This window comes from Hyunsoonleella rubra (assembly GCF_042684665.1).
GTDB lineage: Bacteria > Bacteroidota > Bacteroidia > Flavobacteriales > Flavobacteriaceae > Jejuia > Jejuia rubra.
The window spans coordinates 1-55,229 of the sequence record NZ_JBHULY010000002.1; the positions used below are offsets into that span (position 1 = coordinate 1).

The following is a 55,229-nucleotide window of genomic DNA, read 5'->3' on the forward strand; positions in this document are numbered from 1 at the left end:
GGTTTAAGTAAAAAAATAAAATATTAATTATCTTTAGAGAACTGGACTAGGGCTTTTCATAGGACACGTTGTTGCCCACAGTTATTTTTTAAAATTCTTTAATATATATTGATAATCATTGTCAGTTTCACTTGTCACAATAATTCCGAATGTTTTTAACTTATAAGTTACCAAATATTGAGTCAGATATAATTCCTCCTCGTTAAAGGTCTGATGATACTTAACTTTGACTATACTCGAAATTCCGTATTTTAGAAATTTACTTTCAAGTCTTTTTCTTTTGATTCCATAAGATTCAGATTCGACAAAAAGATGGTTTTCGAGTAAATCAACATAAACTTCAACCGCTTCTTTTGTTAATTCCACGTAATTTCCTGGTTGAAACGATATATTGTTTTTGTAGTTGTCATTTTTGATAAAGATTTCTACAGTTTCTCCCATTTTTTTGAAGCTATTAAGTTTATTTAGTTCAAATTCCGAAAGCTCATTTTGGTCTGGTGAATTCTTTATGATTTCAACTACAGTTTCTATGGTTGATTTTTCAAATTCATTTGGTAAATAAATTTTCTTTTCAAGAAATTCAATTAGATGTAATTTACTATTTTTAAATTCAGCTGGTAATTCTTTTTTGTCAGATTTACAATTTAAAAAAATCAGAAGTGTTAATGTGAGCAGGACTTTTTTCATAATTGTGGGCAACACTTGTATAACAGCAACTTTCCGTAAAAGCTGCTGTTATATCGTATATATTTATAACTGCAATGTAGTATTTTTCAGTAAGCTATCCAAGGGGCTGGTAACGGTTTTATTGTTAATTGCTATTGTCTTGGTATAAATCTCCGTCGTTTTGGGGGAGTTGTGGCCCAGCATAGTCTGAAGGTGTCGCATGTTTACGTTGTTTTCAATGCAATGGGTAGCAAACGAATGTCTCAGGGTATGTACCGTGGCCCAAGGGTTGGTATTAGTATCCTTTACTGCTTTTCTAAAAATGGCGCGTATGCTGGTTGGGCTGTATTGCCCTCCGTTCTGGCCTTCAAACAACCAGTAGGCAGGCTTGTTTTGTTTATAGTAGTCGCGTAGCAATAGTATCAAATGTTCCGATAATATGGTCTTTCTGTCTTTTTTGCCCTTGCTGTCCTTAATAAATAGATAGCCCTCGTTTGAGTGTACGTCAACAATACGCAAATTTATAAGTTCGGAAACCCGCAGACCCGAGCCGTAAATAGTTTGCAAAATTGCCCTGTGCTTTATGTTTTTTGGTGCTTGAACAATTTTCAGCACTTCTTCCTTGCTTAATACATTGGGTATGCTTAATCGCTTTTTTGGGCGTTGTACGTCGTAATACTCCCTAGGCATGCACAGGGCATGTTCATAGTAGGCCTTTATGGCGTTGATAATTTGATTCTGGTAGCTTTCACTAATCTTATTTTTCTGGATGAGCTCGTAAATAAAGCCCTCAATTTCTTCTTTGTTAACAGTTTTGAGGTCGCGCTGCATAAACTTGCCCAAAAATACTCCGAACATTTTTTTATATATCCTGATACTAGAGGCACTGTACTGTTTTAAAACTAGGGCCTTTTCCAAATCATGTAGGGCGCTTAAGGCCCTATCGTTAAGAGCTACCGACGGAACGGGCTTAAAAGCGATGCGCTTTTCAATTTTGCAGTGTTCGCCTAACAGACTTTTTAGTGATTTAAGGTTCTGTTCCGTATTTACTACAGACCATAATTTTTGATTGGGATGCCAGTAGCTGGTGTTCATTTTTTTGACGGCCTCGCGTAGCCCTTGCCGGTTGTAGGGTATAAAAATCTTAATTCGTTTAGCACCTTTAAGTGGCTGATAAATAATGGGTTGCATTTTATAGGGGTTTACTGTATTAAACATAGAAAAAAATCCTATAAAACCAAGTCTCGAAATCAAATTAATAGTATATTAACCGTTAAAAACGACTACAGCGTATTTTGCTTTTAATCAGTATGTTGTGTTGTAAATGGATGTGATTTTTTATTAAAAGCGATAAACAACCGAGAGGGCCGTACAATGAATACCTGTAAAATTTGCAACAAACGTTTGGTGGGCCGAAAGGACAAAATATTTTGCTCTGTTAAGTGCAAAAATTACTATCACGTTAACCTTAGAAAGGCCACTGCACTGGTTGTAAAAGAGTTGGATAATATCCTACACAGAAATAGAAGTATTCTTTTGGAAATTATGGGAAAAAATAAGACCCAATGCACAATAGAACGGGTAGTGCTGGAAAAGAAAAAATTTAGGTTTAAGTACCATACACATCACCACATTAACAGCAAGGGGAAGACGTATTATTATGTATATGATTTTGCGTGGATGGCATTTTCGGATGACAGGGTACTTGTGGTAAGGAAGCCCTTGGCCCAGGTAACCTGACCGCCCGGAAGATGGTTAGTTTCGAGAAACTGGTTATTTCAGGGCTGCTTTATAAACAGCCAAACATCGCTCCCTGGCAAATTTATGCTCCACAATAGGTTGCGGATAGGTCAGTTCCTGAAAATCGGGTACCCAGGTGTTGATGTACTCCAAATTTTTGTCAAACTTTTGTATTTGGGTAGTGGGATTAAAAATCCTAAAATAGGGTGCAGCATCTACCCCACAACCGGCCACCCATTGCCAATTACCAATGTTGCTGGCCATTTCGTAGTCATGTAGCTTTTCTGCAAAATAGGCTTCGCCCCAACGCCAATCAATGAGCAAATGCTTGCATAGAAAACTACCCGTCAGCATACGCACGCGGTTGTGCATAAAGCCCGTTACGTTCAATTGCCGCATTCCTGCATCCACCAAAGGGTAACCCGTTTTGCCCTCACACCAAGCCTTGAATTCAGTTTCGTTATTGCGCCATTGGATGCGGTCGTATTTTGGCTTAAAGCTTTTATGCACTGTGTGAGGAAAATGCCATAGGATTTGCATAAAAAATTCACGCCAAATCAATTCCTGCCAAAAAATTTCGTTTTGTTCAGCAATGGCTTTTTTTACCATTTTTCTAACGCTTACCGTACCGAAACGTAAATGTGGCCCCAACCGGGAGGTGGCATCTTTAGCAGGGAAATTCCTAGTGGCTTCGTAGTTTTGAATCAATGTTGGGGTAACGGTGTATGGTGCAATCTTTTGACTAGAGATTTTAAATCCAATGGTTTCCAAACTCACATTTGGTAAATCCTTAAGCTTTATCAGGTTGTTAAAATGCGTTGTGGTATCGTAAGCCTTTAAATCAATCGATTTGAATTTGGCTTTCCAGGATTTCATATAGGGCGTGTACACCACATAGGGGGTGCCATCACTTTTGACTACCTCGTTCTTTTCAAAAATAACGTGATCTTTAAAGGTTCTAAATGAGCTATTATGTGTTTTTAAGAAGTTGTCAATGTGTTCGTCCCGTGATGTGGCATAAGGCTCATAGTCGTGGTTGGTGTAAACCCCTTTGATGTCATAGTGTTCGTTTAAATTTTGGAACACGTCCAAAGGTGTTCCTTTATAAATGGCAATACTGCTGCCGCACTTGTCCTGCAGGGTTCGGCGCATAGCCTGCAATGTGCTGTAAATAAACGTTACGCGCGCATCATCTTCTGGTAACTTATTCAAAATTCCAGAATCAAAAATAAAAATGGGGAGTACGGGGTAGTCGCTTTTTAAAGCTTCGTATAAGCCTCGATTATCATCCAATCTTAAATCACGGCGGAACCAGAAGATGTTTATGGGTTGTTTCATTTAGTTTGGTCATGTTTGTCATGCTGAATTCAGTTCAGCATCTCACTAGTTTGTTTTTTGGTAGATTCTGAAACAATCCCGATAACCATCGGGACAGAATGACAATGTGTTCTTAATTAGTATTTCCCAAAAAGTTCCTCTAACTTTTTAGTTCTGTAATTAAAGATTTCTTCTAATTTCGGTTTCACTAAAATAGGGTGCACCAACTGCCCAAGCCACCCAAAGGGCACTTTATAATCGATAATATCCTCCATTTCCACACCGCCGTCAATGGCCTTGATAAAGTGCTTGTGGTGCCAAAGGGCATAAGGACCAAAGCGCTGTTCGTCCACAAAATATTGCCTGTCGATAACATGGGTAATTTCAGTAACCCATTTGGTTTTAATGCCCAGAACTGGAGTGACAATATACTGAATAATCTGTCCGGCAAACATGGGCCGGTCTGTTCCCGACAAAATATTGAACCCCATATAATCGGGCGTAATGGTTTTAAGGTTTTTTGGATCGGACAGAAAATCCCAAGCATCTTCAACGGAGATGGGTAAGTTTTGTTTTTTATGTAGGGTGTATATTTTCATGATTTAGTTGTTGAATAAGATATAGCCGTTCAATGAGGTTGCTATGCACAACCAAATGAAATAGGGGAGGATAAGGGCAGTTTTCCACTTCATTTTTTTTATAAATGAAAACGTAAAAATACTTACCACAGCCGTTAGCATAAGAATTACGGTAAACCCGAGGTCAACAAAATGCTGATTAAAGAATATGTAATTCCAAATTACATTTAGCACAAATTGGATACTGAACAACACAAGAATTGATGTATTTGAGATCAATTTATACAAGTATGCCATATAAACGGAGAAACAAATCATTATCGTAGTCCATGCGGCACCAAATACCCAGCCTGGAGGTGTCCAAGGGGCTTTGTTTAAATTGTGGTACCAATCGGTTTGAGGGCCATTGTCCATTAGCCAGCTACCAATGGCCAAGGCCCCGAAGTTAATCAGTAAAAATAGTATGATGTATTTAAGCAACTTCATGTTTTAAAGCGCTCAACTGTTTTGCAATCAATTGGGCTTCTGCGTACTTACTATCACTGGCTGCCCTGTTAATACTTGACAGCTCGTGCCATTCCTGCATTAATTTTTTAAACTTGGCTTCTAATCTTTCTTTTTTTGATTTTCTTTTGAAGAAACTAATCATAGCGATTTATTTTAGGTGTTTAACAATTTTTGAACTAAGCGGATTGGTGGTGGAGAGGAAGTAATCTATAAATTCCCCCTCTAAGCCAATCAGATATTTTTGAAAATTCCATTTTACGGATGAATCCGTTACGCCATTATTTACTTTTTGGGTAAGCCAGGTGTAAAGCGGGTGCTGGTGCCTGCCTTTAACATCCACTTTTTCAGTCATAAGGAAACTTACACCGTAATTGAACTCACAGAACATTTCAATGTCTTCATGGCTTCCCGGTTCCTGCCCTCCAAATTGATTGCAGGGTACGCCGATAACTTGTACTCTATCTTTATGGGTGTCGTAAAGTTTTTGCAAATCTTTGTACTGTGGTGTAAAACCACATTTTGAGGCCGCATTGACAAAAAGTAGGTGTTTGCCTTTATATTCCGAAAGGTCAATTGGGGTTCCGTTCAGCGCATTTATCTGAATGTCATAAATAGAAGCCACATCCAGTTTTTGAGTGTCGGCTTTCGCGCCTAAAGTAGCTACAAATGTCTTTATCAAATCCATGCCTTAAATTTTAAAACTTACAATGCCGCAATCCATTTCAAAAATTTGGCCTGAGACAGACGAAGCGTTATCCGATAATAAGAATTCGGCCATATCGGCAACTTCTTCTGGGGATAAAAACTTTTTGAGGGGATGGCGTTCAGTGATATTTTCAATCATTTTATCATTGCGCAGCAACTTTGAGGCCAAATCGGTGTCAGTTACCGTTGGGGCAATGGCATTGATGCGCATGCTTGGTGCCAGTTCTGCTCCCAAGGATTTTACCAGACCTTCAACGCCTGATTTTGCCGTGGCTATACTGGCATGATAGGGCATGCCCAGTTTTGCTGCCACTGTACTGAACAGTACAATGGAGGGATATGTGCTGCTTTTTAGAAGGGGCAAATACTTTTGTATGACTTTTACAGCACCTAGCACGTTGATTTCAAAGTCATTTTTAAAATCTTCAATGCTCAGCCTAGATATGGGTTTAAGATTGATGCTTCCAGGGCAGTACACCAGCGCGTCTGCGGTTTCTAAATCTGGTAAGTCATCTTGAAGTACATCGCATTTGTGGTGGGTTAAATTGTCATGCGATAGTTCTGGAACACTTCTACTTAGGTTAATAACCTTGCAGTAGTCTAATAGCTTTGTTACTAAAGCTTTTCCAATGCCCTTACTTCCACCAACTACTATTATTGTTTTCATGGGTTTCAGGGCATTTTTTGTTTATGGCCTGCCCTTCAGCCGTTTTTCTATTTTTTGTTTGATGGCCGTTAAACGCTTCATCAAATCCATAAGCTCAGGATCTTTTTCCTTCTTATAGATGTCGTTTATACTTAAAATTAAACTTTTTACTTCCCTTGAAGATTCGATGCGCTCACTTGTAGTTTTGAACGTGTGTTTACGCTGTTCGAATTCCAAAGCCTTGTCAATAATCTCCATAATTTATACCTAACTTTTAATAATGTGAAGTGCCTAATTTTTAGGCGATTCGCAATATAAGAAATTATGACAGATTACCTATTTTTATGGTGATTTATTAGGTAAAATTTAATATTTCAGGGTTTTAAATCCCGATTGTTGACAATTAAATGGTCAATGGTGCACCTTTTAATCGCTTTTCAACCTTTCTTTTTATGGCCGTTAAACGTTTCATGATGTCCATTATTTTTTGGTCTTTTTTGACCTTGTAGATTTGGTTTAAATCCAAGATTAGGGATTTTGCCTCTCTTGAAATTTTTACCCTATCGCTTGTAGACAGCGATCTCATTTTCCTTTGCTCAAACTCTAAAGCTCTGTTAATTAATTCCAATTCCATAATATTAACTGTTTAAATAATTCTGTAATTCCGTGATTTTCTCTGGAGTATTAAATTGTCCGCCGTAATACGCGGTAACCGTCGATGAGGTATCATCTTTTATACCTCTTGAAGACACACAAAGGTGTTTTGCGTCAATAATGACGGCAACATCTTCCGTGTCCAGAATTGATTTTAATTCGTTAGCTATTTGGTTTGTTAAACGTTCTTGAACCTGTGGGCGCTTTGCATAATATTGAACAATTCGGTTCAATTTTGACAGCCCGATGACTTTTCCGGAAGAGATGTATGCCACATGGGCTTTTCCGATGATGGGCACAAAATGATGTTCGCAGTTGGAGTAAAAGGTAATGTTCTTCTCCACCAACATCTGATTGTACTGATATTTGTTATCAAACAATGCTACTTTTGGCTTATTGTCCGGATTTAACCCCGAAAAAATTTCATCGATGTACATTTTGGCCACACGCTTTGGCGTACCCTTTAGGGAGTCATCGGTTAAGTCCAGCCCCATCACTTCCATAATTTCTTCAAATAGGATGGCAATTCGGGCTTTCTTTTCCGTATCACTTAATTTAAAAGCATCTTTTCGCATTGGGGTTTCTAACCCAGTATAAAGGTGGTCGTCCCCAATATCCTCAAGGCTAAATCCGTTTAGTTTGTGTCCGTTTGTTTTCGATTTTAATTTTTCTAATTGCATGTCTTCTTTTTTATGTGCTGTGCTATAATCGCCAAAGCACGTTAGCGTTTTGAAATTTTATTATTTGATATTTGCGTCTGTCTGCTACATTTAAAGCGTCCTTTTTCAAAAATTCTAAGTTTTTCATGTTTTGTTGACCGCCCTTGAACCCGTTTTCGCCACATTTTGAAACTGCTGGGTTTCATTTCTCGTCGCATTAATTCTATAACTTCCTGTTCTTTCAATCCAAATTGGAACTGAATGGCTTCAAAAGTGGTGCGATCTTCCCATGCCATTTCAATTATTCTATCTACATCTTCCAAATCTAATTTCACACACCTTGAAAGTTATATTGTTGGTCGTATTTGATTTTTTCATCTAACATCTTATCAAAGAAAGGCTTGTTTTCTCTAAATGTCTTGGTGTTTTTAAAGTGTATAAACTTACCTTGCGCATGGATACTGGCACCGTTGGTTTTATATATAACCAATTGGTAATAGGGTATAGCCCAAGTAAAGTTTTGAAGCCCTTTATTGATGAAAACAAGGATACCATTTCTGCGTAATTCAATGTTTGCATAATTGATATCGGAAACTGTATTCATGAACTGTTGCAGGTTGGGGCTAACTTCGCCAATAATCATGCGTTTTGAACCGATGCCCTTCAATCTTAGGGACTCAAAAAGTGTAAACGAACTACCCACCAAATCACTTAAAATTTGCTTGTGATCCTTGTTAAAGTATGTTGTGTTTAAAACCATTTTCCAAATCTTATATACCAAAGATACAAAATGTTTAATATTTAAGTAAATAAGTTAAACAAAAAATTACATATGACTATTGATAAAACTTATTAAGGGGTTATGTGTATGATAATAAGGGTGTTAGGATTTTTGAAAGCGATTGCGAAGTGTATGCTTTCTAAGAATTCTTTGGCTTTCGGCCAAAACGGTCTTGTCTTTACGTAATTTCCAAAGGGCATCGCCTGCCTTTTTTCGTGAAATCTCTAAATCCACAATAGGTTTTGGGTAGTCTTTCCCGAGTTTGAAATTATAGAATTGTTGCTCCATTTCAGTCATCAAATATGGCTGGTGTGCAAAAGGCGTATCTAAATGACGTAGCTCCAGCACCCATTTTTTTATGAAAGATGCCTCTGGGTCATGCTCTAAACTATTTTTAATGGGATTATAAATACGCAACATGTTCACTCCCGTTTCGCCAGCTTGCATCTGGAGTTGTGGAAAGTGAATGCCTGGCTCAAAATCCAAAAACATTTGAGACAAATGGGTTGTGGCTTCTTGCCAAGGTTGCCAAAGATTGTGTGTGAAGAATGATACGAGCATGGCGCGCATCCTAAAGTTGAGATACCCAGTTTCAGTTAGGCATCGCATGCAGGCATCTACCAATGGATATCCTGTCTGTCCGGTTTTCCACGCTATTTGGTATTGTTTTGAAACACTTTTTTTGAGCTTATGAAAGCCTCGGTTTACACTAGCTTCTTCCATAGTATGCTCCATTTCAAACTTTTGGATAAAATGGGTTTGCCAGCGCAAGCGGGACATAAATGCTTCTAATGCTTTTTTGTGTTTGGAAGATTTCTTCAAGTGATACGCTTGATGGTACACTTCCCGTACTGATAGATTCCCCCAAGCCAGATATGGTGAAATTCTGCTACAGCTCGTTCTCGCCAATTCCGGTTTTGAAATATGGAGCATATAATTGGGGTAGCGTTCTTCCAAAAATGATTCTAAGTAGCGCAACCCAGTGCTACGCCCTCCTTTTTGAAAAGTGGAAGTTTTGGGCGTTTCCAAATCGGGCAAATTGAAGTTTTTTTCCAATGCCTCGATGTCATCAATCGAGACAAACTGATCCGGTTTGGGTGAAAAGGGCAGTGGCTCTATGGCATAAAAGGCATCAACGATCTCATTCCATCCATCCCTGTTTTTTAAACCACGCTGTACGCCGTTATTAATATTTTCTTCCCATATGATGAAATTATTTTTGCAGAAGCGTTTAAAATTTTTATCTCGCTCATAAGTGACTAAAATCCCAGTTTCTTGATGGGAAAACACCTTTGTAATTTGAAAGCGCGTCAACAATTGATTAAACAAGGGAATGATATCCGATTGTACTGCCAGCACCTTAGTGTTGTGGGCCTTCAATTCATTATTTAAATCTACAATGGACTCCTGAATAAAATTCCAGTGGCGTTCACTATAATGAGGGTCCTGCAAAAGTAGGGGTTCAAAACTGTAGAGGAGGAGAATGCGCATGCCACTTTTTAGAGCGTTATAAATGGCTTCATTATCGTGAAGGCGTAAATCGCGCTTTAGCCAAACTACATGTATTTGGGGTTTAGTATTCATTTGGGTGTGCTATAATATGTTGCGCTTTATGCTTTAATTGTTCCAAATCCGAAGCTTTCATTTTATCCAAAAGGCTATACATCATTTTCATTCTAAAATTATTACCCAATTGTTCACGCTTTTCATCCAGAAAATTCCAGTACAAGCTGTTGAACGGGCAGGCATCATCTTCGGTTTTTTTATTTTTATTGTAATGGCAATGGTCACAATAATTGCTCATTTTATGAATGTATGAGCCCGATGACACATAGGGTTTAGTGGCAATCTTTCCGCCATCGGCATATTGGCTCATGCCTCTGGTATTGGTCAATTGCACCCATTCTATGGCATCCACATATATACCCAAATACCAAGCATCTACTTCATCGGGGTTGGTTTGGGTTAGCAATGCATAATTTCCCGTAATCATCAAACGTTGAATGTGATGTGCATACCCGTTTTCCAAAGAATTGGTGATGGCATGTTTCAGGCAGTTCATGTCTGTATTGCCTGTCCAAAAAAAGTCGGGAAGTGTATTGTGGTTTTCAAGTTCGTTTAGCGTTTTATACTTTGGCATAAAAGCCCAATACATCCCGCGCATATATTCGCGCCATCCGATAATTTGGCGGATAAACCCTTCTACCTGGGATATGTGAATGTGCGAACCATGGTTTCTATAGTAATTTAATACGGTTTGAACAACGTCCTTTGGTGAAATAAGTTTCAAATTCATTGCAAAAGAAAGCCTTGAATGAAACAAGTAAACTTCCTCTGTATGCATCGCATCCTGGTAATCCCCAAAGTGTACCAGCAAATGCTCGCAGAAATATTTGAGTTGATCTAAAGCTTGAAGGCGTGTAATCGGGTAGCTAAAGGTTTGGGTTTCAAATTTGCCGATTGTTTTGATGCCGGCCTTTTCTATATCGGATACAACTTCATCTACATTGTTTTTAAACCATTTATAAGCGGGGATTTCAACATCGCCTTTCCATTTATTGCGGTTACTTTTGTCGTAGTTCCATTTACCGCCTTCGGGTTGACCGGCCACCATCAAAATATCATGCATTTTCCGCATATCGCGATAGAAGTTTTCCATCAGATATTGCTTTTTACCCTTGAAGAATAGGCCTAAATCTTTACGCCCTGTGTAAAAGTGTTCGGCAGAAATAGCTTTTGAGGTAATTGATAAATTTTGGCAAAATGCACTCAATTGCTCGTCTAGTCGATATTCATCTGGAAAGAGGTATTCAAAGTGTTCAATGCCATTCCTTTCAATTAGTTTTGAAAGGTTGTCTGCGAGAATTTGGGTATTATCAGTATCATTTATTTTGAAATAAATCACCTGATGGTTTTTCGATTTCAAATCTTCGCAAAACTGTCGCATGGAAGCGAAAAACCCAATTACTTTCTGAATGTGGTGCATAACATAATCCGTTTCCTGTCGCATTTCGAACATGCAGTACAGTACGTCGTCATCAATGGTTTTAAACCAAGAATGCTTGATGTTAAGTTGATCACCTAATATGAGTCGAAGGGTTTTCATCTAAAAAAGTGTCGGTTGCAACCATATATTCCTGAAAGTGCCTTTGGGATCGTAACGTTCTGCTTGCAATTCTACATTAAATTTTCTGTCCCGCGGGTCGTTCCCCACACCCGCAACGTACATCCAATTGCCATAATTGCTATGAACGTCATAATCAATTAAAAGCGATTCAAAATAAGATGCCCCAATTCTCCAATCCAAAAGCAGGTCTTTCGCAAAAAAGGATGCTACAATCTGTCGCCCCCTGTTGCTCATCCAGCCTGTTTTTTGGAGTTCGATCATGTTAGCGTTGACAAATGCCGAACAGGTTTTCCCGTTTATCCATTTTTGAACCATGGTTGCGTCAGATTTCCATTCGTAATCTTTATTTAGAATACCCCCAATTTTAAAAATAGTATTGCCATGTTTCAACGAAATATACTTGAAGTAATCCCTCCAAATCAATTCGAAAACCAGCCAATAGGTAGACAGGTTCTTAAAATGCTCCTTTTCAAAAGCTTTTACATTCCAGTATATAGTCCTTGCTGAAATGCTGCCGTTAGCGAGCCATGGCGAAAATTTTGAGCTAAAATCAGTACCTACCAATCCATTTCGGGTCCTTTTATAAACACTGAGTTTTTTGGTTTCGAAGAAATAATACTTCAACCGCTCCAAAGCAGAGGTTTCCCCTCCTTTAAAAGGAAACGCCGAATTCGGGTTCGGTTCAAATTCTTCAAAACCTAAATCCTCCAGCGAAGGGATTGTTGTGGTGTTGCTAATTCTTGGATGAGCAGAGGCCGATTCGCTTTCAAAAAATGCCTTCACTTTGGATAGTTTTTCAACCTGTTTTCTAAAGTTGGTAAATATTGATGGAATACTTGAAATTGCAAAAGGAATATCATCTGGATGATATAAAAATTGGTCGTAGTATTCGCAAAAATTTACCTCCTGTTTAACAGATGCTTTCACGTTTTTGAAAACGGTATGTTCTTCGCTGGTCCATTCCTTTTGAAGGAAGATTGTGGATATATTGTAGGTTTTCACAAGTGTAGGGATCACATCTTCAGGTTTGTTTTGAAATACAAACAATTCGATATTCAGGGCTTTTAAGTTTTTCCTTAAATCGATAATACTTTCTATTAAAAATTTTGCCCTGAATTTTTCTGTTTTTTTGAATCCGAATACTGAAGTTTCGTAATGTTTCGGATCAAAACAATACAAAGCAATAACTTTACTATGGTATTGAAGTGCTTGATTTAAAATGAAATTGTCCTGAACCCTCAGGTCATTCCTAAACCAAACTAAGCCAATGCTGTTTTGTTGCTTCTGCATTTTTTACTGCAATAAACGACGCCGTCCCAATTCTTTTCCCATTTTTTTCTCCACGCAAATGGGCGTTTACACGTTGGACACGTTTTCTGGGGTAAGTACTGCTTTTTGTGACTCAACTTCAACTAGTTTATTAATCATTCCCGAAAAGATAAAACCGTGGAATGGTAATACGGCATACCAATACAATCTGCCCCAAAGTCCTTTTGGCCTAAATGTAGCCGTCTGTTTCAGTTTATGATCTTCTATTTTGAACTCTAGCCACGCCTCACCTGGTAAGCGCATTTCGGCATAAAGCAATAATTTTTTCTTGCTTTTGTCTGCATAAATTACGCGCCAAAAATCCAATGCATCACCGGCATCTAACTCGGTGGGGCTTGTACGTCCGCGTCTTAAACCGATACCCCCAAAAAGTTTGTCGATATATCCTCGCACACGCCAAAGAATGGTACCATAGTACCACCCGTTGGTGCCGCCGATACTCCAGATTTTTTCCACGGTTTGATCTGCGTCAATGACCCAGCGTTCTTTATAGTCGCGGAAGCATCCAAATTTTGGAACATTCACGTATTTATGGAGGCGATTACCCAATCTACCACTACTCACCATGGAATCCTTCCAACTGGAAACAATACTATTCTGTTCAATTTTTTCAAAAGCCAATGCTACCGCTTCCTTGTAAGTAATTGGATTAACGCCTAATATGGAATTGATGTCGCTTGGTTTTCCAATAATCTGAACCCCCATACTGTCCACCAAAGTTGTAGCCAGTTTATAGGAGGTTGAAGTCACAAAATACAGCCAATAGGAAGATAGCTTTGGAGTCATTACTGGCACCGTAAGAATGTACCTTTTTAATTGGCGTACTTCTGCAAACTGCAATAACATGTCTTTGTAAGTGATGACCTCGGGGCCAAAAACATCGTAGGTGTTGTTGTAAACTTTCTCGTTTCCTGCGGATTTGTATAAAAAGGCCAAAACATCCCTAACTGCCAAAGGTTGCGTTTTGGTGTGCAACCATTTTGGCGCAACCATTATGGGGAGTTTTTCTACTAAATCCCTTATGATTTCAAACGAAGAACTCCCCGAACCAACAATAATGCCGGCCCTAAAAACGGTTAGCGCATATCGGTCAGAAGCCAAACAAGTTTCTACATTTTTCCGCGAACTGAGATGCTTTGACAGTTCATCTTCATTTGTGATGCCACTTAAATAAATGACTTGCTTTGCATCGGTAGTTTCAATATAATTTTTAAAATTTCTGGCGCAACGTTCTTCCAAAGTTTCAAAATCCTTTGAGGAGTTGGACATGGAGTGAATCAAATAATAGGCAACATCAATTTTTTTCGGAATATTGTCCAGGGTTTCCGGATTTAAAAAATCGGCTTCGATAACATATACGTTGTCGTCTTCAAAATAACTTTTGTCCGCTCGGAGCCTGTCGCGAACCACACAAACTACCTTGTGCCCCTCATTTACTAAAAATGGGACGAGACGTTTGCCAATATAGCCTGTGGCACCTGTTACTAAAATGGTCATAATTCCTGTGTTGTTAGTTTAGGTCGTTGATATCCAAAACGCGTTTTGGTAGTTGGAACGGCATAACCGTCCAGTCCATTTATTGTTGCAATTTGAGCTTTTGAAAGGTTAATAAAACCGTCCGATTCAATAAGGTTATCGTTGAGGTATAGGCCGTTAATTTTCCCGATGACTAAAATGGTTTGGTTTGCTTTAATAAAATATTCCTCCACATATTCCATCTCCAATTGAATAGGGGCATTTTTTACGAAAGGTGCCGGAAAATTTGATTTATACTCTGCTTCCAGATTGGTCATGTCAAACTCCGAAATGGCAACATCATATTTGGCCGAAGTGTGATGCGCGTCTGAAATAATATCTTGATAAATAGGGTTAATGGTGTAAAGACCCGTAGCCTTAATGTTTTCGTAAGTATTGCGTAAAACAGTTGTCGGTCTTAGAAAGAATCCTAACATTGCTGGGTTAGAGCCAATATGCGTTACAGAACTAAATACCGCTACATTTTCTAAGCCATTTTCAGAAATTGAACCAATAAGGTTGGCCGATTTGTACCCAGAGCAACTATTTATCAGATTGATTTTATAGATGTGATTGAGTTGCTGTATGTCCGTTGCACTGAAAAATTTCACGACAATTATAGACTTAAATAATTATTGATTTTGATGTTTTTTGCCTTTAAATCGAACATCAAATTATATAGACCGAAAAAAGTTCGGTTGATATAAATAAAATGTTTGGAACCGCGATTTCCGTTCATTTTTCTTAAGTCTGTATTTTTTGAATACTTTTCGCCGAGTTCAGCAATTTTCCCAAAAAATATGCCATCCGAAAAGTCGAAAGTATCCTTTTGAAACGGTTGGGTAAAAAGACTTAGCATTTCATGAAACATCTCAGTGAAAAAGGCAAGCTCCTCTTTTGAATCATCTTCTTTAAGGATTTCAAGTTCAAAAAGACGCTTCGTGAAAAATTCCTGATTATGAAGATTTTCTTTTTTAGCAAGCTCAAAATAGGGTGTATAAAATTCTTGAGGGATAGATTTCATACACCCAAAGTCTAGTGCAACTAATTCTCCTTTTTCAGAAATTAGGAAATTCCCAGGGTGGGGGTCTGCGTGTACCTTTTTCAACTGGTGAATTTGGTACATGTAGAAATCCCAAAGGGCTTGGCCTAATCTATTTGCTTTTACCTGATCTGTATTGTGCGAAGCGAATTCCGAAAGATGTTCACCTTCCATGTAATCCATCGTGATGATGCGTTCGGAGGATAGGGCTTTGTAATATTTTGGAAATCTCAAATTAGAAATGTGCCCGCAAGCCTTTGCAATTTCTTGGCTTTGCTCCACTTCCAAAATATAATTAGTTTCCTCAATAAGCTTCTGTTCAACTTCTTTAAAATATTTATCTGAATCTTTCCCTTTTATATTGAACATGCTCATGGCCACAGGTTTTACCATGGCTAAATCTGAAGCGATACTCTCCGCAACTCCCGGATATTGGATTTTCACAGCAAGTTTTTTCCCATTCTTAGTTGCCAAATGCACCTGACCGATGCTGGCGGCGTTTACAGAAGTTGCGTTAAAAGTATCAAACAGTTCATTCGGGTGTTTCCCAAAATATTTTTTAAAGGTCTTGATGACCAACGGAGGGGACAATGGCGGTACAGAGAACTGGGCCAATGAAAATTGTTCCACATAAGCCTGTGGTAGAATACTCTTTTCCATACTCAGCATTTGAGCCACTTTTAAAGCACTTCCCTTTAGTTGCTTTAAGCCATCATAAATGTCAGAAGCGTTGTTTTTATTCAATCGCTCCTTGGCTTCCTCGTCTGAATTGACGAGTTTATTCCCGTAGTATTTTAAATAATTGACACCAACTTTTGCACCAGTGGAAACCAGTTTTGTCGCCCTTTGAATTTTTGAAGTTGGTATGCTGTCTATTGTTTTCATCGCGTTTTAATTCAGTTGAAATTTTTCCTTGAACAGAAATTTGCCCAAGTCCAAGACGCTTTTTATTGGAGCGATGTCCAGCACATCGAAAGTGGTATTGACCGATTTTTCGATGAAAATATCTGTCTTTTCAAAGGAGGCTGAGGTGTCATCCAACCAAAATTTCATGGTCATTAATAATTGTAACCAGGCTGATTCTTTAAGAGCATTGTCCTGAAATTTCTCAATCTGAGCTTGTTTGATATCCAACATTTGAATACCCAATCCACTAACATATTTGGTAAAATGGGTTTTTAGGCCAGATAGGACTTTTAGGCCCTTAAGGTCGTTTTTGTACTTATCCAAAACATGCTTTACGTAGCTTCTGTTTGCTGTAATATTTTCAAAGAATGTGTAGTAAAAGCTCAATAATTTATTCCTTGCATCAAAAATTTTGTAATCATCATTTTTGTTCAAGGCATTGATTGAATTGGTAAAGAAGGCCTCAAAAATTCCTTTTTCAACAGCCTCAAAGGAGGCAAAATATTGATAGAATGTACCTTCCTCAAAATTGTGCAGTTTAGCAAAAGCAAATACCGTTTTTGGGTTTTCATCGTGCTCCAGTACATAAGTCATGTACCAGCCGATGATATCTGTTTTTGAAATTGATTTTTTCTTCGCCATAATTCATTTTATTATGGTAAAGATACAAAATGTTTAACAAGTATTAAAAAAAGTTAAACAAAATTAATTTTTGTTTAAGAGAGTTGTGGTTTATTTACCCCTGTGCTTTCCTTATTTTGGGATAATTCAAAATGAAAGAACCTCTAATTTAAATGATACAAAAACACGGCAATCCGGATTAAATAATTTAGGAAAAGTTTTGAGGGGTTGGAGTGGTGTCCCCTTGAGGGGACTTTAGGGGTGTCCAATTATAGCTGTTTATTTAGCTGGTCACAAGTCTCTTCAATAACCAGCAAAACACTAAACATTTTCTTCTTTACTTCTTCATTGGAAAACCTCAAAAATGTTACGCCATAAGCTTCAATCTCTTTTTGTCGTTCTAAACCTTTGGTATCATTAAAATCATGACTATGTCCATCAATTTCTATGGCTAATTTTATTTCGTGACAATAAAAGTCCACTATGTAATTTAACATTGGAACTTGTCTATGAAATTGAACCCCAAAAGCTCTTTGTTTTATCTTCTGCCATAATAGAATTTCAGGAAGTGTGCTATTCTTTCTTAGTTGTCTGGCTAGCTCTTTTAGTTTTGGATTGTATGGTATGATTCTATTTTTCATTATTGAAAGATAAAATATTCCGTTTGACAGGGAAATGTATTGTTTTTAAATCTTTGAATTTTACACCCCTAAGGTCCCCTCAAGGGGACATTTGCTTACTCAGACGGTTAAGTTTGCTTTGAGTTTATAGAATAATATGCGATTTGTTAAGTTGATTTTCAATGCTTTATATGTATCATAATGGAGTTGTTATAGAGTTATTTCTGCCTTTTTGAGAATTATTGGTTTAGCGCAGGAGTGGTGTCCCCTTGAGGGGACTTTAGGGGTGTTTTTATCGGAGAAGCCCATTAAAGCCTAACAACACTGCTCGTCCTTAACCAGTTTACAGCTGGAAACGGCCACAATTGCTCCGAGAATGGGAGCTAAAATATATAGCCATAAGTCTTGAAAATTTCCCGTAAATAGGGCAGGGGCGATAGAACGTACAGGGTTCATAGAAGCTTTGATCATCGGTCCTGCAAACATAGCTTCCAACAAAATTACACCGCCAACAGCAATGGCGGCCATTGTGCCTATTTCTTTGCTGCCCGTGGACACGTTTATAATGACTACCATCAAAAAGAAAGTGAGTAGAAATTCTAAAATAGCGGCTTTATAAGCTGGAAAGCCCTCGGCAGGAACGGTTTCGCCCAAGGTCTGGCTTTCAGGAAACAAAAACCAAAGGAGAAAAATAGCTAAAACCCCTCCAATAGGCTGAGCCAAAATATATTTTGGAACTTTTGGCCAAGGGAATTTTTTTGCAAAGGCAAACCCAATGGTTACCGCCGGATTAAAATGCGCCCCGGAAGTTTCTCCAAAGGCATAAATCATGGCCATAACGATCAGCCCCCAAGTGACGGCCACACCAACATGGGAAATGCTACCGCCTTTAATTTCGTTGATGGTCATGGCACCGCAACCACAGAATATCATGGCGAAGGTTCCGATGCTTTCTGATATGTATTGTTTCATCATGTTTAAGTTCCAAATTTCAAATTCAAAATTCCAAGTTTCGGGCTCAACTACTGTAGGGAAGCATAGATTTCCTCTTTTGCAACTGGTTGGCAGGACATCCCCGCGTTAGGGATTGAACGGCCTGTTTGAAATCCCCGACGCAGGAGGGATTGAGTAGTGAAAGCCCGACCCTCCCGATAGCTATCGGGAGGGTAACGCCCAAATTAACATGGGGCAAATATACAACGTCCTATTTTAAGCTTTTGTTAACAATAAGCGGTTTTAGATTGGTTAATTTTAGGGGATTAAAAACCTAATTATTAAAGCTTACAACGATGAAAAAATTACTAGTATTATTTATGGCGTGTGCCACAACGTTTGCGGTGCAGGCGCAATTGCAAACTCCTCAGCCAAGTCCATTAGGGAAGTTGGTGCAGAAGGTGGGCCTAACGGATGTTACTATTGAATATTCCAGACCGGGCGTTAAGGGACGAAAGATTTTTGGTGGATTGGTGCCTTATGGTGAGATGTGGAGAACGGGAGCCAATAAAAATACCATGGTTACTTTTAGCACGGATGCGACTGTTGATGGGCAGACCTTAAAAGCAGGGTCTTATGCCATTTTTACCAAGCCTGGTGAGGAATCTTGGGACGTGTATTTTTACTCTGACACCAATAACTGGGGCGTGCCGCAAAAGTGGGACGAGAGTAAAGTGGCAGCCAAAACGACGGTCAAGGCTTACCCTGTTCCATTCAGTGTAGAAACCTTTGCTATGGATATTGGTCAGATTTCAAATAACGGGGGGCAATTGGAATTGATTTGGGACAAGACCTATGTTGGTGTTCCTTTTACCGTACCTACGGATAATGCCGTCTTGAAGAGTATCAACAACGTGATGAGTGGTCCTAGCGTAAACGATTATTATTCTGCCGCGGTTTACTATTTGCAGGAAAACAAGGATATGAAAACTGCGATGGAATGGATTGACAAAGCCGTAGAAATGACCAAGGACAAGCCCCGTTTTTGGATTTTAAGACAGCAATCTTTAATTCATGCGAAGGCTGGTGATAAAAAGGGAGCCATTGCCGCTGCTAAAGCTTCTTTGGAGCATGCTGAAAAAGCGGGAGCCAAAGGCTATGTTAAAATGAATACCGATTCCCTAAAAGAGTGGGGGGCGATTTAATTTAGATTTCCAGACTTTTAGAAGATTAGATGTTTAGAAAGCGTAACCAATTTGGTTACGCTTTTTTTATAGTTTCGTGATGGTAACTCATAATTTTAAGGGTCAGTTATAATTTTTATTTCTATTGAAATGGTGAAGGTTAATTCTGTATATTAGTAGGGTCATACAAGACGTTAAGCTAAAATTAATTCCTAAAATGTCTGACCAAAACTCTGTTGAAGAAGCATTTTTAAAAAAGGTGGAAGACGTCATCGAAGCCAACTTGGAGAATGAGCAGTTTGGCGTCAATGAACTGTCTGATGCACTTGGTGTGAGCCGTTCTAAATTACATAGAAAATTGAACGCTTTTACTGGAAAATCAACCAGTCAGTTTATTCGGGAATATCGTTTGGAAAAGGCTATGGTCCTTTTGCAGGACAACGAGGCTACGGCATCCGAGATAGCTTTTCGTGTTGGTTTTAGTAGCCCCACGTATTTCAACACCCGTTTTAGCGAATATTTTGGTTATCCGCCGGGGGAGGTTAAATATCGTAGTTCATCTTCGTCGGCGCAAGGTGAGTTAAAAGGCACAAAATACCAAAAGTCTAATACATCTAAATCTTCGAATCGAAAAAATATTATTATTGCTGTTTTAAGCGTGATTCTAATGATTGCGTTGGCCTATTTTATATTTAACTGGCAAAAAGAAAACGGTAGTGACACTTTGGAAATTGCTGAAAAAATGGATAAGTCCATCGCGGTACTGCCATTTAAAAATCTGAGTGATGATAAGGATAACCAATATTTTGCCGACGGTGTGCGTGAGGATATTATCAATCAGTTATCAAAAATTGAAAAAGTATCGGTAAAATCCAAGCAGTCTTCCGATAGGTTTTACAATGATAATTTATCAGGAGAAGAAATAGGTGATGCCCTCAAGGTAGATTACCTAATAAACGGTAGTGTTCAAAAACATCAGGATCGCATTCGGGTTATTGTGCATTTAGTGAATGCCAAGGACGATACCCATTTATGGTCTAAAGATTTTGATCGCGAATTCAATGATATTTTTAGTTTGGAGAAAGAGATTTCAACAGATATCGCCAAGGAATTGGATATCGTGCTGTCGCCGTCCGAATTAGAAAAGATCGGCAAGATACCTACACGGAACCTTGAAGCCTATAATTTGTATTTAAAGGGCAGGCATTTTTTGTACCGTTTTAATGATGATGATTTGAATCGTTCCGAAAAGTATTTTAAGGAAAGTATGGCCCTAGATCCAGAATTTGCATTGCCCTATTCAGGGATGGCAGAGGTAACCATGTTCAGATATTGGCCTAGGGCAACGCAATCTGATTACCTAAAGGCAAAGGAATACGCCTTAAAGGCTATTGCCCTTGATGATGATTTATCATACCCGCATAGGGTTTTGGCCAATATTAGTTTGGAATATGAATGGAATTGGGATAACGCAGCAAAGGAGTTTCGGATAGCCCTAGAAAAAGAGCCGGATAATGCCGTTAATTATTGGTTGATTGCCCGTTACTTTATCTTCGTCAATGGAGATTTTGAAAAAGGCTTGGACTATCTCGAAAAGTCCATACAGTTAAATCCGCTATTTCGTTTCTCATCCATATTAAAGGCCGATTGCTATTTGTACCTTGAGGAATATGATTTGTCTTTAGCTGAAGCTAGAAATGCCCTTGAGATAAACGAAAAGGATTTATGGGCATCATGGGTTACCTTTTTAACTTATGCGAAACAGGGCAAGGATGAATTGGCGGTTCGAGAATTAGCAAGAGGTTGGCGCACCGACGAGGCGGGAATGGTCAACGTGGAACCCATGTTGAAGGCGTATAAAGCTGAAGGCCTTAAAGGTGTTTTTAAATGGCTAAACGATTTGGATATCAACCATGAAGGAGAAGACCATGTGTACCATAGTGCCTATTGGATTGCTCAAAAATTCGCTTTTCTTGGTGAGCACGACAAAGCCTTGGAATGGTTGGAAATCGCCTTTGAAAGAAGGAATGCCGAACTGTACAGGATAAAGTACGATCACTTTTTTAAAGGAATGCAGGAACATCCTAAATTTCTAAGCATCCTGAACAGAATGAATTTGGGCGACTACACCCACGAACGTCCGTTCAAGGATTAACGACACAAAAATCCCTCATTTGCAACATAATTTAAACACTTTAAATTATGTGCATCAGCCTTTAAATAAAACTTTGAATTTTTTGATACATAGCTATTATCCCTTGCTATTGCTAATGTTTCATCTTTGTGTAAATCATTTTTCATTCACTTAAACTCACAAAATCATGAAAACATTAACATTAATTCTAGCCGTGTCCCTTTTGACCTTTTCAGTTTCTTCTCAAGATAACAATGCACAATTAATGGCCTATAACTCTGAAAAAATTTCTGATCTTGAAACCGTAAAACCAACCCCTAAAGTATTAAATCAAAAGTACCTGGATGCGGTTTATGATTCCGAAATGGCCATCCATGTACGCTCCATAGTCAAGAATATTTCTAAATATAATGTATCCGAAGCCAAGGGCTATAGCGGGAAAGCAAAGCCTTTTAAAACAGCTTTTAAAACTGATAAGGCCTATATTGAGGTTTCCTATGATAAGCATGGAAAAATTATCAGCACCAAAGAACGCTATGAGGACGTAAAATTGCCCGAGGCCCTTCGAGAAAAAATCTTCTCAGAGCATAACGATTGGGCATTGCTGAAGGTGGATTATGATGTCGATTATAACGCTGATCGCACTCAGAAAACCTATCACGTAAAAATTAAAAGTGGGAAAACCAAAAAGAAAATCAAGATTGATGCTGATGGGAATTTCATCAATTAAATTTAACGACATTTATGCTAGACCTCACAGGTTTTTCTCGTGCTGAGCGCAGTCGAAGTGAAAACCTGTGAGGTCTTTTCGTTTTATGAATAATCAAGATTAATAATCTTTCGGACGGTATCCAAAGTTGAAATCAATTCCTCACTAAACGCAAAAGTCATCACGTCACTTTCGGTTTTACCTTGGCGTAATAAATTATTGAAGTGTTCAATTTCGAAACTATATCCGATAGTTTTGTACCCAAAATCTATAGTTTTCTCAGTTCCCTCATTAGGAATTAAGGTTACAGTCGAAGGAGAAAACCAACCACCATTAATTTTGATAACACCACTCTCGCAATAAAAGATGGCCTCCGTTGGTGTGTCTTCCAAAAGAGTGCTTTTTAGATTGGCCTTTGCCCCATTTTCATATTCAAATTGCATGGTGCATGAGGAATCCGCGCCGTTTTCAAAAAAAGTGGCACTGGCTTCCATGGATTTAGGTGTTCCTAAAGTAGAGAGCGCCGCAAAAATAGGGTAGATGCCGATATCCAATAAACTCCCACCGCCTAAGGCTTTATTGAATAATCTTGAAGCATCGTCAAATGCCCTGTAAAAGCCAAAATCGGCTTCCAGCTTTAGTACTTTACCATATTTTTTTTCATTTAAAGCGTTTAGCACATATTGATAGTGCGGTAAAAAATAGGTCCACAGCGCTTCCATCAAAAGCGTGTTTTTTGCTTTGGATTTCGCAATCATTTCGGCTACTTCTTCCGAATTCATCGCAAAGGGCTTTTCGCATAATACGGCGATACCTTTGTCGAGACAAAGCAATGTGTTTTCTTTATGAAGGGCATGTGGTGTTGCGATATAAACTGCATCAATGTTTTTATCCTTGGCTAAAGCTTCGTAGCTGTCATAAGTTTTTTCAGCATTATATTTTGAAGCAAATTCGTTCGCCTTTTGTTGTGTTCTTGAAGCGACGGCATATAGGTTTGCACCCTCAACAGTTAATAAATCTGTTGCAAATTTATGGGCGATATTTCCAAGCCCGATGATGCCCCAGTTGATGGTTTTAAGTGGTTGCTTTTTGGTCATTTTTAGTTAATCCTTGAAGTAAACAGGCTATAAAAATAACAATAATACAGCCAACAAAGTTGAGCCATAAAAACGGAAGGTTGATGAATTCGTATTCATTTAGAAAATAAAGCGCAATAACGATAACTTGGGTGATTAAGGCTCCAATAAATACGGCATTGCCCTTAACAAATTTGAAAAAGAACGCCAACAAGAAAATCCCCAACACATTGCCATAAAAAATGGAGCCAATGATGTTAACCAGTTGAATTAAATTCTCAGCAAGATTGGCCACGCAGGCCACACCAATAGCAATAATGCCCCATAAAAATGTAAACCATCTGGAAGCACTAACCATTTCCGATTCTGTTTTTGGGCTGGTATTTCTTTTGTATAAATCCATTGCGGTGGTGGAGCCGAGGGCATTCAACTCACTCGCCGTACTGGACATGGCAGCACTCAAAATCACAGCCAACAATAGCCCAATCAGTCCACGAGGTAGATTATTCAAAATAAAATGGATAAACACATAATCTTTATCGTTGCTTTCTACTTTGATATCCAGCGCTTCTCCGGCCTTGTCGATTAAATCCCGTGCTTCTTGCCGGACATCTTCGTTTGAAGCATTCGCGGCAGCAATGTATTGCCCTGCATTTCGATGCGTACCATTTACATAGGCATCAATGATGATCTGTTTGTCCCTAAATATTTGATGTTGTTCTTCTTGTAGCTCCTTAAAATCTTCAGCGTATTCAGAGTTTAAAACCACCTCCGTTGCCGTTGGATTGAAATTTATAGGGGCTTCATTAAATTGATAGAACACAAATACCATCACACCCACCAATAGAATAAAGAATTGCATAGGCACTTTTAAAAGTCCGTTGAAAATCAGACCCAACTGCATTTCCTTTACTGATTTTCCCGATAGGTAACGCTGTACCTGACTTTGGTCCGTACCAAAATAAGATAACATCAAAAACGTACCTCCAATAATCCCGCTCCAAAAGGTGTAACGGTTGTTCAAATTGAAGGAGAAGTCCAGCACTTCCATTTTGCCACTGGCGCCTGCTATTTCCAAGGCTTTTGTAAAGGTGATATCCTTTGGTAATTGATCCACTATCAAAAAGAAAGCCACTAGCATACCTATAAAAATGACGATCATTTGATGTTTTTGGGTCACATTCACTGCCCTGGTGCCTCCAGAAACGGTATAGATGATGACCAATAGGCCAATAGCGATATTGAGGGTGAGCAAATTCCATCCCAGTACCACTGATAAAATAATAGCAGGTGCGAAAATGGTAATTCCCGCCGCCAATCCACGCTGGATTAAAAACAAGATGGCGGCAAGAGTTCGGGTTTTTAAATCAAAACGGTTTTCTAAGAATTCGTAAGCCGTATAAACCTTTAGGCGATGGTACAAAGGAATAAAGACCATACAAATCACAATCATCGCAATAGGCAGTCCAAAGTAAAATTGTACGAAGCCCATGCCGTCATTAAAGGCCTGCCCGGGTGTAGACAAAAAGGTTATGGCACTTGCCTGAGTGGCCATAACAGATAGCCCTATCGTCCACCACTTGGAGGTATTGCCACCTCGGAGATAATCCTTTACATTTTTGCTCCCGCGTGTTTGCCAGGTACCGTAGGCCACAATAGCAATAAGCGTAATTGCGAGTACCAACCAGTCAACCCAATTCAGCATTTGCATGTTCTAAAAGGCTTTAGTGATGATATAAAAGATGATAAAATAGAGGATGTTTGCCACCAAAACGATGGTGTACAGTTTATTCCATTGCTGTTTTGGAGCCTCTTCTTTCATGATTAATCGGTAAGTTTTAAGGATTCGCGAATGTCATCTTTTCCAAGTGATAGCATATTGGCGAACAGGCGATAAGCGCCTGAAACACCGGCAGGAAATTCCCTAAAAAAGCTTAAACCGGTGTATATATAGTAGCCTTTGCCGTGCTTGGCTACCAGCAAGCTTCCTTCCTTGGCAGACTCACCTTTATCGTTCATGGATAGTATAGGCGTGAACTCCTTGCCCCAACTGTTGGCAAAATATAACCCGCGTTCCTGTGTCCAGCCTTCAAAATCTTTTTGCGTGATTTTATTGGGAAAATTCAATAGGTCATGGCCTGGCTCTAAGAACCGGACTTCGGCATTCTCATCAGTCACACGGTCGTGGGATAGGGTAATATCATAAGGTGCAATCTTGTCAGTTTTTAGGCGGTATGATGTGCTGTACTGCACAATCATATTACCACCATTGGCCACAAAATCGAATAATTGCTGTTGTTTGAATTCAATATTGTCCAAGGTATTGAAAGCTCTAATGCCCACCACAACGGCATCAAAATTGCTCAATGTCTCAGGATTGATTTCGTCCAGTGTCAGAACACGAACATTATATCCTATTTGCTCTAAACTTTCTGGAACTACATCACCAGCACCTTGGATATAAGCGATATTTTCACCCCGTTTTTGAATACCCAAACGGACCACTTTGCTTTCACTTGGCAATAGTACCGTTTGAAACGGAATATGCTCATAGTTGATTTCTATCAATTCCTTGGTGTAATTCTTGTCTCCAATATGTACTATAGGGCCAATTAGGCCTTCGCTTTGATTGTTGGGAGGAATGACAGTAAATACCAAAGTTTGTTCTTCGCCCTTATGGGCAATTTCCACCTTTTGTTTTTTCGGATAAATTTGCCAATCGTTAGGGTGGCATACCTCTACGTTGCCTTCCAAATTGTCACGCCCGGCTTTTACAACCACAGTAATATCCTGCTGTTGCGAATCGTTAAATATGATGACCTTTTCTTTAATTTTAGCAGAAGCTTCCGGAATGATTTCAAACGGACGATAGAGTTCACCTTTATCAGGTTTGGAATACCGCTGGATAACGGGTTTGGTAATTTTTATGGGGGTGTTGTCAATTAACAAATTAAAATCTATGGTATAAGTACGTGGGGTTTCCGGCTTGCCGATAAGCATTTTGTCATCCACCTGATACATGCCCAATGTGCCTTTGTTTTCCAGCCAATATGGGGTGGTGGATTGAGCATCAGCTTTTACATTAAGCGCTTCTTTAAAGGTGAATCTAATATTGTTTTTTAATTCGATTTGCTTGGAAATATGCAAACCACTTGCATTCTCATAACTTACCAAAGTGATAGGCGCATCACTTCGATTCAATACCTCTATATTCAAGTTTACCGACTCTCCGGGTGTTGCCCAATTGGTCTCTGCGGATGCTACTATATAAAGGCCTGCGCACATTTCTATAATCGTTTTGAGTTCCTTTGTTTTTTGGGTTTTCCAATGTTGGTTTTCAACATTTTGAAGCAATTTATAGGCTTTTATCAAGTCCGGAATATGTACTGACGGATTTTTAAAGTTGAAATTTTCCTCAATCCCATTGAGAATATCCCCAATGGTTTTACCACCTTCAATACGGTTCCAGGAGGTATCGATGCCAGCAAAAACATCAGTCGCACCATTTAGAGGGCTACCCTTTAAAAATTCGATAAACTCGTCTTGAGACCCGTGTGAGAGCAGACGTCCAAACCCTTGGCATAAATGTTGGCTACTGGCCAAGGAAGCAATTTCGTTGTTGGACATCCCTTTTAAGGGATAATAGGTGCCAATATCTACGGAAATCATGTTGCTTTTATCAATTTTGTCAAAAGCTTCCTTACTGCCGTAGCGCCACCAACTGGTGTTGTAAAACAAACGTGAAGGTTGCCAAGTACTGGTTTGTTGTAACTGTTCGGGAAAGCTATTTTTGTCATTTGCTAAATCAAAGGCTTCCATACTCAACATTGCGGAGGCGGTGTGATGGCCGTGTGTTTGTCCTGCACGACGATGGTCAAATCTATTGATGATAATGTCCGGTTTAAACTGTCGGATGGCTAACACCACATCGCTCAACACTTGGTCTTTGTCCCAAATTTCCAGAGTTTCATTGGGGTGTTTGGAATAGCCAAAATCGTTGGCACGGGTGAACAACTGTTCGCCACCATCCACACGGCGGGCCGCCAATAATTCCTGGGTTCGGATGACCCCTAAAAGTTCACGAAGTTCTGGGCCAATAAGGTTTTGTCCACCATCTCCACGGGTTAAGGACAGATATGCTGTTCGCGCTTTAATGTGGTTGCTCATGTATGAAATCAATCGCGTGTTTTCATCATCGGGGTGAGCGGCCACATACAATACCGAACCCAAAAAGTTTAACTTTTGAATGGATTCATATATTTCTGCCGATGAAGGGGTTGTGGGTTTTTGCGCTTGAACAAAGGAAAGCCAAAAGAAAGCCATCCATAGGTAAAGTAGTTGTTTTTGCATAACTCGCGGTTAGTGATGCGCCAAATATAACCAAAGAAACCAGCGGGTGTGCTGGTTTTAAATTTTATTTAACGGTATGCGTTCTCTATGTCATTCCGACCAAAGGAGGAATCTTATCATCAAAAGTATGCAATGAGATTTCTCGGCGCTCGTCCCTCGCTCTGTCGAAATGACAAAAGGCTAAATCTGCCTCATATTTTTCAATTTATCTTTCTTGTCCTCAGGCTCCGGCGGGATAATCATGCGCTGGCGGTCATCAAAAAAGAGTTGCTGGATGGAGTCCATGCGCTTCATCATCTGCTTGATTTGTTTGTTGTGGTCCATAAACCCGCGTTGGAAAAAATTATCTGGGTAGAACCCACCGCCCGAGGTAGAATCCTTTCCAAAAAAATCATCAAAAAAGGCATCCCCGAAAAAAGAATGGCTGTTAAAATGTTTTTCGAATTGGAGTTTTAGGCTGTCGCTTAATTTCCCATTGGAGGAATAGCTGTAGGAATAAATGGAATCGTAGCGTTTTAGGTTGCCAAACTCGTCGTATTCCTTATTTAAACTAATGTTTTCATCAGGTTTGATGGTGTTGTCTTCGGCCCTTTGTGTTTTGTCTTGTCCTGAACAATTAAAAAATAACAGACAAAACAAGGCCATGAGTTGCACTGTTTTCATCGTGGTTTATTTTTGAATCATACTTTAAAACAGTACTGGATTTTCAAAAAATGTGCCAATTGGAGTTGTAGTTTTGAGGGCGGTTTTATGGTGTCAGATTGACAGGATGTGTTTTGTTTGGGGCTATATTTTGGGACACCACTCGTTACAAACGAGCGGTAGCGGGGGACTTAACCATCTAAAAGAGCCTTTGATTGAGCTGATATTTCTTCTTTACTGTCATTGGTAAATTCGCTTTTTTCAGCCGTTTCAAATTTAGTACGTAACCAATCAATTTGAACTTGTTGCTTTCTGGCTTGCTTAATGAAACCATGATTATATGTTCTTTTATTTGATGAATCGTTCATTATATACTTGGGATTTAAGTAATTAATTGTTAGGCACTGTTTTTATATTTTTTTAATACTGCTAGATTTGTAATCTGGTTAAAGATATTGTTTACCATTCCTACAATTTCTGCGTGCAAATTTTTGTAATCATTTTTTGTAAAACTTAAATAATTTCCATGAGCTATGGTGTTACGATTTTTAACAAGCTTTTCATCTATTAGATTTGACTTTAGTTCAAAATCATGAAATGAAATTCCAACGACAGAAAGAATATTTTGTAATACTTCTGAATTAAGATTGGATTTTGTATCAACTGCTTTTTCCAAATTCCAAAATGCTCTTTGGTTTAAATTATTTTGAAAAAAATCTACAAATTTTAGATTTTCTTCATGGTTGTAGTTGTTGTTAAATTCCAATAATTTAGACTTTAGAGACAATGTTAATAAGCAAGGCGCTAAATCTGAATAGTTTAATTTTAGCTGTTTTACATAAATTAAATAATAACTAGTTGCATTTTTAATAAATCCTTCCCAGTGAGAATAAAGCATAACTATTCCTGCTCGAATTTCTGAATTCAACCTTTTTTCGTCAGCTGTATCTATTCTTGATTTAAAAAGAGTAAGTTCTTTTTTTCTCCAAGATAAATCTTCAGACAGTTTATTATACAATTCTTCTGTTGTCCTGATTTTCATTTTATTACGAAAAGCTAAAAGTTTCTTCACCAATTGGCACTATTACAGGTACACGACTAGTTACATTTATTCCACTTCCAGTTTTAGCTTTGAAATCAGGATTAGACCAGTGTTCAATAAGCTTTGCAATAAATTCTTCTTGTGATTTTTGTTCTACAACATTAATATTCTTGCTTACTCCAATAGCTATCGATTCAAAGGCTGAAAGCAAAAACTTCCCTTCAAATCGAGTTTTAGCCTCATTATATCTTTTAAAAGTTAAATCACCACATGTGCCATTCAAGTAGTCAAAAGTTCTTTTAAAAATATCTTCTTCAGTAGTTTTGTTAAAAGTGTCAGAGTTAGCGTATTCTATCATTTTCTCACTAATAAACGCTCCTAAATCTTGAGTGGTTTTTATTTCTGTTACATCAATACTGCGAAGTATGATAAACCTTAAAGACAACTCCATGTTATATTGTTCTTCTAAAAGTCTTTCAGGAAGTGATAATGATTCTAAAAAACTTGGATAATTAGCTAGACCTCTTAGCCATTCATAAAAAGGTTTATTTATCATCACTAACAAACAGTTTCTCACTTCTTGGTCTGATAATTTAGAACCTAAGGTGTTTAACCTTTGAAAAAGTTCATATTTTACATTTTCATCGCTTTCTTTTTTTACAATTTTGATATCTAATTTTTCTCTTTTAAAAGTTAGTCTTTGTGCTTGGGTGAATGATATGTTGTCATCTGCATTTTCCCAATGTTTCCCTTCTAGAGATGGAAGATATTCTGTTTTTACTAAAGTACTTGGTGCAATTAGTTCATTATTTTCATCTCTTAAAATTCCCATAAATTCAAAAATTGTGGAAAGTCTTTGAAGTCCGTCAACAACATCCCAAACACCATCCTCTCTCTGGGAAACAAAAACAGATGGAATTGGAATTCCTAATAAAATACTTTCAATTAGTTTAGTTTTTTGTAATATATTCCATCTGAAGAATCTTTGAAATTCGGGATGGATATCCAATTCTCCTTCTTTATATAATGAAGATAATTCACCAATAGACATTGGATAACCATCTGTACTAATTTCATTTTTCTTTTAGCTAATTTCGTTGTCTAACATCTTTTTATTTTTTTGAGTCTTTCAAATAGTGTCTAAAACTTGTATAACTGTTATTTTATTCGGAAAAGTTGCTTTTATAGCGTTTATCTCTGCAATGTAGTCCTTTTCGGTAAATCATCCAAAATGGTTTTGGTTTGTTTTGTGTTGAAATTTAAAATTTTGATGGGATTTTGGGGAATTGTTTTTCTTTTTTCGGGATTATCAAAATCATGACGCATCTTCGTTAGGGATTGAACGGTTCGACTGCGCTCACCGCAGGCTAATTGTTTGAAATCCTTTTTTAAGGTTGTGAGGACTTAAGTTTGTGAAGAAAATAAATTAAACAGATTGCCACGGTCGTGCCTCCCTCGCAATGATGCTTAAAAAAGATTGAGTAGTGAAAGCCCGACCCGAGGACGGTGGTTTTATGCACCTTTCAAAAGTTGCATCGAGGGGAACGCCCTAATGAAACTTCTCGATACGATTTTGATTAAAAAAAATCAAAATCACTCGAAGTGACGTCGGCATTTTACCCGTGGCTACAACCACTTTTTCCGCTTGAAATAGTACATCATTCCGAGGAAAATCAGAATCATGACACCCCAAACGACGAAGTAGCCGTTGCGGTGCTTTAGTTCGGGGATGTACTCGAAATTCATGCCGTAGATGCCCGCGATAAAGGTGAGGGGGATAAAGATGGAGGCCATGATGGTGAGGACTTTCATGACTTCGTTCATTTTGTTGCTGATGGTGGTCATGTACATGTCCATTAAACTCCAAATCATTTCGCGGTAGATGTCGATGTTTTCGGAGACTTGTATGAGGTGGTCGGAAATGTCGCGGTAATACGTGAGGGTTTTTCTTTGGATGAGTTCGGTTTCGTTTTTTTCGATGCGGTTGAGTACTTCGCGCAGGGGGAATATGGCGCGGCGCACTCTTAGGATTTCGCGTTTTAGGGCTTGGATGTTTCGGCTGGCGTCTTCTTCGATGTGGCCGGAGAATATTTCGGTTTCAAAGTCCTCGATCTTGTCGCCCAAAATTTCGATGACGCCAAAATATTGGTCTACTATGGCATCGATCAGTGTGTAGAGTAGATAGTCGGACTGCATGTTGCGCACGCGCCCCTTGGCATTGCGGATGCGGTCCCTGACGGTATCAAACACATCGCCCTCGGCTTCCTGAAAGGAGAGGACGTAGTTTTCGCCAAGTACAAAACTGACTTGCTCGGAAACGATGGTTTTATTCTTGTCGTAATACACCATTTTTAGCACGACGAATAGGTAGTTGTCGTACTCATCAATTTTTGGACGCTGGGCTATGTTTACGATGTCTTCGAGCACTAGCGGATGGAGTTCGTAATGTTGCCCCAGGGCTTCAATATCCTTTACATAATTGAGCCCGTTGAGGTTGATCCAAGTGATGGAATCGGTGCTTTTGTAGCCGAAACTTTCCTGAACGGAATTCAGGTGTTTTTCGGTGCAATTAGCCTTGGTGTAATCAAAGGTTTCAATGAGGAGTTTTTCCTTGGAACGTTCGCCCGTGTACACGACGCTACCGGGGGCTTGGCCTAGCTTTTTCTTTGATCTGTGGATGCGTTTTCGAGGTACTTTTGAAAGCATAGCTTAAAGATAGCAATATTTAAACGATCTCTGAACCATCGTCGTGGCCGTTGCTTTCAATGGCATCTTTTTCCAGAAGCGTCACCGCTTTTTGAAGCATTAGGTTGTTGGGGTAGGTGACCAAATCCCCGTTTTCCAATCTTAAATGTAGTTGAAAGGCGCGAATATCTTCGATAATGGCGGTTATGGGAAAATCCTTGTCGTGGATTTCAATTTTATCGCCCACTTTATAGGGGAAGTTGAAAAACATGATTATCCCCGAAGTTACGTTGCTTAGTATGGACCATATAGCAAAAAGGGCAATGCCCAAAATGGCAAATACGGATGAAAATATTACGGCGATATCGCCAAGTTTGGCACCAAAAACAAAGGATTCAATTAGCAGAGCAATAAGAAAAAGACTAACGGTTACATAACGCGTTATCAACCTGATTCTAGCTTTATTGATGCCACTTTTTCGCCCCACTTTTCTGACTAAAAGATTAGTTATCAGTCCGACAATTAATAGAATCAGAATTACGAATCCAGTTGCGATCAATTCGCTTTCGTAGGTTTTAAGGAAGTTTGCAATCATAGCGGTATGGTTAATTACACTACAAAGATACGGGCAAAATTATTTTAGTTGTAGTGTATCCCTCAAAACTTCATCTTTATTGTGGTTCTTTTGCCAATAGGCGGATTTGATGGTTTTAAGTTTTGTGGCCTTTGTGGTGAGGGTTTTGGCATTGGGGCCAAAGCCGCTTTTGAACGTTTCTTCCCAGCTTATGATATCGTATGGAAACACAGGGTTGAAATTAATGGTTAGTGTTCGGTTCAATTCTGGATACGAAAGTTTGTAACTGCCTTTGTTTAGTGTTGCCGTCGCGGGATAGGCTTTAATTTGGGCATGTCTTAATCTTGTAAACTCAAATGACGGAATCACTTGAATATCACCTGTTGGAAGCGATTGCGGATTGATGCGCAGTTGGGTCCAAAGTTCGTTTTCCAAGATGGTTTTATCCAATTTAAAATGTTGATCCGCTTCGCCTTCAAAATAGGAGTGGGACATGATTTCGAATTGCTCCCTGTTGTTCAGTTGGGCATACACATGCCCGCACCATTCCTGCATAGAGCTTGAAATCTTAATCGCATGCTGATGGTTTCCTAATGGGAAAAAGGTGCTTTGCATGATAGAATAGGGGTAAACGCCGGTATTGAAATTTTTGGTGGCATTCAATTTTAAAACGGGAACATTTTTGGGGTTTTGATTGTCTGCCTTCACCTGAACTTCCGGTAGAAAATCTTCGGTCACATAAATTAAAACGGCATTGCCTTCGCGGATTTCACCATAACGCGCCTGTTCCAATTGGAATGAGGTAATTTCTGCTTCGCCAGCATACCAATAGTCCTTAAATTCTTGGGTTAGGGGTGTTTTTGGTTTATGTGTTTCGCTTGAACTGTTAACTGCTAATAACTCCTTTTGTTGGTTTTCAGTTTTACAGGAACATAGTATAAATACGCTAAGGATGATTAAAAGCGATAAGTTCGATTTGGCAATTTTTTTCATGATGCGCTCTTTTTTATAAAGTTACAAACTTAACCAAGTTCAACAATGTCATTTAACGTTTTATAAACAAGATGTACGGGAAGCCCCATCACGTTAAAATAAGAGCCCTCAATTTTAGTAACACCAATTTGCCCGATCCAATCCTGAATGCCATAAGCACCTGCTTTATCGAAGGGTTTAAAGGTGTTGACATAATAATGAATTTCGGCATCGGATAAGGCTTTAAAGGTTACTTTTGTGATGTCGTGTATGGTTTTTTCATAGTTTGTTGTTGTGAAGCACACCGAGGTAATCACTTCGTGGGTGGCATTGCTTAATGATTTTAAAATTGAAATGGCGTCCGCTTCATCGGCCGGTTTTCCTAATGCCGTATCGTTGTGCCATACGATAGTGTCGCTGGTGATTAGAATGTCTTTTGGTTGTAATTCATCTTTAAACGGTAGCGCCTTTAATTGCGCCAGATAATTGCTGATTTCAAAATGCGTCAATCGAGGCGGGTACTCTTCTTTTACGGGCTTTAACCGAATTTCAAAATTTAACCCTAAATCCTTGAAGAAGGCCTGTCTTCTTGGGGATTTGGAGGCCAAAATGATGTTGTGCTTTTTGAGTGTTTTGTTTAGCATTTTTAGTTTTCTCGAACTGATTTAGTCGACATTGCTTTCCACCGGAACTTCTTTTACGGGAAAATAGTTTTTGGTATTGCTCTCGATAGTGGCCTTAAGTTTTGATAGGTTGGTTTCCTCTTGCGCTTTGATAGAACTTCCCATCAGCGCCATCAGTGATTTTGAAAACATCCCATTGCCTTCAGTCATTGTAGTTGAGCTGATTTTTGTCTTTCCGTCCACAGATTCCATGTTCAGTTGGTAGTCCATGGTCATAAAATCGGATTCAAACAACATCGATATGGATTCGTTGGGGACAATTTCTGTTATGGTTTCTTTAATCACCATTTCGGTTCCATCGGCAATAAAATATACATTTGAAACCGCTCCAACCGTTCCTGGAGTACCGCTGACGTGTTCTACTTTTTGAAATCCTTCCAGCCACTCTGGCATTTTCTCTTCGTCTTGTGCTACTGCCCAAGATTCTGCCAATGGCTTGTTTGCCTGAATTTCACAGTCATAACTTATTTCAGATTTGATTAATCCCAAAAGAAAAAATCCAATAACCAAAACAGCTAAAATTCCTAAGATGTACTTTACATATTTCATAATTCTAAAGTTTATATGTTAGTTTGATTTTAAAGTGAATGAATTTAAGTTTCCAAATATTACTAAGCATTCCAATTTTGATAGGAACGAGCTCCAAAACGTTCTGTAATGTTGGTATTTGGGGTAATCGAAATTATCCCCTCAAAACGACATATTTGTATAAAAGTAATGAGAGTATCCCAAAAAACATAATCAATTTATACATGTTGCTCACCAATTTGATTTCATTTTTGGTCTTAATGTTGAATAGTTTAATGCCTGTATAAATTAATGGGCCGACAATACAGAACAGGAAGTACCCCGTCATCACAGGATATTTGTAGAGTTCCGAAACGATATAAATGATGATTCCAAAGCATGCGATAAAATTTAAAATTATCAAGATAGTTCTGCTTCGTTCCCTTCCGATGGCGATGGGCAAGGTGTGCATGCCTGCTTTGTAATCCCCATCAATATCCTCAATGTCTTTGGCGATTTCACGAAGTAGATTGATGCCAAAAGCGAATATTCCGTAGTCTAAAACTATTTTGAAATAGGTGAGTTGAAGGTCTCTGTTTAAAGCTGAAATATTTGGAGTGAGTTCGAAAAGCCCAACAATCAAAATGCTCAATGCCACCAAAACAGAAATGATGATGTTGCCAATAATCATTATACGTTTTAAGTAACTGGCATAAACATAGAGTAAGGCTGAAATCACCACGAAAATTGAAAAATAGGCACTTTTACCAATTCGATGGGACAGATAAAACCCTAAGCCAACACCGATTACGTTAAAGGCGATAAATAAATTATATGCTGTGGCTTCTGAAATGGATTTCCCAACGATTACTTTACTCGGTTTATTGACAGTATCTGTTTCTATATCATAAATGTCATTAATAACATTGCCCGCTCCCGCGATACAAAGTGTTGCAAGAATCAATAAAATGATTTCAAATCCATCCAAAGCTGTATTGGCCCCAAAAGGTTCCAGTAGTGCGTATTTAATGAGAAGTTGCGCAACCGCAATCATTAACAGGTTTTTCCAGCGGATGAGGTTGAAAAAGTTCAAAGTTTAAAGTTCAAAGTTATGTATTCGAAATCTTTTAAGTTATTTTGTTGAAAAGTTATTGGTGCTTTCCGCTAATCAGCCGTATTCTTAAAACATTAGGCGACTGCGACTGCGACTGCGACTGCGACTGCGACTGCGACTGCGACTGCGACTGCCTACTGAACACTGCCGACTGGGTTCAGTCATATTTTGCATCAAAATTACCGTTCCATTTACCCTGTACTTTTAATACCTGTTCAATCACGTCCCGAACGGCGCCTTTACCTCCTTTTTTATGGGACACGTATTTTGATATGCCCTTAATTTCCGGCACAGCATCCTGTGGGCAACAGGGCAGGCCAATCCCTTTCATTACGGGATAGTCAGGAATGTCATCGCCCATATAAAGTACGTTTTCCGATGAGATGCCTTTTTTTCCAAAATAGTCGTCCAGCTGCTCTATTTTGTTGTTAGCTCCCAAATAAATGTCAGTAATGCCAAGACCCGACAAACGTTTTCTAACGCCTTCATTGCTACCGCCTGAAATGATACACACGTTAAATCCTTGATCGACTGCGGTTTTTAGGGCGTAGCCATCTTTGATGTTCATGTTGCGCAACATTTCCCCAGTAGAGGTGACATGTACGGTACCGTCTGTTAAAACGCCGTCCACATCAAAAATAAATGTTGTGATATGGTTTAGGTATTCTTTATAACTTTTTTCTTTCATTTTTAATTAACTTTTTCGGTTGCTGAGCGGTGTCGAAGCATGGGTATCTTGAATGGATTGGGTGATTAAATTATATATGTCTTTGTGTTGTTCTTTTTTTAATAGTGCCAAGTGCTTTTTAATGGTTTTGAGGTTGCCACGCATGGCGGGGCCAGTTTGGGCCATGTATGGTGACATATCCTGAACCTTCCGTGCAGTTTCCATTATCAATGGTTTGAGCAAGTCGAATTCCGTAGCTTCAGATTCCGTGATTTCGTGTGCAATCCTGTACATTTGATTGGTAAAATTGTTAACGAATACGGCCGCCAAATGCAACACATGGCGTTGGTCACTATTCACTTTTTTTACTGGGCAACCGAGTGACAGTGCCAATGATTTCAACAAATGATAATCGGCTTTGTCAATCGTTTCAATACAAATCGGGACATCTTTAAAATCAATTTCAGCTGATTTGCTAAGGGATTGCATTGGGTAAAACACACCGCGCTTATGCTTCTTGTCCAAATTGTGAATGTTGACACTTCCGGCGGTGTGCACCACCAATCTATTTTCAAAAGGCAATTGTGATGAAATATCGGCAATCGCATCATCACTAACCGTTAGGATATAAACATCTGCTTCTTCTAAAGTGCTAATATCGTCCGTAATGGAAACCTTGTTTTTATAAGATGAAATGCTTTCGATGCTTCTGTTATACCATTGTTTTAAAGATACTTGTTTGGATTTATGTATAGCTTTGAATAAGTGTGTGCCAACATTGCCGGCGCCAAGAAGTGTTACTGAAATCATTCTGCTAAAATAACGAAGAATTACGATTTAAGATTTAAGATTTATGATTTTTTAATGAGCGAGTATCACTTTAAAATTCTAATTTTGAACTATGGTGAAACAGGATATAAAAACTAGGGCCGATGTGTTTTTGTTAGTGAAAACGTTTTATTCCAAAGTGAGGGAAGATGCGATTTTAGGGCCATTTTTCAACGAGACTATAAAGGATTGGGATGAACACTTGCAATTACTCACCACCTTTTGGGAATCCAGTTTATTTTTAAAAACAAGATACACGGGCGATCCATTGGAAGCGCATGTTAAGGTTGATAAGGCTTTTGGGCATAGTATTACCGAAATGCACTTTGGCATTTGGCTCAATTTATGGTTTGAAACCATTAACGAACTTTTTGAAGGGGATTATGCCGAAAATGCCAAACGTCGCGCCAGAAAAATGGCAACATTTATCCATTTGAAGATTTTTGAGGCGAGAGGGTAATTGTCATTCAGAGCATTCCGAATATATTCGGAGTCGAAGAATCTTTTTATTACAAAAGTGATTAATAGATTCTTCAGTTGTGCTTCCTTCAGAATGACAAGGGGGTATTTTTATTTTATGCCCTTCCTCATCCGATAATCATCCATCACAAAACCATTGCCAATATCAATGATGATATCCGCCTCTTTGACAAATCCCATGTTTTCATAAACTTTAATGGAATTCACATTGTTTTTATTAACGGTCAACTGGATTGAAGTGCAGTGTGTTTCTTGGGCTTTCCTTTCAATGAAATCCATCGCTTTTTTGCCGATGCCATGGCCTCTCAGGGATTTTAGCACATAAATCTTGCTCAAGAAAAGAGCTTCTTTATCTTTCTTTATGGAAATGTAACCGGCTTCTTCACTTTTGAATTTCAATATGAAATAAAGGAATCCATCTTGTATTTGTTGCTGAATTGCTTCGATGGATTGAAACCTTTTGAGCATATATTTTACTTGGTCGATTCCAATAATTGGGGTATAGTGTTGCCGCCAGATTTCATCTGCTAGACTTTCAATCGATTTGAATTGCCTTTCATCGTCAGCTTTTACAATCTCAATCATATCACATAGAAAAATATCATGAAGAAATGACAAATAGCGCCCGCCAACACAAAAAGGTGCCAAATCACATGGTTGTACGGAATCTTTTCAATAGCATAAAAAACGATACCGAGCGTGTAGGCCAAACCGCCGGCAAAAAGGAAAAGTATGCCACCACTTCCAATAATGTTCATCAATTCGGAAAAATCAAAAACAACCAACCAGCCCATCACAAGGTAGAGGAGCACAGAAAAGAATTCAAACCTCCCCGTAAAGAATACCTTTAAAATCACGCCAAAAAAAGCAATACCCCAAACCGCCCAGAATAATGTCCATCCGATACTTGCTTCCAAAGAAATGAGCGAGACAGGAGTATAGGTGCCAGCAATTAAAATATAAATACTAATATGGTCTAGGATTCTAAAATAGTGTTTACGTCGTTCCGTTTTGGCAGCATGATAAAAGGTGGAGGCGGTAAATAAAATGATGATTGAAAGCCCGTAAATGATAACGCTAGCAAGACTCCATGGTGTTTTTTGTGTTTCGTAAATGACAAGCAATACCAAAGCGGCAATACCAAACAAAGCTCCAAAACCATGGCTTAGGCTATTGAGTTTTTCTTCAAATGGCGTTTGGATGCGCATGGGTTACTCCTCTGTTTTACTGTACAGCCATTTATCGGTCAGGTCGTAAAAATCAATGTCCAAGGCTGACTTTTGTCGCTCCAAACGCCCACTTTGGAAATTCCGTTGCAGGATGTCTTCGATGAGGTAATCCTCTTTTTCGTTCCACGGGTCGTATTCCCGTTTTAGGGAAATATCGAACATCGTAGCCGTGGTATTGTACCAAAACGCGCGCCAACCGCTACGTAGTTCTTTTACCAAATCAAAAGCCGTTCTTCCGGTTTGGCGGTGTATCAGCTTGACTAAGATTTGCCCTTCCGTACGGGTGAATTTTTTCAGTTCAGCTGAAAACTCTTCTTCAATATATTTCTGTACCTGCTTTGTGTATTTCTTTTGGTGCCTTTTTTTGGTGATGGTTTCCAATCGTTTTGTTAGCGAGTCCAGCCGTTCGGCGGCCAGTTTCGCATACGGGTACACCTTAATAGTTTTTTTCCTGAGGATGAGGTATCGGATTCTGTCTTTTTTACTGTCAAATTTCAACCTATGGAGCAACATCACCTCGTCTAAGTCAATCGACTTGCGTGGCACCGAATCGCCTTCAATAATCAGGTATTTTATGTCGGTGGAATCCCTTTCAACATCATTCACCTGCGAAATGGCAAAAAAGGGCAAAATGATAAATATGTATTTAAAGTAGCGCATTGCAGATTCCTTTGGAGCAAAAACAGTTCCAAAATTAAGAATTTACATTCTGTTAAACATCCATTTTGCATTTATATTATTATTTTAGTGCAAATTTTTTACAGATGACGAAGAAGTCTATTTTCAACAAGAAATCACTCGAATTTTTAGAAAAATATTTAAACAACGCCGCTCCGACAGGATATGAATGGGAAGGCCAAAAACTGTGGATGGACTACCTGAAACCTTATGTGGACAAGTTTATTACGGACACGTACGGCACTGCCGTTGGGGTAATTAATCCGAAGGCAAAATATAAGGTGGTGATTGAAGGGCACTCCGATGAAATTTCTTGGTATGTCAACTATATTAGCGATAACGGGTTGATTTACGTAATTAGAAATGGCGGTAGCGATCACCAGATTGCACCAAGTAAAGTGGTAAATATCCATACGAAAAAAGGCATTGTAAAAGGTGTTTTTGGATGGCCGGCGATTCATACCCGAAATAAAGCAAAAGAAGAACCGCCAAAGCTGGATAATATCTTTATAGACTGCGGATGCGCCAATAAGGAGGAAGTTGAAAAATTAGGCGTCCACGTGGGGTGTGTGATTACCTACCCGGATGAATTCCATATTTTGAATGAGGACAAGTTTGTGTGTCGCGCGTTGGACAACCGTATGGGCGGATTTATGATAGCTGAGGTAGCACGTCTGTTGAAAGAAAATAAGAAGGAATTACCTTTTGGCTTATATGTTACTAATGCAGTTCAAGAGGAAATAGGATTACGGGGTGCGCAAATGATTACCGAAACCATTCAACCAAATGTGGCCATTGTTACGGATGTTACCCATGATACCACCACACCTATGATTGAAAAGAAAAAGGAAGGCCACATGGAAATAGGGAAGGGACCAGTGGTGGCCTATGCACCTGCTGTACAGCAAAAATTACGGGATTTAATCATTGATACCGCTGAAGAAAAGGATATTCCGTTTCAGCGTTCCGCATTGTCCAGGGCCACTGGAACCGATACGGATGCTTTTGCATACAGTAACGGGGGAGTGGCTTCCGCACTGATATCATTGCCGTTGCGCTATATGCATACCACCGTGGAAATGGTGCATAAGGACGATGTTGAAAACGTGATCCGATTGATTTACGAATCGCTTTTAAAGATAAAAGACGGAGCGACTTTTAGCTATTTTGAATAGCTGAGTTTCCACCCTAAATTAAGAAACAATTATCTTGTTTTATTATTAGGATGTTTTATATTTGCACCGCTTTAATGGTCGCGTAGCTCAGCTGGATAGAGCATCTGCCTTCTAAGCAGACGGTCACAGGTTCGAATCCTGTCGCGATCACAATGCAAATCCTAATGCGTTTTAAAACAATGTGTTAGGGTTTTTTGTTTTAATTTGTGACCAATTTGTGACCATCATTTATCTATATCCTAAGATAATGATTATTTGTCAAAAGCAAAAGAAACTTACAGGCATTAAACTTTTCAAGTAATCTCTAGTCTATAAAAGCCACTTTTGAATTTGCCTTACAATTAAAAGAAAAAGAAGTTAGCCCATGTACCTATAGAGACTATGCTTATAAGGCCAATTTCTTTTAAAATGGGTAGCTGAATCACATGATGCTTTAGAACTATTGACCAATATTGCAGATACTACTATTTATAATCTTGATTGTTGGAGCAGGAATATAGAGAACCCAAATGAACTTTATCCGGATTAATTAAGATTATCAAATAGGCCGTCCAAAAGTAGTCTCTTTAGACAGCCTATTTAAAGTACACGAATTGTTTTAAGATGCTACCTTTTCTTTGGTTTTCATTTCAACTATTTTTTCAATCATTGACGGTACTTTTTCAAAAGCGGCCGCCAGTCCGTGTGATTTTCCAGCTTCTATAAAAGATATTTGATCTTCTTTGGTAACTAAAAAGCCTATAGGCTCTATGCCTACGCCAGCTCCGGCTCCTGCGCCTTGACCCTTAGTGCCTTTAGTTTTGATTTCCGAACCTTCACCGCCTCCGGAACCAAAACCCATGCCTACTTTAATTACCGGGACGCACTTAAATTGTCCAAGTTCAAACTGTTCGCCAACAACCGTATCTGTTTTGGCTTCTGCCTTTATAAAGTCAGTAATCTGACCTAATAATTCTTCAAAATGTAAATCCATGATATAGTAATTTAAAAGTTAATAAATGATTTAATAATATGCATTGGCCTGTTTTTAACCACCAACACCAATTGGTTTCGTCCTTGGAAATTAATATGCCAGTATCCTCGTTTATAATTCAAAAGCGCAAACAAAGGATATAATTTGGCATTTAAAACACAGTTATCCGTATCAATATCTAAAAGAAAATACGTGACTCTAAATGTTTTTATTATTCGTAAAACCTTTCTAAAAGGAAACTTCTTTTTGGGCTTAAAATCATCGCGTTTCTTTTTGTAAGTGGTCTTTTTTGCTTTTAAAGGATTGAAATAGAAATTGAACATTAATATCTTTAATCGTATTCTAAATAGTTCCTCTTTGTTTGGCTCTAAATATGCCTGGGCAAGCCCTTTAAATTTAACATAATACTGATTGGTATTCGTATTGATACAAATGGTTATTGGAGCAAATAACAGTGCCAATACAAGGACAAAAAATAGTACCAACCCAACAAAAAACGCCATGATTTAATTTTGTTTTAAAGTAGTCAACATTAAGCATTGCAACAATGATATACATCACTATGAACGCTATTTTTCTCCTATGTTTTTAATTATAAATATCCTCAAGTATTAATTTTTGATGAAGCGAATCAACCACAGTTAAATCGTATCTGACCTTGATTTTTGTGCCTATTGGAGCGTAATAATAAATAACCCATACGTCACTTTCTTTAGTACCTATACAGCCATTGGAATAGGCCTTGTTTAAGGTAATGGGGTTAGTTGTAGGATGAATTAATTGCCCATTTCTAACACCGTTTATCTCTGTTTCTATAAATGGAATTTGCGGTAGTTTCGTCACTTTTCCATCATCCCGTTTCGTCAAAAAATATTTATGCCCATTTACAGGATTGTAATAATCAGGATTGCGAACATGTTTTACAATATGTCCTGTACCAGTTCTAGTTTTTAAATCAACAACGCCGTCGGCCATTTTAAGATATTTACGCTCATTGCGCCCTACCCGAATTGGAAATTCGTGGAGCTTCAAAGTGTCTTCATATATGCGAAGTTTAAACTCTGGAATGTTGATATCTATATGTGTCTTTTGAAAAGACTGAAGTAGTTTTTGAGCCAATATTGAATCGGGCAAAATAAGTTGTGCGCCTGTTGGCAATACAATCATTTCTTTTTGATTATAGACAAAAGAATCCCGTTGCATCATCAAATAATAATCTGTGTTTTTAAGTGTATCGATAATCCACGAATTGGCTCTTACCAGGAGGTGTTCGCTTAATTTGTAAGGTACTAAGGTGTCGTGTTTTTTTACAATCGAATCTATAAATTGAAAATAGTTTTCAATTGTAATTGGGGTTTTGATTATAATGTTTTGTTGATTTTGAGTTGAGGGAATTGCCTTGGTATATAATGAAGTATTAAGGTAATCGTCATCTTTAGGACAGCAAAAATCAATGGCAACCAGTAAAATGATTGTCAAAAAGATTGAGGGAAATACTTTAGACTTCATATTACCGATTGCCATTTTATACTTTTATTTTTTGATTCTTCCTGAGGCGCAACTCACAAAAGATTTGGCTTTTTTTGCCAAAGTATTTTTTGCTCCAAAAGGAGGGTAGCCCATTTTGGAAAGTGCTTTTTTTACTATATCGATATCATTTTTAGTTTTATGCTCAAAGGTTACTGTGGCATACTGAAGTTTGATGGTTATTTTGTAAATATTTTTGAGTTCAGCAAGCTTATCTATTATAGAAAATTCGCAACCAGCACACTTTAAATTTTGTATGTACAACGTGGTTTTCATCTTAATTCATTTTTGATAATTAAAGTTAGTACTGAAGGCATTGAGGAGAAATGATCTACCTCAGTTTTGAGAAATTAATATAGCAGGTATATTATGACAGGAAATTGCCTCAATGGTAGCATCATAGCCTATCTTAAAAATTTCATCGATACGTTTTTTGTCAAAAGTTCCAAACTTGCACAAGTCTGTTGGAGCTATGGCTAAATCACAATCCCTTAATTTTTTTTCATCTTCTTTCATCGATTTTAACTTAAAGGCCCGCTCTACAACATTATACGAATGTTTTAAGTGTTTGATACTTACAGGAGCCACAGTATTAACATTAATGCCTATAATGTTATCGCATTTGTATTTTAGCAGATCTACGGGGAAGTTATTAAGCGCTCCACCGTCAATGTAATACGAACCATTGAATGCTACGGGAGCAAATATCCCCGGAAATGCTGAGGAAGCTAAAATGGGAGTAATCAACGGCCCTTTATCGAAGACTTCTAAGTTTCCATTTAAAATATTGGTTGCTGTCACTCTGAACTCCTTTTTAAGAAAAGAAAAATCATCTTTTTTAATGTAGTTTTTAAAATATGGATAAAACTTTTCGGTATCAATAAAACCAGGTTTGTTAAGTGCATATTTTTTAATATCCCATATTTGAACGCTTTTAAAAAAGTTCAAAATATCCCTCCAACCATAACCATAAGCATAAAGGGCGCCAACAATGCCTCCTACACTGGTTCCGGCTATATGCGTAGGGTAAAGGTTGTATTCTTCTAATGCTTTAATAGCTCCAATGTGCGCAACTCCACGCATACCACCTCCGGATAAAACCAATCCTAAATTCATCTGTTTGTAAATAACACTGAAAATAACTGTAAGTCACGGATTTTGCAATGATATATATCAAGTGGCAAAGTGATTTTAATCATTTCATACCTATAGGCAATGGTATAACTTTAAAAATCAGACTACTGCTTTATGATAGGATTGCTTAAAATAAAGTCATTCTTTATAGAAATTGGTGAACTCACCTATTTTGCTCGTCGATTTTTTAAGGAACTGTTTACTAAACCTTTTGAGTTTAAAGAGCTTTTAAGGCAATGCTATAATATAGGGAATAAGTCGCTTTTACTGGTTGGGGTCACAGGGTTCATTATAGGGCTCGTCATCACTCTACAGACCAGACCAACACTAGAAGAATTTGGAGCAGAGTCTTGGATGCCATCCATGGTTAGCATATCTATTATTAGAGAAATTGGGCCAGTGATTATTGCACTAACCTTTGCAGGGCGTATTGCTTCTGGTATAGGCGCAGAGTTGGGCTCTATGCGTGTTACAGAACAAATTGATGCTATGGAAGTTTCGGGTACAAATCCATTTAAGTATTTGGTTGTTACACGCGTTTTAGCCTCAACATTGATGCTCCCCATACTAGTTATTCTGGGAGATACCATTGCACTTTACGGCTCTTATTTAATCGAAAATACCAAAGGTGATGTCTCCTTTCTGTTATATTTCAATAAAGTATTTAATTCCTTGGAATTTGGAGATGTCATTCCAGCTACGATTAAAACGTATTTCTTTGGATTTGCCATTGGGCTTGTGGGGTGTTTTAAAGGCTATTTCTGCCAAAAAGGGACCGTTGGTGTGGGTTTAGCCGCAAATTCTGCTGTGGTTTTTTCTTCGATGTTGCTTTTTGTTATTGACTTTATTGCTGTTTTTGTAACCGATATATTTTTTGAAATTTAAAAGATGAATCAAACAAAACACATACAGAACAAGTTTAAAAATCCAACATCAAAAAGATTGATGCTAGACATAAAAGATTTGCGCAAAAGTTTTGGTAACAACCATGTTTTGAACGGTTTTAATTTGGAACTTTTTGAAGGCGAAAATCTTGTAATTATGGGTAAATCAGGCTCTGGAAAATCGGTGATGATAAAGTGCTTGGTGGGTTTGATGGAACCCGACTCTGGAAGTATTACCATTATGGGCCAAAACCTTTCAGACCTTAACCGTATTGAGCTAGATGAATTACGTACAGAAATTGGTTTCCTTTTTCAGGGAAGTGCTTTATATGATTCCATGACTGTAAGGGAAAATTTAGAATTTCCACTAAGAAGGCACAAACATAAATTTGGCAATATAAATGACACAACACGGCTAGTGGAAGAAGCCCTTGAGAGCGTTGGATTGGTTAGCGCCATCGATTTAATGCCTGCCGAACTTTCTGGTGGTATGAAACGTCGGGTGGCCTTAGCAAGAACATTGATACTGAAACCAAAAATTATTCTATATGATGAGCCCACAAGCGGGCTGGATCCGATAACATCAAAAGAAATTATTGAACTTATGCGCAACATACAAAAGCAATATAAAACCTCATCACTTATCATCACCCATGATGTTGATTGCGCCCGTGTAATATCTGAGCGCATGATTTTATTAATTGATGGTACTAATTATGCTGAAGGCACATTTGAAGAGTTAAGAGCGTCAAAAGATGAAAAGGTAATGGCGTTTTTTAAATAATTAAAATTTTGTAATCATGAAAAAAACCGGCAACCAAACTTTAAAATTAGGCGTCTTTGTTATTATTGGGCTACTTCTATTTATTGCAGCTATTTACCTCATTGGTGAACGTAAAAATATGTTTGCAAAAACATTTACTATAAGCGCAAACTTCAACAACGTTAATGGACTGTTACAGGGCAATAACGTAAGGTATTCTGGGATTAATGTAGGAACGGTAAAAACCATATCCATGATAAACGACTCCACCATAAATGTTTCTATGGCTATTGATGAAAAAATGGCAAAACACATTAAAAAAAATGCCATTGCAACTATTGGAACTGATGGTTTGGTTGGAAATATGATTGTAAATATTACACCGGGAAACGGCAATACACCAACTATTTCCCAGGGCGACATTATTAAATCTTATTCAAAAATTGGAACGGACGACATGCTAAATACCTTAAACGTTACCAACGAAAATGCAGCTTTACTAACCGCCAAACTGTTGGACATTGTGAATAACATAACTGATGGAGAGGGCACATTGGGCATGCTGATAAATGATTCTGTTACAGCTAAAAACTTCGAACAAACTATTTATAATTTGAAGCTAACAAGCCATGAGGCACACAAAACCATAAGAGGTCTTAATGACATCATTAAATCTGTTGATTTAAATGAAAGTGTTGCCGGTGTACTGCTAAATGATTCCATTGAAGCCCAAAAAGTAAAACGTATCATTTACAATCTTGATGAAAGTAGTAACAAGATAAAAACGGTCATTTCAAACTTAAATGAAACGTTACTGAACATAAAAGACGGAAATGGTGCTTTAAACTATTTGTCAAACGATAAAGAATTTGTGAAAACCCTTGAAGAAACCATAAAAAGCATAAATGAAGGTGCCGAAAAATTCGACCAAAATATGGAGGCCTTTAAACATAATTTTTTAACACGACGTTATTTTAAAAAATTGGAGAAACAGAAAAAAAGTGAGGTGCCAGAAACTAAAAAACAACAATGATAATTTTGTTCATAATGATTAATATCATTTCACAATCAATTTATTACGTCTAGATTAACGCTATAATTAATTGTAAAAAATAAATATTATGTCTGTACTAAAAGTTGTAGAAATTTTGGGAAATTCTCCCGTTAGTTTTGAAGACGCCATTAAAAACGTTATCGATGAGGCTTCAAAAACTATAAAGGATATTAAATCTGTGTATGTTCAGGATATGCAGGTCACCGTAAACAACAATGCAATTTCGGAGTATCGTGTAACCGCTAAAGTATGCTTTGGTATCGTTAGCGTTTAATTATTCTGAATCTTAGAATTCGAGCTATTGTTATTTGAATACGATTGTCTAAACAGAACATATTAAGGCTGTTTAATAACTTCTTTTAAACAGCCTTAATTATTTTAGGGTTCATTATCCAGAACTTAACATTTCGTTATCTATGTTGTATGGAGCATTCGCGTTTTGAAGTTTTGTGCTGTTTTTATTGTAGGCCAATAGAGGTATTTTTAACGACATTTCCATATCCTTCACCAAATCTTTGTGAAAAATATTAGAAAAACTCCACTCGTGCTTTCTTTCTAACATGGCCAGCAAACTGGCTTTTTCGTTGTTCAAAACACTTAATAATCCAGATTTAATGTTCTCAGAAGCAATATTTCTAAACGTTATTTCTGGATACGAAACCTGTTTTAAAAGTGTGTTTTGGAAGCGCTCCATACGTTCTAAAGTCGCATATTTGTCCGATTCATAAACATGAACAATTTCTATAAGCGCCTCAAACGGGCGAGCAATTTCTATAAGTTTTTGAATGGATTCAATATCTTCTTGCTCAAAATCAGTGGCGTACACTATTGTAGAAATAGTATCATAAATCAAGCTATTTGGCACAATTAGCAATGGCGTTTCAACCGTATCCAATAAGGTATCAGCAATGTTGCCAGAAAAGTAGCCTCTTTTACTATGCCTATCTTTCATGCCGATGATAATTAAATCTGGAGTTAATACTTTAGAAAGGCGCAAAATACTTTCAGAAACAGAATCGTTTTCAACTACATGAGTGGTAATGGGCTTTTGGCGGAATTCATTATTAAGATGTGTTCTGCAATACTTGTCAACAAGTTCTATTCGTTCTTTATGCATTTTCTTTTTAAGCAGGTTTAATGGCTGTATGGTGGAAAACGCTATAGGAGGAAAACTATATACATGCAAAACATGTAAATCTGCTTTTAAAATACTGCTAAATCGATAAGCATACTTCAAAGAGGGAGCATCATTATTAGTGCAATCTGTGGCGTATAATATGGTTTTCATAATGGCTAATTTTTAACTTAATAAAATTAGTCCACAAGCTCCTTTTTTGAAATGATATTTATCAGGATATCACTTTTAAGTGAATGATTAATTATTCCTAACATCTCTATTTGTAAGGGGCTGATACATTGTAATCAATGTCAATAATTTCAAGATTTAGCCAATTATAATCCCCCGCTTTAAGTTGCCATACAACACTACATTTGTTTGGGATTTTGTAGTTGTCAAAAGTTTTGTAATCTAAAATGTTTACAAGCCATTTTTCTTTTTTTGATTCCGGTGCTCCTCCATAAAAACGATCGGTTTCAAAAGAGACCAAATCGCCATTAGCATTAAATGTAAAAATTCCTGAAACACTTTTGTCTTCTACAGTTAAAATGGCTTTAGCCGAAGTATTGTCTATAGCTTCCCATGATATGAAGCTTCTTAGGGCTATTGATGGGAACCAACACATTTCGCTTAAAAAGCGTTGCATGGCGCCAGAATCAATCTTGGGGTTTTGGGCTTCACTTACTACGGGGATACTGCCTAAGAATTTGATAAGCATTTCTGCTTTTCCGTTTTTGAATTTATCCCTGCCGAGCGTGTAAATTATTGAATTGTTGTCAATTTTTGCTATCCAAATAAAAGCTGGATTATCGCAGTTAAAATATTGTACAGCAGTAAAAGGCATCCACTTACCACCAGGTTTAAGTTTTAATTGCCCCTTTTGTTTTAATCTTACCGTAGTTATATTGGTTTGACCTATCACCCCTGAATTTCTCATCCATTTTTGGATGACTTTTGGTAAATGCAGTATATCCTTTTCTAAAATTTCAGAAGAATTATCAGGCACTACATTATTGATTAGTGTAGCCGATTCCTCTTTAACCATTTTATTGAACTTGTGACTCCCGCAAGCAGAGATACTAACTAGCAGAATTATGATGTTTGCTATAGTGCCAAATTTTGCATCATTCCAAGCCATTATAATCAGGATTTGTGAAATGCCAACAGCTATAAAGGCTAAGGGGAACCACTTTTTGTTGGTTAAGAATAGTGGGGCAACGGCCATAAACAATATAAAAGTTATAAGCCAAAGTGTTCCGATGGATTTTGAAATGCCCAAAACTTGCATCGGTGTTTTGGTTGAATAAAAAGCTGTTACAAAACCAATTAAATGAATTGCGCCATGAATGAATAGTAAGATTCCAAAAGCTAACCTCATGTGAGTTACAGTTAATCTAGAAATCCCTGCGTTTTCCTGTTATTCGAGATATTGTTATTCGATAAACAATTGGCAGTTTTCCGGATATTGCCTTGCTGGAAAAATCGCTTATTAGATCAGGGTATTTATTCTCTTTTTTAAATATTATTTTTTTTACACCGCTTGCAAACTTGTGCAGTTGCTGTTTGGCGTACGCACCATTTAGTTCCTCAAACTTGCCATGTACTAATACAGATTGCCAATTGTTTACCGTTTTTAATTGAACAACATTGATTGAAACAGAATTGTTAACCCGCATAGCCTGAATTTTATGGCCTTCGGTCGAATAGCTTAAAATGCACTCTTTATCCTCATCGTAATAATAAGTAATAGGCAGAACGTAAGGTTCGTTTTCCCATATAAAGGAAAGATAACCTATGTAATTATTATTTAAAAGGTGAATGGCTTCGTATTTTTTTAAATCTTTCATCTTTATGATTATTAAAATTTGTTTTAACCAATGCATTCCCAAACCAGCCCATCGGAAATGCTTTGTCTGTAGGTGATTAAACCGGGTAAATTCAACCGACCAAAGTTTACATGTGTGATAAATACATATTTCGACTTTTAAAATCAGTTTTTACTGAAAATCCCCAAACTCATTAACTTTAACTTTAATCCGTTTATCCCCATTTTCTAGGGTGAGCTTATAAAGTTTTTTTAAGTTGCCCGAACTGTGATAATTAACTACATACGCATTTTTTGATATGGCCCAATTGGGGAATCTTTTTGAAATGGATTTTAAAACCGATGCAGGTAAATTGATATTTTTGTAGCGTTCTATTGTTCTAAGTAAGTTGCTATCCTTATCATAGGAAGCCAATATTTTTCCCTCAGGAATAATAAAATTAACTTCGTAAAAGTCATATTCATCAGTATAGATATCCAATTCTTTTACATCAAAATCACTAACTTTTATGTGAAGCTCTTCTACGGGCACAGCTACTTCCTCAGAATTTACTTCACTTAAATATTTATAGTTGTGAACAATATAAACTGCTGGAAAGGCTTCGGGGTTTTGGGCATAAATTTGGGTAGTTAATCCCAGTACAAATAAACTAAGCATTAATTTTTTCATGATTACAACGTTTTGAGTTAATATGGAATAAAGCTATAAACATAAAGTTGTGTAGGCAATGATGCCCATCAGTTATAGAACTTAATTTAAATGTGTTTTGAGTGTTTTTTCTTTACAATATTTAAAGTACTTTTCTAATGATATTTCTAAAACGGGTGTTGCTTATGTAATGGTCTTCAAGTAGTTTCCCATTGTATAAAAGATTGAATCCCCCGTATCCTGAAGGGGCGTTTTTTGCTTCTTGTGCCGTGTTTATTTTAGTAATTTTTAAATCAATGCCATGATCCATAGCTACATTCAGTAAGGCTTCTACGGATTTTTCATGCCAAGGACATTGATCTGCATAAAGCAAGTGCCATCCCATATAGTTTTGTTGCTTAGTTGTCCAGTCAATTAGTGATGGGTCAGGTGCTTGTGCGTTCCATTTTTTGGACATCAGTTCAAAACGCCCCCGCGCATCAACCTGATTAAAACCATGTTTTTCAAAAAGACGTTTGTCCGCCATCCATGACCCTTTACTGGTCATAACGCATAGGCCATCCATGTGTTTGGACATAGCATCGTTCTCTGCTTCTTTAAGCATCATTGCCCCGAGTCCTAAATTTCTATGCTTTTTAGCATAAATGTACATGCAATGGATGAACATAAAATTATCTGCCTCAACGGGTCTCCAAGCATTCGAGGCCGGAATGTATTCTATAAAACCTAGCATCTTATCATTTGCATCTTTTAGAATTTTAAGCTTAAGGCCTTCCTTATAACGTTTTTCAAACCATTTTTGCTTACTCTTTGCCTCAGGCTTTTTCATGTCCTTAATACAAAACAAGGTTTCTTTTTCTACATTATTAGGTGTAACTTCTATAATTTTTGCTGGTATCATGTTATTGAATTATTTCTGTATCACATTCATTATTTTTAGCTGTAAAGTGTTGGGCTTTCAGTAACCCAATCTTTTATGGTTGTCAACTATAAATCCTCATAAAAACGAAGTCTGTTATGCAGGTTCGTTATTTCTTGTTTTAATGATTCCACCTGTTTTAACAGGTTAGAAATGGCATCAATGCCTTCTAAATTGATGTCCAGATCGTAATGTAGGCGCATCATTTTTTCAACGTCTTTTATTTGGGTCGTGCGGATATAAAAATCGTTTTTTTCAATGATGATTTCTATAAGCTGAAATTCTTGCAACGTATTTATAAAGGAAACGGGGACATTATAGCGTTTACAAAGTAATTGTACAGGTATTAAATCTTGTGAATCCATTATCAACGTAGTTTTTGTAACTCTTTTATTAATGTTTTTTCCCTATCAGATAGTTTTGTGGGTATTTTTATTTGATAGGTGATGTATAAATCTCCAAATTCCCCTTCCTTCTTGTATTTAGGAAAGCCTTTGCCCTTAAGTTTTACCTTAGTACCATTTTGGGTTTCTGGTTTTATGTTCAATTTTACTTTTCCGTTGAAGGTATCGACCATTAGCGTTCCGCCGAGTAAGGCTTTGTACAGATCCAACTCTACAGTAACATGAAGATTGTTTTTATCTCTCCTGAATTTTGAATGGTTAACGATTGAAAACTGAATGTACAAATCGCCATTCGGCCCATCATTGACACCTTTGCCACCATGGCCTTTTATTTTGATAATTTGACCATTTTCTACACCTGCCGGAATAGTAATTCTGATGTTTTTATTATTGACCATTAAGGTGTGTTTATGGGTGGTATAGACATCTTTTAAATTAAGTTGTAGCTCCGCATTAAAATCCTGCCCCCTAAATTTTACTTGCCTTCCACGACCGCGCGAAGATGCACCGCCGAACATGTTTGAAAAGAAATCTGAAAAATCTTCCTCAGAATATCCTCCTGTTCCACCTTGATAACTGCCTTGATATTGCTGTTGTTGTTGTTGTTTTGCTTTTTCATATTCTTCAGCGTGTTGCCAATGCTCGCCATATTGGTCGTATTTTTTACGGTTTTCAGGATTACTTAAAACTTCATTAGCCTCATTAATTTCTTTGAATTTCTTTTCGGCTACTTTATCATTGGGGTTTAAGTCTGGATGGTATTTGCGCGCCAATTTCCTGTAGGCCTTTTTTATGTCGGCCTCGGTGGCCGTTTTAGGAACACCTAATATTTTGTAGTAATCTATAAATGCCATCTTAACTTTTACACTATTAATTAAACATCTAAACCTGCTTGGATTTGCGTTTTCCAATCACATCCTTAATCATTCTAAAAACTTCATTTCAAACAAATAAAATTCTAAATCGCTTTTCCAGTTTTCTGTTGACAGATAAAGTCCTTCCCGATTAATCTTTTGAATGTAGTCTCATTTAGCCTGCTTCTAAAATTATCCATCCGTATGGTTTCAAGATTGATGGTTAAAATTAATTTTAAAAATGCTTGCTTGAAATGATGAATATCAGTCTAAAAAAAATGCTCTAAAATGAAGAATAGGGGCTATTTTGTATTTAGGCGAATAGGTATAAGAGTAATTTTAAATCAAACAAGAATTCTACCATCGCCCATTTGTATAATTCTATCTGTTTTTTTGGCAAAATCTTCATCGTGAGTTACCACTAAAAGTGACAACCCTTGCTCGTCGCTTAGCTGTTTAAAGATATTGAAAACGTTTTCAGCATTGTAACTATCTAGGTTTCCGGTAGGTTCGTCTCCCATAATAATTGACGGGTTGTTTATTAATGCGCGGGCAATGGCAATACGCTGTTTTTCACCACCTGAAACTCTTGATGCGCGCTTTTTAGCTAAGTGCTCTATGTTTAGCATTTTTAATTTTTCAATGGCATTATGCTCAATTTCCTGATGTGATTTTTCGGCAAGCTTTTTTGCCGGAAGCATCACATTTTCCAATACCGAAAACTCAGAGAGCAAATAGTGAAACTGAAACACAAAACCAATATGTTTATTTCGGATATAAGAAAGGTGGTCTCTACTTTGTCCTGTAATTAATTGATTGTTCAAAAAAAGCTCGCCTTCATAATCTGTGTCCATCGTTGAGAGGATATAGAGCAAGGTCGATTTTCCGCAACCCGATTTCCCCATGATAGATGCAAACTCACCTTTGTTGACTTGAAAATTGATGTCCTTTAAAACATGAAACAATACAGGTTTCTTAAAGTATTTGTTGATATGTTTTGCTTCTAATACTGCGCTCATGTTATTGGCCTCTAATGATTCTTACCGGGTCTATTTTCTTTGCTTTTTTTGATGGAAGATACCCTGCCAAAAAAGTTGAAAGCATTGCAAAAGAAAATCCTATAACAAAAAACAACGGATTTATATTTACCGGATAGGTTTCTACCGTTGGCAACGCTTCGGTTTGAAACGGAATCGTACTAATTAAGTTTGCCAAACCCAACCCAATAAGGAGACCTAAAACACCGCCCACAAAACCAATAATCATCGCTTGACTCATAAAAATCAGTTGTACGTCTTTACCAGAAAACCCTGTAGCTTTTAAAATGGCTATGTCGTTCATTTTTTCATAAATCAGCATGTTTAAAATGTTGTAAATGCCAAATCCGGCAACGATAAGAAGCGTTATGGAAACCGCATAGGTTATAAGGTTTCTTATGGTTGTTCCCGTTTCAAATTGGGCATTGGCTGTTTTAATATCGATTGCCTTTAATTTAAATTGTTGTTCTATTGTTTTTGATAACGGCATGGCTCGTTCAATATCATATAACTTCACATTAATATCTGTAATATAATTTTTAGCTTCACCTAAAATACGCTGTACCGTTTTTAGGTTTGTGAAGCTTTGAATAGCGTCTAAATCTGCAATACCGCTTTGATAGAAACCAACTATTTTTAATGGAAAAATGCCCCCGTTAATAGGGCTCACTTGCACACGGTCGCCTACTTTTAAAGACATTTTTTTTGCAATACCAATACCCAGCAAAATGCCATTATCGGTATTATGTAAGGCTTCGGCAGAACCTTCAACAATATAATCGCCCATATTGAATAAGCGTGCTTCATCAATGGGGTTGATACCTGTTAGGTTTCCTCCCAATTCAATTGAACCTGCAATGTAAAATATTTGGGTTTTTACCTGAGGAAGTGCGCCACGAACATCCTCGCTTTCTTCCAAATATTTGATAATGGGCAACGCATTATGAATTTTTTTCTGACTCAGTTTTGGCTTGATGGAATGTACCACATTAAAGGTTTCTTTTACATCGTTAT

General features: G+C 37.8%; 65 protein-coding genes and 1 tRNA gene (1 of these 66 running past the window's edge). 11 read left to right on the forward strand and 55 right to left on the reverse strand.

The features are described from left to right. Positions 1-81: 81 nt before the first annotated feature. Both ACFSR8_RS00100 and ACFSR8_RS00105 read right to left on the reverse strand, forming a co-directional pair. Positions 82-687: a hypothetical protein gene (locus ACFSR8_RS00100; RefSeq protein ID WP_380287790.1), complete on the reverse strand. Its 606-nt coding sequence runs from the start codon at positions 685-687 to the stop codon at positions 82-84. A 63-nt stretch (positions 688-750) separates the two neighbouring features. After that, on the reverse strand, positions 751-1,857 hold the full coding sequence (locus ACFSR8_RS00105; protein ID WP_380287792.1) for a tyrosine-type recombinase/integrase: 1,107 nt from the start codon (positions 1,855-1,857) through the stop codon (positions 751-753). A 183-nt stretch (positions 1,858-2,040) separates the two neighbouring features. On the opposite strand from ACFSR8_RS00105, the gene ACFSR8_RS00110 reads away from it, so the two are divergent. After that, on the forward strand, positions 2,041-2,406 hold the full coding sequence (locus ACFSR8_RS00110) for a hypothetical protein (protein ID WP_380287794.1): 366 nt from the start codon (positions 2,041-2,043) through the stop codon (positions 2,404-2,406). A gap of 33 nt (positions 2,407-2,439) precedes the next feature. On the opposite strand, the gene ACFSR8_RS00115 is transcribed toward ACFSR8_RS00110, so the two are convergent. The 21 genes from ACFSR8_RS00115 to ACFSR8_RS00215 form a co-directional block, all read right to left on the reverse strand. Further along, positions 2,440-3,744, reverse strand: a complete 1,305-nt coding sequence (locus ACFSR8_RS00115) for a cryptochrome/photolyase family protein (protein WP_380287796.1) — start codon at positions 3,742-3,744, stop codon at positions 2,440-2,442. Between the two features lie 116 nt (positions 3,745-3,860). Continuing rightward, a complete protein-coding gene (locus ACFSR8_RS00120; protein ID WP_380287798.1) occupies positions 3,861-4,322 on the reverse strand; it encodes an SRPBCC family protein in 462 nt (153 codons plus the stop codon). A gap of 3 nt (positions 4,323-4,325) precedes the next feature. Beyond that, on the reverse strand, positions 4,326-4,787 hold the full coding sequence (locus ACFSR8_RS00125) for a TspO/MBR family protein (RefSeq protein ID WP_380287800.1): 462 nt from the start codon (positions 4,785-4,787) through the stop codon (positions 4,326-4,328). Further along, the gene (locus tag ACFSR8_RS00130) at positions 4,774-4,950 is read right to left on the reverse strand and encodes a Lacal_2735 family protein (protein WP_380287802.1); all 177 of its coding nucleotides are present in this window, start codon (positions 4,948-4,950) and stop codon (positions 4,774-4,776) included. Before ACFSR8_RS00130 ends, ACFSR8_RS00125 begins: the two co-directional genes overlap by 14 nt. A 6-nt stretch (positions 4,951-4,956) precedes the next feature. Then, on the reverse strand, positions 4,957-5,493 hold the full coding sequence (locus ACFSR8_RS00135; RefSeq protein ID WP_380287804.1) for a glutathione peroxidase: 537 nt from the start codon (positions 5,491-5,493) through the stop codon (positions 4,957-4,959). 3 nt (positions 5,494-5,496) lie between these two features. Next, complete coding sequence (locus ACFSR8_RS00140; protein ID WP_380287806.1) at positions 5,497-6,180, reverse strand: SDR family NAD(P)-dependent oxidoreductase; 684 nt, start codon at positions 6,178-6,180, stop codon at positions 5,497-5,499. Between the two features lie 21 nt (positions 6,181-6,201). After that, the gene (locus ACFSR8_RS00145) at positions 6,202-6,417 is read right to left on the reverse strand and encodes a hypothetical protein (RefSeq protein WP_380287808.1); all 216 of its coding nucleotides are present in this window, start codon (positions 6,415-6,417) and stop codon (positions 6,202-6,204) included. A gap of 145 nt (positions 6,418-6,562) precedes the next feature. Further along, positions 6,563-6,787 (reverse strand): hypothetical protein, encoded by a 225-nt coding sequence (locus ACFSR8_RS00150; RefSeq protein ID WP_380287970.1) that lies wholly within the window; start codon positions 6,785-6,787, stop codon positions 6,563-6,565. A gap of 10 nt (positions 6,788-6,797) precedes the next feature. After that, complete coding sequence (gene folE, locus ACFSR8_RS00155; RefSeq protein ID WP_380287810.1) at positions 6,798-7,493, reverse strand: GTP cyclohydrolase I FolE; 696 nt, start codon at positions 7,491-7,493, stop codon at positions 6,798-6,800. Positions 7,494-7,534: 41 nt separating this feature from the next. Then, the gene (locus ACFSR8_RS00160; protein ID WP_380287812.1) at positions 7,535-7,807 is read right to left on the reverse strand and encodes a TIGR03643 family protein; all 273 of its coding nucleotides are present in this window, start codon (positions 7,805-7,807) and stop codon (positions 7,535-7,537) included. Then, positions 7,804-8,232 (reverse strand): hypothetical protein, encoded by a 429-nt coding sequence (locus ACFSR8_RS00165; protein ID WP_380287814.1) that lies wholly within the window; start codon positions 8,230-8,232, stop codon positions 7,804-7,806. The genes ACFSR8_RS00160 and ACFSR8_RS00165 overlap by 4 nt, the downstream gene beginning before the upstream one ends. A 123-nt stretch (positions 8,233-8,355) precedes the next feature. After that, positions 8,356-9,837, reverse strand: a complete 1,482-nt coding sequence (locus tag ACFSR8_RS00170; RefSeq protein WP_380287816.1) for a cryptochrome/deoxyribodipyrimidine photo-lyase family protein — start codon at positions 9,835-9,837, stop codon at positions 8,356-8,358. Continuing rightward, positions 9,827-11,359, reverse strand: a complete 1,533-nt coding sequence (locus tag ACFSR8_RS00175) for a cryptochrome/photolyase family protein (protein WP_380287818.1) — start codon at positions 11,357-11,359, stop codon at positions 9,827-9,829. The genes ACFSR8_RS00170 and ACFSR8_RS00175 overlap by 11 nt, the downstream gene beginning before the upstream one ends. Further along, positions 11,360-12,670: a DASH family cryptochrome gene (locus ACFSR8_RS00180; protein WP_380287820.1), complete on the reverse strand. Its 1,311-nt coding sequence runs from the start codon at positions 12,668-12,670 to the stop codon at positions 11,360-11,362. Further along, positions 12,640-12,786, reverse strand: a complete 147-nt coding sequence (locus tag ACFSR8_RS00185) for a DUF2256 domain-containing protein (RefSeq protein ID WP_380287821.1) — start codon at positions 12,784-12,786, stop codon at positions 12,640-12,642. Before ACFSR8_RS00185 ends, ACFSR8_RS00180 begins: the two co-directional genes overlap by 31 nt. Further along, the gene (locus ACFSR8_RS00190; protein WP_380287823.1) at positions 12,737-14,206 is read right to left on the reverse strand and encodes an SDR family oxidoreductase; all 1,470 of its coding nucleotides are present in this window, start codon (positions 14,204-14,206) and stop codon (positions 12,737-12,739) included. The genes ACFSR8_RS00185 and ACFSR8_RS00190 overlap by 50 nt, the downstream gene beginning before the upstream one ends. Next, a complete protein-coding gene (locus tag ACFSR8_RS00195; RefSeq protein ID WP_380287825.1) occupies positions 14,203-14,835 on the reverse strand; it encodes a flavin reductase family protein in 633 nt (210 codons plus the stop codon). The genes ACFSR8_RS00190 and ACFSR8_RS00195 overlap by 4 nt, the downstream gene beginning before the upstream one ends. A gap of 5 nt (positions 14,836-14,840) precedes the next feature. After that, positions 14,841-16,151 (reverse strand): ABC1 kinase family protein, encoded by a 1,311-nt coding sequence (locus ACFSR8_RS00200; protein ID WP_380287827.1) that lies wholly within the window; start codon positions 16,149-16,151, stop codon positions 14,841-14,843. Between the two features lie 6 nt (positions 16,152-16,157). Further along, entirely contained in the window at positions 16,158-16,814 is a 657-nt protein-coding gene (locus ACFSR8_RS00205) for a TetR family transcriptional regulator C-terminal domain-containing protein (protein ID WP_380287829.1), read from the reverse strand. 248 nt (positions 16,815-17,062) lie between these two features. Next, on the reverse strand, positions 17,063-17,434 hold the full coding sequence (locus tag ACFSR8_RS00210) for an endonuclease domain-containing protein (protein ID WP_380287831.1): 372 nt from the start codon (positions 17,432-17,434) through the stop codon (positions 17,063-17,065). Positions 17,435-17,728: 294 nt separating this feature from the next. Next, a complete protein-coding gene (locus tag ACFSR8_RS00215) occupies positions 17,729-18,388 on the reverse strand; it encodes an MIP/aquaporin family protein (protein ID WP_380287833.1) in 660 nt (219 codons plus the stop codon). A 314-nt stretch (positions 18,389-18,702) separates the two neighbouring features. On the opposite strand from ACFSR8_RS00215, the gene ACFSR8_RS00220 reads away from it, so the two are divergent. From ACFSR8_RS00220 to ACFSR8_RS00230, 3 genes are all read left to right on the forward strand, one after another. Beyond that, positions 18,703-19,551: a DUF2911 domain-containing protein gene (locus ACFSR8_RS00220; RefSeq protein ID WP_380287835.1), complete on the forward strand. Its 849-nt coding sequence runs from the start codon at positions 18,703-18,705 to the stop codon at positions 19,549-19,551. Positions 19,552-19,747: 196 nt separating this feature from the next. Continuing rightward, positions 19,748-21,685 (forward strand): helix-turn-helix domain-containing protein, encoded by a 1,938-nt coding sequence (locus ACFSR8_RS00225; protein ID WP_380287837.1) that lies wholly within the window; start codon positions 19,748-19,750, stop codon positions 21,683-21,685. Between the two features lie 166 nt (positions 21,686-21,851). Further along, entirely contained in the window at positions 21,852-22,394 is a 543-nt protein-coding gene (locus tag ACFSR8_RS00230) for a hypothetical protein (RefSeq protein ID WP_380287839.1), read from the forward strand. Positions 22,395-22,477: 83 nt separating this feature from the next. Here ACFSR8_RS00230 and ACFSR8_RS00235 read toward each other — a convergent pair whose 3' ends face one another. The 15 genes from ACFSR8_RS00235 to ACFSR8_RS00305 all read right to left on the reverse strand — a co-directional run bounded on the left by ACFSR8_RS00235 (position 22,478) and on the right by ACFSR8_RS00305 (position 37,495). Beyond that, on the reverse strand, positions 22,478-23,470 hold the full coding sequence (locus ACFSR8_RS00235) for a Gfo/Idh/MocA family protein (protein WP_380287841.1): 993 nt from the start codon (positions 23,468-23,470) through the stop codon (positions 22,478-22,480). Then, a complete protein-coding gene (locus ACFSR8_RS00240; RefSeq protein WP_380287843.1) occupies positions 23,448-25,160 on the reverse strand; it encodes a sodium:solute symporter in 1,713 nt (570 codons plus the stop codon). Before ACFSR8_RS00240 ends, ACFSR8_RS00235 begins: the two co-directional genes overlap by 23 nt. A 113-nt stretch (positions 25,161-25,273) precedes the next feature. Further along, positions 25,274-27,799, reverse strand: coding sequence for a PIG-L family deacetylase (locus tag ACFSR8_RS00245; protein ID WP_380287845.1), 2,526 nt, complete (start codon positions 27,797-27,799; stop codon positions 25,274-25,276). 180 nt (positions 27,800-27,979) lie between these two features. After that, positions 27,980-28,462 carry a hypothetical protein gene (locus ACFSR8_RS00250; RefSeq protein ID WP_380287847.1) on the reverse strand — a complete coding sequence of 161 codons (483 nt, stop codon included), beginning with the start codon at positions 28,460-28,462 and terminating at the stop codon, positions 27,980-27,982. Between the two features lie 170 nt (positions 28,463-28,632). Continuing rightward, positions 28,633-28,809, reverse strand: a complete 177-nt coding sequence (locus tag ACFSR8_RS00255) for a CopG family transcriptional regulator (protein ID WP_380287849.1) — start codon at positions 28,807-28,809, stop codon at positions 28,633-28,635. A 29-nt stretch (positions 28,810-28,838) separates the two neighbouring features. Beyond that, positions 28,839-29,513 (reverse strand): MAE_28990/MAE_18760 family HEPN-like nuclease, encoded by a 675-nt coding sequence (locus ACFSR8_RS00260; protein ID WP_380287851.1) that lies wholly within the window; start codon positions 29,511-29,513, stop codon positions 28,839-28,841. After that, positions 29,488-30,534, reverse strand: a complete 1,047-nt coding sequence (locus ACFSR8_RS00265) for a DUF262 domain-containing protein (protein WP_380287853.1) — start codon at positions 30,532-30,534, stop codon at positions 29,488-29,490. Before ACFSR8_RS00265 ends, ACFSR8_RS00260 begins: the two co-directional genes overlap by 26 nt. 575 nt (positions 30,535-31,109) lie before the next feature. After that, positions 31,110-32,189, reverse strand: a complete 1,080-nt coding sequence (gene corA, locus ACFSR8_RS00270; RefSeq protein ID WP_380287855.1) for a magnesium/cobalt transporter CorA — start codon at positions 32,187-32,189, stop codon at positions 31,110-31,112. Between the two features lie 19 nt (positions 32,190-32,208). Next, on the reverse strand, positions 32,209-32,763 hold the full coding sequence (locus tag ACFSR8_RS00275; RefSeq protein ID WP_380287857.1) for a mechanosensitive ion channel domain-containing protein: 555 nt from the start codon (positions 32,761-32,763) through the stop codon (positions 32,209-32,211). Positions 32,764-32,802: 39 nt separating this feature from the next. Then, the gene (locus ACFSR8_RS00280) at positions 32,803-33,735 is read right to left on the reverse strand and encodes a septum formation inhibitor Maf (protein ID WP_380287859.1); all 933 of its coding nucleotides are present in this window, start codon (positions 33,733-33,735) and stop codon (positions 32,803-32,805) included. A 29-nt stretch (positions 33,736-33,764) separates the two neighbouring features. Further along, on the reverse strand, positions 33,765-34,358 hold the full coding sequence (locus ACFSR8_RS00285) for a Maf-like protein (RefSeq protein WP_380287861.1): 594 nt from the start codon (positions 34,356-34,358) through the stop codon (positions 33,765-33,767). A gap of 21 nt (positions 34,359-34,379) precedes the next feature. Further along, entirely contained in the window at positions 34,380-34,946 is a 567-nt protein-coding gene (locus tag ACFSR8_RS00290) for an SRPBCC family protein (RefSeq protein WP_380287863.1), read from the reverse strand. 133 nt (positions 34,947-35,079) lie between these two features. Beyond that, on the reverse strand, positions 35,080-35,997 hold the full coding sequence (locus ACFSR8_RS00295) for a geranylgeranylglycerol-phosphate geranylgeranyltransferase (protein WP_380287865.1): 918 nt from the start codon (positions 35,995-35,997) through the stop codon (positions 35,080-35,082). A gap of 178 nt (positions 35,998-36,175) precedes the next feature. Next, on the reverse strand, positions 36,176-36,706 hold the full coding sequence (locus ACFSR8_RS00300) for a KdsC family phosphatase (RefSeq protein WP_380287867.1): 531 nt from the start codon (positions 36,704-36,706) through the stop codon (positions 36,176-36,178). 6 nt (positions 36,707-36,712) lie between these two features. Next, positions 36,713-37,495, reverse strand: a complete 783-nt coding sequence (locus ACFSR8_RS00305) for a Rossmann-like and DUF2520 domain-containing protein (protein WP_380287869.1) — start codon at positions 37,493-37,495, stop codon at positions 36,713-36,715. A 91-nt stretch (positions 37,496-37,586) separates the two neighbouring features. Here ACFSR8_RS00305 and ACFSR8_RS00310 point away from each other — a divergent pair, with 91 nt between their 5' ends. Further along, entirely contained in the window at positions 37,587-37,973 is a 387-nt protein-coding gene (locus tag ACFSR8_RS00310; RefSeq protein WP_380287871.1) for a group III truncated hemoglobin, read from the forward strand. A 110-nt stretch (positions 37,974-38,083) separates the two neighbouring features. On the opposite strand, the gene ACFSR8_RS00315 is transcribed toward ACFSR8_RS00310, so the two are convergent. From ACFSR8_RS00315 to ACFSR8_RS00325, 3 genes are read right to left on the reverse strand one after another with little or no spacing between them, the layout of a single operon-like run. Continuing rightward, a complete protein-coding gene (locus ACFSR8_RS00315) occupies positions 38,084-38,578 on the reverse strand; it encodes a GNAT family N-acetyltransferase (RefSeq protein ID WP_380287873.1) in 495 nt (164 codons plus the stop codon). Continuing rightward, positions 38,575-39,201 carry a PAQR family membrane homeostasis protein TrhA gene (trhA, locus tag ACFSR8_RS00320; RefSeq protein ID WP_380287875.1) on the reverse strand — a complete coding sequence of 209 codons (627 nt, stop codon included), beginning with the start codon at positions 39,199-39,201 and terminating at the stop codon, positions 38,575-38,577. The genes ACFSR8_RS00315 and trhA overlap by 4 nt, the downstream gene beginning before the upstream one ends. A 3-nt stretch (positions 39,202-39,204) precedes the next feature. Further along, a complete protein-coding gene (locus ACFSR8_RS00325) occupies positions 39,205-39,882 on the reverse strand; it encodes a DUF4294 domain-containing protein (protein ID WP_380287877.1) in 678 nt (225 codons plus the stop codon). A gap of 104 nt (positions 39,883-39,986) precedes the next feature. Between ACFSR8_RS00325 and ACFSR8_RS00330 the strand changes: the two genes are divergently transcribed. Beyond that, positions 39,987-41,075, forward strand: a complete 1,089-nt coding sequence (locus ACFSR8_RS00330; protein ID WP_380287879.1) for a M42 family metallopeptidase — start codon at positions 39,987-39,989, stop codon at positions 41,073-41,075. 76 nt (positions 41,076-41,151) lie between these two features. Beyond that, positions 41,152-41,225, forward strand: a tRNA-Arg gene (locus ACFSR8_RS00335). A 448-nt stretch (positions 41,226-41,673) separates the two neighbouring features. On the opposite strand, the gene ACFSR8_RS00340 is transcribed toward ACFSR8_RS00335, so the two are convergent. From ACFSR8_RS00340 to ACFSR8_RS00360, 5 genes are all read right to left on the reverse strand, one after another. Continuing rightward, the gene (locus tag ACFSR8_RS00340; protein WP_380287881.1) at positions 41,674-42,048 is read right to left on the reverse strand and encodes a GerW family sporulation protein; all 375 of its coding nucleotides are present in this window, start codon (positions 42,046-42,048) and stop codon (positions 41,674-41,676) included. An 11-nt stretch (positions 42,049-42,059) separates the two neighbouring features. Further along, on the reverse strand, positions 42,060-42,551 hold the full coding sequence (locus tag ACFSR8_RS00345; RefSeq protein WP_380287883.1) for a hypothetical protein: 492 nt from the start codon (positions 42,549-42,551) through the stop codon (positions 42,060-42,062). A gap of 85 nt (positions 42,552-42,636) precedes the next feature. Next, a complete protein-coding gene (locus tag ACFSR8_RS00350) occupies positions 42,637-43,572 on the reverse strand; it encodes a L,D-transpeptidase (protein ID WP_380287885.1) in 936 nt (311 codons plus the stop codon). Positions 43,573-43,581: 9 nt separating this feature from the next. Next, entirely contained in the window at positions 43,582-43,851 is a 270-nt protein-coding gene (locus ACFSR8_RS00355; protein ID WP_380287887.1) for a heavy-metal-associated domain-containing protein, read from the reverse strand. Between the two features lie 60 nt (positions 43,852-43,911). After that, positions 43,912-44,691, reverse strand: coding sequence for a patatin-like phospholipase family protein (locus tag ACFSR8_RS00360; RefSeq protein ID WP_380287889.1), 780 nt, complete (start codon positions 44,689-44,691; stop codon positions 43,912-43,914). 132 nt (positions 44,692-44,823) lie between these two features. Here ACFSR8_RS00360 and ACFSR8_RS00365 point away from each other — a divergent pair, with 132 nt between their 5' ends. The 4 genes from ACFSR8_RS00365 (at position 44,824) to ACFSR8_RS00380 (ending at position 47,684) form a co-directional block, all read left to right on the forward strand. After that, positions 44,824-45,594: an MlaE family ABC transporter permease gene (locus tag ACFSR8_RS00365; RefSeq protein WP_380287891.1), complete on the forward strand. Its 771-nt coding sequence runs from the start codon at positions 44,824-44,826 to the stop codon at positions 45,592-45,594. Positions 45,595-45,654: 60 nt separating this feature from the next. Next, complete coding sequence (locus ACFSR8_RS00370) at positions 45,655-46,377, forward strand: ABC transporter ATP-binding protein (RefSeq protein ID WP_380287972.1); 723 nt, start codon at positions 45,655-45,657, stop codon at positions 46,375-46,377. A gap of 16 nt (positions 46,378-46,393) precedes the next feature. Beyond that, positions 46,394-47,389, forward strand: a complete 996-nt coding sequence (locus ACFSR8_RS00375) for an MlaD family protein (RefSeq protein ID WP_380287893.1) — start codon at positions 46,394-46,396, stop codon at positions 47,387-47,389. Positions 47,390-47,477: 88 nt separating this feature from the next. Then, positions 47,478-47,684: a dodecin family protein gene (locus ACFSR8_RS00380; RefSeq protein WP_380287895.1), complete on the forward strand. Its 207-nt coding sequence runs from the start codon at positions 47,478-47,480 to the stop codon at positions 47,682-47,684. Positions 47,685-47,798: 114 nt separating this feature from the next. Here the strand turns inward: ACFSR8_RS00380 and ACFSR8_RS00385 are convergent, their stop codons facing one another. From ACFSR8_RS00385 to ACFSR8_RS00425, 9 genes are all read right to left on the reverse strand, one after another. Then, positions 47,799-48,698, reverse strand: a complete 900-nt coding sequence (locus ACFSR8_RS00385) for a universal stress protein (protein WP_380287897.1) — start codon at positions 48,696-48,698, stop codon at positions 47,799-47,801. A 106-nt stretch (positions 48,699-48,804) separates the two neighbouring features. Continuing rightward, complete coding sequence (locus ACFSR8_RS00390) at positions 48,805-49,905, reverse strand: DUF6920 family protein (RefSeq protein ID WP_380287899.1); 1,101 nt, start codon at positions 49,903-49,905, stop codon at positions 48,805-48,807. Positions 49,906-49,921: 16 nt separating this feature from the next. Next, positions 49,922-50,374, reverse strand: coding sequence for a pyridoxamine 5'-phosphate oxidase family protein (locus ACFSR8_RS00395; protein WP_380287901.1), 453 nt, complete (start codon positions 50,372-50,374; stop codon positions 49,922-49,924). Between the two features lie 150 nt (positions 50,375-50,524). Continuing rightward, positions 50,525-51,022, reverse strand: a complete 498-nt coding sequence (locus ACFSR8_RS00400; protein WP_380287903.1) for a nicotinate-nucleotide adenylyltransferase — start codon at positions 51,020-51,022, stop codon at positions 50,525-50,527. A 121-nt stretch (positions 51,023-51,143) separates the two neighbouring features. After that, positions 51,144-51,902: a GNAT family N-acetyltransferase gene (locus tag ACFSR8_RS00405; RefSeq protein WP_380287905.1), complete on the reverse strand. Its 759-nt coding sequence runs from the start codon at positions 51,900-51,902 to the stop codon at positions 51,144-51,146. An 86-nt stretch (positions 51,903-51,988) separates the two neighbouring features. Continuing rightward, positions 51,989-52,285 (reverse strand): chaperone modulator CbpM, encoded by a 297-nt coding sequence (locus tag ACFSR8_RS00410; RefSeq protein WP_380287907.1) that lies wholly within the window; start codon positions 52,283-52,285, stop codon positions 51,989-51,991. 2 nt (positions 52,286-52,287) lie between these two features. Further along, complete coding sequence (locus ACFSR8_RS00415) at positions 52,288-53,178, reverse strand: DnaJ C-terminal domain-containing protein (RefSeq protein WP_380287909.1); 891 nt, start codon at positions 53,176-53,178, stop codon at positions 52,288-52,290. 344 nt (positions 53,179-53,522) lie between these two features. Then, positions 53,523-54,197 (reverse strand): ABC transporter ATP-binding protein, encoded by a 675-nt coding sequence (locus ACFSR8_RS00420; RefSeq protein ID WP_380287911.1) that lies wholly within the window; start codon positions 54,195-54,197, stop codon positions 53,523-53,525. 1 nt (position 54,198) lies between these two features. Next, positions 54,199-55,229 carry the 3' portion of an ABC transporter permease gene (locus ACFSR8_RS00425; protein WP_380287913.1) on the reverse strand. Its footprint extends 232 nt past the window's final position, so 1,031 of the gene's 1,263 nt are visible here — the last part of the coding sequence; its start codon lies off the right edge, out of view; the stop codon is at positions 54,199-54,201.

Excerpts from the sequence above, each read along its gene's own strand:
- ACFSR8_RS00215 (WP_380287833.1), bottom strand. The coding sequence starts at position 18,388 with ATGATGAAACAATACATATCAGAAAGCATCGGAACCTTCGCCATGATA.
- ACFSR8_RS00225 (WP_380287837.1), top strand. The coding sequence starts at position 19,748 with ATGTCTGACCAAAACTCTGTTGAAGAAGCATTTTTAAAAAAGGTGGAA.
- ACFSR8_RS00315 (WP_380287873.1), bottom strand. The coding sequence starts at position 38,578 with ATGATTGAGATTGTAAAAGCTGACGATGAAAGGCAATTCAAATCGATT.
- ACFSR8_RS00120 (WP_380287798.1), bottom strand. The coding sequence starts at position 4,322 with ATGAAAATATACACCCTACATAAAAAACAAAACTTACCCATCTCCGTT.
- ACFSR8_RS00265 (WP_380287853.1), bottom strand. The coding sequence starts at position 30,534 with ATGTCTATTGGTGAATTATCTTCATTATATAAAGAAGGAGAATTGGAT.
- ACFSR8_RS00200 (WP_380287827.1), bottom strand. The coding sequence starts at position 16,151 with ATGAAAACAATAGACAGCATACCAACTTCAAAAATTCAAAGGGCGACA.
- ACFSR8_RS00140 (WP_380287806.1), bottom strand. The coding sequence starts at position 6,180 with ATGAAAACAATAATAGTAGTTGGTGGAAGTAAGGGCATTGGAAAAGCT.
- ACFSR8_RS00285 (WP_380287861.1), bottom strand. The coding sequence starts at position 34,358 with ATGCTAAACAAAACACTCAAAAAGCACAACATCATTTTGGCCTCCAAA.
- ACFSR8_RS00370 (WP_380287972.1), top strand. The coding sequence starts at position 45,655 with ATGCTAGACATAAAAGATTTGCGCAAAAGTTTTGGTAACAACCATGTT.
- folE (WP_380287810.1), bottom strand. The coding sequence starts at position 7,493 with ATGCAATTAGAAAAATTAAAATCGAAAACAAACGGACACAAACTAAAC.
- trhA (WP_380287875.1), bottom strand. The coding sequence starts at position 39,201 with ATGCGCATCCAAACGCCATTTGAAGAAAAACTCAATAGCCTAAGCCAT.
- ACFSR8_RS00220 (WP_380287835.1), top strand. The coding sequence starts at position 18,703 with ATGAAAAAATTACTAGTATTATTTATGGCGTGTGCCACAACGTTTGCG.
- ACFSR8_RS00375 (WP_380287893.1), top strand. The coding sequence starts at position 46,394 with ATGAAAAAAACCGGCAACCAAACTTTAAAATTAGGCGTCTTTGTTATT.
- ACFSR8_RS00345 (WP_380287883.1), bottom strand. The coding sequence starts at position 42,551 with ATGGCGTTTTTTGTTGGGTTGGTACTATTTTTTGTCCTTGTATTGGCA.
- corA (WP_380287855.1), bottom strand. The coding sequence starts at position 32,189 with ATGCTTTCAAAAGTACCTCGAAAACGCATCCACAGATCAAAGAAAAAG.
- ACFSR8_RS00360 (WP_380287889.1), bottom strand. The coding sequence starts at position 44,691 with ATGAATTTAGGATTGGTTTTATCCGGAGGTGGTATGCGTGGAGTTGCG.
- ACFSR8_RS00415 (WP_380287909.1), bottom strand. The coding sequence starts at position 53,178 with ATGGCATTTATAGATTACTACAAAATATTAGGTGTTCCTAAAACGGCC.
- ACFSR8_RS00205 (WP_380287829.1), bottom strand. The coding sequence starts at position 16,814 with ATGGCGAAGAAAAAATCAATTTCAAAAACAGATATCATCGGCTGGTAC.
- ACFSR8_RS00340 (WP_380287881.1), bottom strand. The coding sequence starts at position 42,048 with ATGGATTTACATTTTGAAGAATTATTAGGTCAGATTACTGACTTTATA.
- ACFSR8_RS00405 (WP_380287905.1), bottom strand. The coding sequence starts at position 51,902 with ATGATACCAGCAAAAATTATAGAAGTTACACCTAATAATGTAGAAAAA.
- ACFSR8_RS00135 (WP_380287804.1), bottom strand. The coding sequence starts at position 5,493 with ATGGATTTGATAAAGACATTTGTAGCTACTTTAGGCGCGAAAGCCGAC.
- ACFSR8_RS00190 (WP_380287823.1), bottom strand. The coding sequence starts at position 14,206 with ATGACCATTTTAGTAACAGGTGCCACAGGCTATATTGGCAAACGTCTC.
- ACFSR8_RS00235 (WP_380287841.1), bottom strand. The coding sequence starts at position 23,470 with ATGACCAAAAAGCAACCACTTAAAACCATCAACTGGGGCATCATCGGG.
- ACFSR8_RS00385 (WP_380287897.1), bottom strand. The coding sequence starts at position 48,698 with ATGAAAACCATATTATACGCCACAGATTGCACTAATAATGATGCTCCC.
- ACFSR8_RS00300 (WP_380287867.1), bottom strand. The coding sequence starts at position 36,706 with ATGAAAGAAAAAAGTTATAAAGAATACCTAAACCATATCACAACATTT.
- ACFSR8_RS00100 (WP_380287790.1), bottom strand. The coding sequence starts at position 687 with ATGAAAAAAGTCCTGCTCACATTAACACTTCTGATTTTTTTAAATTGT.
- ACFSR8_RS00250 (WP_380287847.1), bottom strand. The coding sequence starts at position 28,462 with ATGAAAACAGTGCAACTCATGGCCTTGTTTTGTCTGTTATTTTTTAAT.
- ACFSR8_RS00125 (WP_380287800.1), bottom strand. The coding sequence starts at position 4,787 with ATGAAGTTGCTTAAATACATCATACTATTTTTACTGATTAACTTCGGG.
- ACFSR8_RS00420 (WP_380287911.1), bottom strand. The coding sequence starts at position 54,197 with ATGAGCGCAGTATTAGAAGCAAAACATATCAACAAATACTTTAAGAAA.
- ACFSR8_RS00400 (WP_380287903.1), bottom strand. The coding sequence starts at position 51,022 with ATGAAAAAATTAATGCTTAGTTTATTTGTACTGGGATTAACTACCCAA.
- ACFSR8_RS00105 (WP_380287792.1), bottom strand. The coding sequence starts at position 1,857 with ATGCAACCCATTATTTATCAGCCACTTAAAGGTGCTAAACGAATTAAG.
- ACFSR8_RS00180 (WP_380287820.1), bottom strand. The coding sequence starts at position 12,670 with ATGCAGAAGCAACAAAACAGCATTGGCTTAGTTTGGTTTAGGAATGAC.
- ACFSR8_RS00365 (WP_380287891.1), top strand. The coding sequence starts at position 44,824 with ATGATAGGATTGCTTAAAATAAAGTCATTCTTTATAGAAATTGGTGAA.
- ACFSR8_RS00310 (WP_380287871.1), top strand. The coding sequence starts at position 37,587 with ATGGTGAAACAGGATATAAAAACTAGGGCCGATGTGTTTTTGTTAGTG.
- ACFSR8_RS00410 (WP_380287907.1), bottom strand. The coding sequence starts at position 52,285 with ATGGATTCACAAGATTTAATACCTGTACAATTACTTTGTAAACGCTAT.
- ACFSR8_RS00380 (WP_380287895.1), top strand. The coding sequence starts at position 47,478 with ATGTCTGTACTAAAAGTTGTAGAAATTTTGGGAAATTCTCCCGTTAGT.
- ACFSR8_RS00305 (WP_380287869.1), bottom strand. The coding sequence starts at position 37,495 with ATGATTTCAGTAACACTTCTTGGCGCCGGCAATGTTGGCACACACTTA.
- ACFSR8_RS00395 (WP_380287901.1), bottom strand. The coding sequence starts at position 50,374 with ATGAAAGATTTAAAAAAATACGAAGCCATTCACCTTTTAAATAATAAT.
- ACFSR8_RS00280 (WP_380287859.1), bottom strand. The coding sequence starts at position 33,735 with ATGAAAAAAATTGCCAAATCGAACTTATCGCTTTTAATCATCCTTAGC.
- ACFSR8_RS00175 (WP_380287818.1), bottom strand. The coding sequence starts at position 11,359 with ATGAAAACCCTTCGACTCATATTAGGTGATCAACTTAACATCAAGCAT.
- ACFSR8_RS00170 (WP_380287816.1), bottom strand. The coding sequence starts at position 9,837 with ATGAATACTAAACCCCAAATACATGTAGTTTGGCTAAAGCGCGATTTA.
- ACFSR8_RS00145 (WP_380287808.1), bottom strand. The coding sequence starts at position 6,417 with ATGGAGATTATTGACAAGGCTTTGGAATTCGAACAGCGTAAACACACG.
- ACFSR8_RS00230 (WP_380287839.1), top strand. The coding sequence starts at position 21,852 with ATGAAAACATTAACATTAATTCTAGCCGTGTCCCTTTTGACCTTTTCA.
- ACFSR8_RS00350 (WP_380287885.1), bottom strand. The coding sequence starts at position 43,572 with ATGGCAATCGGTAATATGAAGTCTAAAGTATTTCCCTCAATCTTTTTG.
- ACFSR8_RS00210 (WP_380287831.1), bottom strand. The coding sequence starts at position 17,434 with ATGAAAAATAGAATCATACCATACAATCCAAAACTAAAAGAGCTAGCC.
- ACFSR8_RS00275 (WP_380287857.1), bottom strand. The coding sequence starts at position 32,763 with ATGATTGCAAACTTCCTTAAAACCTACGAAAGCGAATTGATCGCAACT.
- ACFSR8_RS00245 (WP_380287845.1), bottom strand. The coding sequence starts at position 27,799 with ATGCAAAAACAACTACTTTACCTATGGATGGCTTTCTTTTGGCTTTCC.
- ACFSR8_RS00165 (WP_380287814.1), bottom strand. The coding sequence starts at position 8,232 with ATGGTTTTAAACACAACATACTTTAACAAGGATCACAAGCAAATTTTA.
- ACFSR8_RS00255 (WP_380287849.1), bottom strand. The coding sequence starts at position 28,809 with ATGAACGATTCATCAAATAAAAGAACATATAATCATGGTTTCATTAAG.
- ACFSR8_RS00390 (WP_380287899.1), bottom strand. The coding sequence starts at position 49,905 with ATGAGGTTAGCTTTTGGAATCTTACTATTCATTCATGGCGCAATTCAT.
- ACFSR8_RS00130 (WP_380287802.1), bottom strand. The coding sequence starts at position 4,950 with ATGATTAGTTTCTTCAAAAGAAAATCAAAAAAAGAAAGATTAGAAGCC.
- ACFSR8_RS00115 (WP_380287796.1), bottom strand. The coding sequence starts at position 3,744 with ATGAAACAACCCATAAACATCTTCTGGTTCCGCCGTGATTTAAGATTG.
- ACFSR8_RS00355 (WP_380287887.1), bottom strand. The coding sequence starts at position 43,851 with ATGAAAACCACGTTGTACATACAAAATTTAAAGTGTGCTGGTTGCGAA.
- ACFSR8_RS00290 (WP_380287863.1), bottom strand. The coding sequence starts at position 34,946 with ATGAAATATGTAAAGTACATCTTAGGAATTTTAGCTGTTTTGGTTATT.
- ACFSR8_RS00330 (WP_380287879.1), top strand. The coding sequence starts at position 39,987 with ATGACGAAGAAGTCTATTTTCAACAAGAAATCACTCGAATTTTTAGAA.
- ACFSR8_RS00240 (WP_380287843.1), bottom strand. The coding sequence starts at position 25,160 with ATGCAAATGCTGAATTGGGTTGACTGGTTGGTACTCGCAATTACGCTT.
- ACFSR8_RS00110 (WP_380287794.1), top strand. The coding sequence starts at position 2,041 with ATGAATACCTGTAAAATTTGCAACAAACGTTTGGTGGGCCGAAAGGAC.
- ACFSR8_RS00325 (WP_380287877.1), bottom strand. The coding sequence starts at position 39,882 with ATGCGCTACTTTAAATACATATTTATCATTTTGCCCTTTTTTGCCATT.